48 protein-coding genes and 2 pseudogenes are annotated in these 47,912 nt (G+C 63.0%); 24 read left to right on the top strand and 26 right to left on the bottom strand.

Going from position 1 to position 47,912, the window contains the following annotated elements:
- The first annotated feature begins 32 nt into the window (after window positions 1-32).
- The 3 genes from B4920_RS19095 (at window position 33) to B4920_RS19105 (ending at window position 3,064) form a co-directional block, all read left to right on the top strand.
- A complete protein-coding gene (locus tag B4920_RS19095; protein WP_079436270.1) occupies window positions 33-1,460 on the top strand; it encodes an MFS transporter in 1,428 nt (475 codons plus the stop codon).
- 102 nt (window positions 1,461-1,562) lie between these two features.
- Window positions 1,563-1,937 carry a hypothetical protein gene (locus tag B4920_RS19100; protein WP_079436271.1) on the top strand — a complete coding sequence of 125 codons (375 nt, stop codon included), beginning with the start codon at window positions 1,563-1,565 and terminating at the stop codon, window positions 1,935-1,937.
- 173 nt (window positions 1,938-2,110) lie between these two features.
- A complete protein-coding gene (locus B4920_RS19105) occupies window positions 2,111-3,064 on the top strand; it encodes a sensor domain-containing diguanylate cyclase (protein ID WP_079436272.1) in 954 nt (317 codons plus the stop codon).
- 76 nt (window positions 3,065-3,140) lie between these two features.
- Here B4920_RS19105 and B4920_RS19110 read toward each other — a convergent pair whose 3' ends face one another.
- From B4920_RS19110 to B4920_RS19130, 5 genes are all read right to left on the bottom strand, one after another.
- Window positions 3,141-3,329, bottom strand: coding sequence for a hypothetical protein (locus B4920_RS19110; protein WP_079436273.1), 189 nt, complete (start codon window positions 3,327-3,329; stop codon window positions 3,141-3,143).
- A gap of 78 nt (window positions 3,330-3,407) precedes the next feature.
- Complete coding sequence (gene infA, locus B4920_RS19115; protein WP_079436274.1) at window positions 3,408-3,665, bottom strand: translation initiation factor IF-1; 258 nt, start codon at window positions 3,663-3,665, stop codon at window positions 3,408-3,410.
- 62 nt (window positions 3,666-3,727) lie between these two features.
- Window positions 3,728-4,090 carry a hypothetical protein gene (locus tag B4920_RS19120; RefSeq protein WP_079436275.1) on the bottom strand — a complete coding sequence of 121 codons (363 nt, stop codon included), beginning with the start codon at window positions 4,088-4,090 and terminating at the stop codon, window positions 3,728-3,730.
- A 361-nt stretch (window positions 4,091-4,451) separates the two neighbouring features.
- Window positions 4,452-4,655 carry a cold-shock protein gene (locus tag B4920_RS19125; protein ID WP_079436276.1) on the bottom strand — a complete coding sequence of 68 codons (204 nt, stop codon included), beginning with the start codon at window positions 4,653-4,655 and terminating at the stop codon, window positions 4,452-4,454.
- A gap of 280 nt (window positions 4,656-4,935) precedes the next feature.
- Entirely contained in the window at window positions 4,936-5,880 is a 945-nt protein-coding gene (locus tag B4920_RS19130; RefSeq protein WP_161493342.1) for a sensor domain-containing diguanylate cyclase, read from the bottom strand.
- Window positions 5,881-6,276: 396 nt separating this feature from the next.
- Between B4920_RS19130 and B4920_RS19135 the strand changes: the two genes are divergently transcribed.
- Window positions 6,277-6,861 (top strand): GNAT family N-acetyltransferase, encoded by a 585-nt coding sequence (locus B4920_RS19135; protein WP_079436278.1) that lies wholly within the window; start codon window positions 6,277-6,279, stop codon window positions 6,859-6,861.
- A gap of 488 nt (window positions 6,862-7,349) precedes the next feature.
- Window positions 7,350-7,710: pseudogene (locus B4920_RS19140) on the top strand (transposase); the annotation flags it as partial.
- Window positions 7,711-8,121: 411 nt separating this feature from the next.
- On the opposite strand, the gene B4920_RS19145 reads toward B4920_RS19140, so the two are convergent.
- Window positions 8,122-9,072 (bottom strand): DUF4435 domain-containing protein, encoded by a 951-nt coding sequence (locus B4920_RS19145; protein ID WP_079436279.1) that lies wholly within the window; start codon window positions 9,070-9,072, stop codon window positions 8,122-8,124.
- The gene (locus B4920_RS19150) at window positions 9,069-10,664 is read right to left on the bottom strand and encodes an AAA family ATPase (RefSeq protein WP_161493343.1); all 1,596 of its coding nucleotides are present in this window, start codon (window positions 10,662-10,664) and stop codon (window positions 9,069-9,071) included. The genes B4920_RS19145 and B4920_RS19150 overlap by 4 nt, the downstream gene beginning before the upstream one ends.
- Window positions 10,665-11,710: 1,046 nt before the next feature.
- Between B4920_RS19150 and B4920_RS19155 the strand changes: the two genes are divergently transcribed.
- A complete protein-coding gene (locus B4920_RS19155; protein ID WP_079436281.1) occupies window positions 11,711-11,977 on the top strand; it encodes a hypothetical protein in 267 nt (88 codons plus the stop codon).
- A 69-nt stretch (window positions 11,978-12,046) separates the two neighbouring features.
- Here B4920_RS19155 and B4920_RS19160 read toward each other — a convergent pair whose 3' ends face one another.
- Both B4920_RS19160 and B4920_RS19165 read right to left on the bottom strand, forming a co-directional pair.
- Window positions 12,047-12,349, bottom strand: a complete 303-nt coding sequence (locus B4920_RS19160; RefSeq protein ID WP_079436282.1) for a DNA-binding transcriptional regulator — start codon at window positions 12,347-12,349, stop codon at window positions 12,047-12,049.
- Complete coding sequence (locus B4920_RS19165) at window positions 12,333-12,716, bottom strand: type II toxin-antitoxin system RelE/ParE family toxin (protein ID WP_079436283.1); 384 nt, start codon at window positions 12,714-12,716, stop codon at window positions 12,333-12,335. The genes B4920_RS19160 and B4920_RS19165 overlap by 17 nt, the downstream gene beginning before the upstream one ends.
- Window positions 12,717-13,051: 335 nt before the next feature.
- Here B4920_RS19165 and B4920_RS19170 point away from each other — a divergent pair, with 335 nt between their 5' ends.
- The 11 genes from B4920_RS19170 (at window position 13,052) to B4920_RS19220 (ending at window position 23,980) form a co-directional block, all read left to right on the top strand.
- Window positions 13,052-14,557, top strand: coding sequence for an aromatic/alkene/methane monooxygenase hydroxylase/oxygenase subunit alpha (locus tag B4920_RS19170; RefSeq protein ID WP_079436284.1), 1,506 nt, complete (start codon window positions 13,052-13,054; stop codon window positions 14,555-14,557).
- An 83-nt stretch (window positions 14,558-14,640) separates the two neighbouring features.
- On the top strand, window positions 14,641-14,901 hold the full coding sequence (locus tag B4920_RS19175; protein ID WP_079436285.1) for a toluene-4-monooxygenase system B family protein: 261 nt from the start codon (window positions 14,641-14,643) through the stop codon (window positions 14,899-14,901).
- 28 nt (window positions 14,902-14,929) lie between these two features.
- Entirely contained in the window at window positions 14,930-15,265 is a 336-nt protein-coding gene (locus tag B4920_RS19180; RefSeq protein ID WP_079436286.1) for a Rieske 2Fe-2S domain-containing protein, read from the top strand.
- Between the two features lie 39 nt (window positions 15,266-15,304).
- Window positions 15,305-15,619, top strand: coding sequence for an MmoB/DmpM family protein (locus tag B4920_RS19185; protein WP_079436287.1), 315 nt, complete (start codon window positions 15,305-15,307; stop codon window positions 15,617-15,619).
- A gap of 49 nt (window positions 15,620-15,668) precedes the next feature.
- On the top strand, window positions 15,669-16,655 hold the full coding sequence (locus tag B4920_RS19190; protein ID WP_079436288.1) for an aromatic/alkene monooxygenase hydroxylase subunit beta: 987 nt from the start codon (window positions 15,669-15,671) through the stop codon (window positions 16,653-16,655).
- 15 nt (window positions 16,656-16,670) lie between these two features.
- Window positions 16,671-17,684: a 2Fe-2S iron-sulfur cluster-binding protein gene (locus B4920_RS19195; protein WP_079436289.1), complete on the top strand. Its 1,014-nt coding sequence runs from the start codon at window positions 16,671-16,673 to the stop codon at window positions 17,682-17,684.
- Between the two features lie 31 nt (window positions 17,685-17,715).
- Window positions 17,716-19,122, top strand: coding sequence for an OmpP1/FadL family transporter (locus B4920_RS19200; RefSeq protein ID WP_079436290.1), 1,407 nt, complete (start codon window positions 17,716-17,718; stop codon window positions 19,120-19,122).
- Between the two features lie 81 nt (window positions 19,123-19,203).
- Window positions 19,204-22,113 carry an ATP-binding protein gene (locus tag B4920_RS19205; protein WP_079436291.1) on the top strand — a complete coding sequence of 970 codons (2,910 nt, stop codon included), beginning with the start codon at window positions 19,204-19,206 and terminating at the stop codon, window positions 22,111-22,113.
- A 17-nt stretch (window positions 22,114-22,130) separates the two neighbouring features.
- Window positions 22,131-22,739 (top strand): response regulator transcription factor, encoded by a 609-nt coding sequence (locus tag B4920_RS19210; protein WP_079436292.1) that lies wholly within the window; start codon window positions 22,131-22,133, stop codon window positions 22,737-22,739.
- 113 nt (window positions 22,740-22,852) lie between these two features.
- Window positions 22,853-23,437, top strand: coding sequence for an HD family hydrolase (locus B4920_RS19215; protein ID WP_079436293.1), 585 nt, complete (start codon window positions 22,853-22,855; stop codon window positions 23,435-23,437).
- 126 nt (window positions 23,438-23,563) lie between these two features.
- Entirely contained in the window at window positions 23,564-23,980 is a 417-nt protein-coding gene (locus tag B4920_RS19220) for a YidB family protein (protein ID WP_079436294.1), read from the top strand.
- A 74-nt stretch (window positions 23,981-24,054) separates the two neighbouring features.
- Here the strand turns inward: B4920_RS19220 and B4920_RS19225 are convergent, their stop codons facing one another.
- The 4 genes from B4920_RS19225 to B4920_RS28930 all read right to left on the bottom strand — a co-directional run bounded on the left by B4920_RS19225 (window position 24,055) and on the right by B4920_RS28930 (window position 26,549).
- A complete protein-coding gene (locus B4920_RS19225; RefSeq protein WP_079436295.1) occupies window positions 24,055-24,729 on the bottom strand; it encodes a dihydrodipicolinate reductase C-terminal domain-containing protein in 675 nt (224 codons plus the stop codon).
- A 21-nt stretch (window positions 24,730-24,750) separates the two neighbouring features.
- Window positions 24,751-25,257, bottom strand: coding sequence for an AAA family ATPase (locus tag B4920_RS19230; protein ID WP_079436296.1), 507 nt, complete (start codon window positions 25,255-25,257; stop codon window positions 24,751-24,753).
- Between the two features lie 259 nt (window positions 25,258-25,516).
- Window positions 25,517-25,726 carry a hypothetical protein gene (locus tag B4920_RS19235; protein WP_079436297.1) on the bottom strand — a complete coding sequence of 70 codons (210 nt, stop codon included), beginning with the start codon at window positions 25,724-25,726 and terminating at the stop codon, window positions 25,517-25,519.
- 223 nt (window positions 25,727-25,949) lie between these two features.
- The gene (locus tag B4920_RS28930; protein WP_139379564.1) at window positions 25,950-26,549 is read right to left on the bottom strand and encodes a hypothetical protein; all 600 of its coding nucleotides are present in this window, start codon (window positions 26,547-26,549) and stop codon (window positions 25,950-25,952) included.
- Between the two features lie 370 nt (window positions 26,550-26,919).
- Between B4920_RS28930 and B4920_RS19240 the strand changes: the two are divergent.
- The 5 genes and pseudogenes from B4920_RS19240 to bfr (B4920_RS19260) form a co-directional block, all read left to right on the top strand.
- A pseudogene (locus B4920_RS19240) lies at window positions 26,920-27,207 on the top strand (phage integrase N-terminal SAM-like domain-containing protein); the annotation flags it as partial.
- A 530-nt stretch (window positions 27,208-27,737) separates the two neighbouring features.
- Window positions 27,738-28,001, top strand: a complete 264-nt coding sequence (locus B4920_RS19245) for a hypothetical protein (protein WP_079436298.1) — start codon at window positions 27,738-27,740, stop codon at window positions 27,999-28,001.
- Window positions 28,002-28,566: 565 nt separating this feature from the next.
- Window positions 28,567-30,798: a TonB-dependent siderophore receptor gene (locus B4920_RS19250; RefSeq protein ID WP_079436299.1), complete on the top strand. Its 2,232-nt coding sequence runs from the start codon at window positions 28,567-28,569 to the stop codon at window positions 30,796-30,798.
- Between the two features lie 83 nt (window positions 30,799-30,881).
- Complete coding sequence (bfr, locus tag B4920_RS19255) at window positions 30,882-31,370, top strand: bacterioferritin (protein ID WP_079436300.1); 489 nt, start codon at window positions 30,882-30,884, stop codon at window positions 31,368-31,370.
- A 12-nt stretch (window positions 31,371-31,382) separates the two neighbouring features.
- The gene (gene bfr, locus B4920_RS19260; protein ID WP_079436301.1) at window positions 31,383-31,865 is read left to right on the top strand and encodes a bacterioferritin; all 483 of its coding nucleotides are present in this window, start codon (window positions 31,383-31,385) and stop codon (window positions 31,863-31,865) included.
- A 146-nt stretch (window positions 31,866-32,011) separates the two neighbouring features.
- Here the strand turns inward: bfr (B4920_RS19260) and B4920_RS19265 are convergent, their stop codons facing one another.
- From B4920_RS19265 to B4920_RS19310, 10 genes are all read right to left on the bottom strand, one after another.
- Window positions 32,012-32,230: a DUF3820 family protein gene (locus tag B4920_RS19265; protein WP_079436302.1), complete on the bottom strand. Its 219-nt coding sequence runs from the start codon at window positions 32,228-32,230 to the stop codon at window positions 32,012-32,014.
- A complete protein-coding gene (locus tag B4920_RS19270) occupies window positions 32,227-33,693 on the bottom strand; it encodes an aminoacyl-histidine dipeptidase (protein ID WP_079436303.1) in 1,467 nt (488 codons plus the stop codon). Before B4920_RS19270 ends, B4920_RS19265 begins: the two co-directional genes overlap by 4 nt.
- 32 nt (window positions 33,694-33,725) lie before the next feature.
- Window positions 33,726-34,727, bottom strand: coding sequence for an LLM class flavin-dependent oxidoreductase (locus B4920_RS19275; protein WP_079436316.1), 1,002 nt, complete (start codon window positions 34,725-34,727; stop codon window positions 33,726-33,728).
- 139 nt (window positions 34,728-34,866) lie between these two features.
- On the bottom strand, window positions 34,867-35,637 hold the full coding sequence (locus tag B4920_RS19280) for a thiazole synthase (RefSeq protein WP_079436317.1): 771 nt from the start codon (window positions 35,635-35,637) through the stop codon (window positions 34,867-34,869).
- A gap of 52 nt (window positions 35,638-35,689) precedes the next feature.
- Window positions 35,690-35,896, bottom strand: a complete 207-nt coding sequence (gene thiS, locus B4920_RS19285) for a sulfur carrier protein ThiS (protein WP_088179507.1) — start codon at window positions 35,894-35,896, stop codon at window positions 35,690-35,692.
- Window positions 35,893-36,858 (bottom strand): lipoyl synthase, encoded by a 966-nt coding sequence (gene lipA, locus B4920_RS19290; RefSeq protein ID WP_079436304.1) that lies wholly within the window; start codon window positions 36,856-36,858, stop codon window positions 35,893-35,895. Before lipA ends, thiS begins: the two co-directional genes overlap by 4 nt.
- Window positions 36,859-37,002: 144 nt before the next feature.
- Window positions 37,003-38,124, bottom strand: a complete 1,122-nt coding sequence (locus B4920_RS19295; RefSeq protein WP_079436305.1) for an acetoin dehydrogenase dihydrolipoyllysine-residue acetyltransferase subunit — start codon at window positions 38,122-38,124, stop codon at window positions 37,003-37,005.
- Window positions 38,124-39,134, bottom strand: coding sequence for an alpha-ketoacid dehydrogenase subunit beta (locus B4920_RS19300; RefSeq protein WP_079436306.1), 1,011 nt, complete (start codon window positions 39,132-39,134; stop codon window positions 38,124-38,126). The genes B4920_RS19295 and B4920_RS19300 overlap by 1 nt, the downstream gene beginning before the upstream one ends.
- A 34-nt stretch (window positions 39,135-39,168) precedes the next feature.
- Entirely contained in the window at window positions 39,169-40,143 is a 975-nt protein-coding gene (locus tag B4920_RS19305) for a thiamine pyrophosphate-dependent dehydrogenase E1 component subunit alpha (protein ID WP_305847120.1), read from the bottom strand.
- A gap of 147 nt (window positions 40,144-40,290) precedes the next feature.
- A complete protein-coding gene (locus B4920_RS19310) occupies window positions 40,291-41,334 on the bottom strand; it encodes an ATP-NAD kinase family protein (protein WP_216819955.1) in 1,044 nt (347 codons plus the stop codon).
- A 333-nt stretch (window positions 41,335-41,667) separates the two neighbouring features.
- Here B4920_RS19310 and B4920_RS19315 point away from each other — a divergent pair, with 333 nt between their 5' ends.
- Entirely contained in the window at window positions 41,668-43,680 is a 2,013-nt protein-coding gene (locus B4920_RS19315; protein ID WP_254050994.1) for a sigma-54-dependent Fis family transcriptional regulator, read from the top strand.
- 73 nt (window positions 43,681-43,753) lie between these two features.
- Here B4920_RS19315 and B4920_RS19320 read toward each other — a convergent pair whose 3' ends face one another.
- From B4920_RS19320 to B4920_RS19330, 3 genes are all read right to left on the bottom strand, one after another.
- Window positions 43,754-44,350: a nitroreductase family protein gene (locus B4920_RS19320; RefSeq protein ID WP_079436307.1), complete on the bottom strand. Its 597-nt coding sequence runs from the start codon at window positions 44,348-44,350 to the stop codon at window positions 43,754-43,756.
- A gap of 175 nt (window positions 44,351-44,525) precedes the next feature.
- Window positions 44,526-44,999, bottom strand: coding sequence for a cupin domain-containing protein (locus tag B4920_RS19325; RefSeq protein WP_216819956.1), 474 nt, complete (start codon window positions 44,997-44,999; stop codon window positions 44,526-44,528).
- A 176-nt stretch (window positions 45,000-45,175) separates the two neighbouring features.
- Window positions 45,176-46,156, bottom strand: coding sequence for a LysR family transcriptional regulator (locus B4920_RS19330; protein WP_079436308.1), 981 nt, complete (start codon window positions 46,154-46,156; stop codon window positions 45,176-45,178).
- A 94-nt stretch (window positions 46,157-46,250) separates the two neighbouring features.
- Here B4920_RS19330 and B4920_RS19335 point away from each other — a divergent pair, with 94 nt between their 5' ends.
- Window positions 46,251-47,495: an MFS transporter gene (locus tag B4920_RS19335; RefSeq protein ID WP_079436309.1), complete on the top strand. Its 1,245-nt coding sequence runs from the start codon at window positions 46,251-46,253 to the stop codon at window positions 47,493-47,495.
- Window positions 47,496-47,912: the final 417 nt, after the last annotated feature.

The raw sequence follows: 47,912 nt of genomic DNA on the forward strand, positions 1-47,912 counted from the left end.
TGCTTCAACACACAAAAAAATCGGAGACAACCATGCGTAGTCCTGTCGAACACAAGCAACATGGGACCCAGCAGACCAAGAAGGCCACCGCCAGTGGCTGGATCGGTTCCGTGCTGGAGTATTACGACTTCTTCATCTATGCGACCGCCGCGTCGCTGATCTTCCCGCAGGTCTTCTTCCCCCAGGGCGATCCCCAGATCGCCATCGTCGCCTCCCTCGCCACCTACGGCGTCGGCTACGTGGCCCGTCCCATCGGCGCTTTCGTCCTCGGCCACTGGGGCGACACCCACGGCCGCAAGCAGGTGCTGCTGATCTGCATGTTCCTGATGGGTATCTCCACCATGGCCGTCGGCCTGCTACCGACCTATGACCAGGTTGGCCTGCTGGCCCCCACGCTGCTGGTGCTCCTGCGCCTGGTCCAGGGCTTCGCGGTGGCCGGTGAGATCTCCGGCGCCAGCTCGATGATCCTCGAACACGCGCCCTTCGGCCGTCGCGGCTTCTACGCCAGCTTCACGCTGCAAGGCGTGCAGGCCGGCCAGATCCTCGCCGCCGCCGTGTTCCTGCCGCTGGCCTACTTCATGCCGACCGAAGCCTTCAACAGCTGGGGCTGGCGCATTCCCTTCCTGATGAGCTTCGTCGTCATCATCGCCGGCTACATCATCCGCCGCGAAGTGGACGAGACCCCGGCCTTCGCCCAGGAAACCAAGAAGGGCGAGATTCCGAAGGCGCCGGTCATCCAGGCCATCCGCGAGAACTGGCGCGACATGCTGCGCGTGATGTGCGCCTCCCTGATGAACGTCATCCCGGTTGTCGCCACCATCTTCGGTGCCGCTTACGCGGTGCAGCCCGGCTACGGCATCGGCTTCAGCAAGGACGTCTATCTGTGGATCCCGGTGCTCGGCAACTGCCTGGCCGTGCTGGTCATCCCCATCGTCGGCAACCTGTCCGACAAGATCGGCCGCCGTCCGCTGATCATCGGCGGCTCCCTCGGCGCCGGCCTCCTGTCCTTCGGCTACCTGTACGCCATCAGCATTCACAGCGTGCCGCTCGCCATCGTCATGTCGCTGCTGATGTGGGGCCTAGTCTATCAAGGCTACAACGCGATCTTCCCGAGCTTCTACCCGGAAATGTTCCCGACCCGCACCCGCGTCTCGGCGATGGCCATCTCCCAGAACCTCGGCACCATGGTTACCGCCATGCTGCCCGCCGTGTTCGCCACAGTGGCGCCCCCGGGCTCCAGCAACATCCCGGTGACCGTCGGCTCCATCACCCTCGGTGTCACCGTCATCGCCGCCATTGCCGTGTGGACTGCCCGCGAAACCTCCCGGGTGCGCATGCACGACCTGGGCAACCGCGACGCCAGCCCGGTGCCGCACGACGAGTACAACGCGCTGCGCGAGAAGGCCTTCGCCGAAGCCCGCAAGACCTCCTGGCTTTCCGCGTTCTCCATGAAGCACTGAGCCGCGCGCGAATCACCCAGGCAAGGCCGAAAAACGGCCACCGGACACGGTTCCGGTGGCCGTTTTCAATTGGGCCGCAAGACAGCAGGAAGGAACCCAACCATGAAACTATCCCGACGCCTCGGCCTCATCGTCGGCAGTGCGATCCTGGGGCTGATCGTGGTGGCCGGCGTGGCGCTGATCACACTGCGCGCCACCATGCTCGACGAACTGCGCACCGTGCTGATCCTCGCCGCCGCTGCGTCCCTGCGCGAAATCAGCGCCGGCGCCGAAGCCACCGTCGCCAAGGTGCGCGACGTGGCCAGTGCCACCGCCGAACAAAGCCAGGCCGGCACCTGCGTCGCCCAGCACGTCGAACGCATCGCCCGCATGGCCGAAGAATCCGCCGCATCGGTACGGGCGGCGGACGAAGACGTGAAGCGGCTGGAAACCCTGGCCAGCGAGCTGCGCGAATCGGTGGCGCGGTTCAGGTTGTAAGGTGCCAGGGCACCCATCCGTGCCAAGCGCTCTCAAGCGCTTTATGACACTTTCCCTAGAGTGTGCACAAGTACCTCACTCCCGCCCCGAGCCGTCGTTCCGTGCAAAATTTCCGCGCTAATCTCTCCGGCCGGCCGTGGCTGGCCGGAGAGACCCCCGCACGAGACAAGACGATGACAGACGCACAGACTTTCAATGGTATCGACAGGCTGGAACGCAGCGACGACTGGGGCGTGTACAAGACCCTGCTCGAATCGACCAAGGCGATTCCGTGGAAGATCGACTGGCAGACCAAGCAGTTCGACTACATCGGCCCGCAGATCGAGCGCCTGCTCGGCTGGCCGCGGGACAGCTGGCTGGGGGCGATGGACTGGATCGAGCGCATCCATGAGGAAGACCGGGAGCGCACCGCCAACTTCTGCATCCGCCAGTCGGAGCAGGGCGTCGATCACGAGGCCGACTACCGCGCCCTGAAGGCCGACGGCAGCTACGTGTGGATACGCGACGTGGTGCATGTGATCCGCGACGGGAACGGTGTCACCACCGACCTGATCGGCTTCATGTTCGACATCACCGAACGCAAGGAGATGGAAGACAAGGTTCTCCAGCTCAACCGCAAGCTCGAAGCCCTGGCCAAGCAGGACGAACTGACCGGCATCGCCAATCGCCGCCTGTTCGAACAGACGATGGTGGCCGAATGGGCGCGCGCCCGGCGCAGTGGGCAACAGCTGTCGCTGCTGATGTTCGATGTGGATTATTTCAAGAACTACAACGACCACTATGGGCACGTGAGGGGCGACGACTGCCTGCAGCGCATCACCGAGGCGATCAGCGCCATGCCCGTGCGTTCGAGCGATCTGTTCGCCCGTTACGGCGGCGAGGAGTTCGCCCTGGTCCTGCCCGAAACCCCGGCCGACGCCGCCTTGCAGATCGCCGAAAAGTGCCGCCAGCTCATCGCCGACCTGCAACTCCCCCACGCCATGTCCCCCAACGGAAGCGTCACCATCAGCGTTGGCCTGTGCACCATGGTGCCGGACGTTACCGGGGACCACGTCGCCATGATCGAGCGCGCCGACGAAAAACTCTACCGGGCCAAGCGCAACGGGCGGAACTGCGTGTGCGCGTGAGGGCAGCTTGAACGCAAAACGTCTGGCGCTCCCGATGGAATTGCCAGACGCTAGGGACTACGACGACGCCGTATTGTTAATTCAATGCGGTCCCGTAATCCTGACCGTTCACGCCCTGCGACACACCCTCTTCCGGCACGTCCGTCTGCGGAGCGTTGGCGTTAGCCGCTTTGTTCGCAAGCTTCTCGCGACGCTTCTCTTCCTGCTTCTGCTTCTTGGCCAGATCTCGCTGGCGTTTCTCGAACTGGTAGTTTGGCTTAGCCATGATGGCTCCTCCTGAGGGCCCACTGGGCTGAATGGACAACGAGGTTCCGTGCGGAAAGACGGGCGTGTCCGATACGTTTTAACGGCGTTGTGCGCGCGGAGCGTGTGGCGTGCGGCCTTCGATGTGGCGGAAGGTGATCCGGCCCTTGCTCAGATCGTAAGGGGACATTTCGAGGGAAACCTTGTCCCCGGCCAGCACGCGGATATGGTTTTTGCGCATCTTGCCGCCGCTGTAGGCTACCAGCATGTGTCCGTTGTCGAGGGTGACGCGAAAGCGCGAATCCGGCAGCACTTCCATCACAACACCTTGCATTTCAAGCAGGTCTTCCTTGGCCATAAGTCGTTTCTCCAGGGGTAAATGTGGTCAAGCCCGAAAGAAACGGGGCTCAGGGGTAATGCTTATTCGGTCGGCGCAAAGCCGTAGTAAGAACCGTAGGGCGACGGGTCAGGTGCGTAGGCTGCAACCTTGATCGCGTCCGCCAGCGTGACCTGGTCGGTGAGGCCATCGACCCCGCCCACCTCGCTGAGCCATCGCTCTTCGACCTCTTTGTCGCTCAAACCATGCAGATCGAGGTTCTTGTCGAATCGCTCCGAGCGGTATTCGAAAGCCGTATCGTGGGCAATGAACAAGGTATGCGGGCAGGCGGTAATGAGGGTCTCGTCCACCGGATCTGCACCCATCACCCGCGTGCCGCAAAACGGGCAATGGACCGGGGTGTAGTAGAAAGTCTTCAGCTCGGTTCGCTGAATGGCATTGGTCATGCTGTACTCCATGTCGTTGAAACGGCGTGCTTTGAATGCAGCGCGCTCGCCGTTTGAGTCTCATCGCAGGGGGCTGGATAGCGATGAAGGTCGGCATGAGACAGACCGGCCAATTCGCGACGACCCGATTGAGGCATCGGGCACAACCAGGCATTTTCGCAGGGCAGGGCGGCAATGCTCGCAATGGAGCAGGGCGCTTGAGCCTTGGCGCTGTATTGCGCTGAAGTGATTGATTCTTTTGCAGAGGCTGCATGGAAATCAGAACGATCCGGTTCCATGCCTGTGCCGACAATCAAGTCGGCACAAGAGCTTGCAAGCGGCTGAGAGGATTCAGCCGCCTTTGAGACAGACGCCAGGAAAATCAGGCGATCTGGATGTTGCTAGCCTGCTTACCCTTCGGGCCGTTCGTCACGTCGAAACTGACGCGCTGGCCTTCGGTCAGGCTCTTGAAGCCCGCGGATTGAATCGCGGAAAAGTGGGCGAAGAGATCTTCACCGCCTTCGTCGGGCGTAATGAAACCAAAACCTTTGGAGTCGTTAAACCACTTAACAGTACCTGCTGCCATATCTTGAATCTCCGAAAAATGACGGGGCATAGCCCCTGGGGGGGGCGAGATCATGAAAGCGAGGTAAAAATGGGGGAATGCTGCCGCAGGACTGCGGATACTAGACCAACAAAATCACGACACAACTAGAAATCGCTGCGTTTCACGATACGCACTATCGGGAGACATAGCAAACTAAATCTGAAAATAACATCATCCCTGGTGTCCTTCCCATGTCTCTTCCGTCCCCCCTTCGCCGCGCCCAGCCTGCCGATGCGCTGCGGCCACGATCGAGCGGGCTCTACGCGCCAATAACGCGATCCCGCCCGAGGCGCTTGGCCTCATAGGCCGCTTGATCGGCCCGCCGGACGAACGTCTCCGCCGTGTCATCCGCTTTCAACTGGGTAACGCCAACGCTGAGCGTACTGCCATGGGTTGCTGCTCCGGCTCCGTTGCCTTTGAATTGCCGCCATTCCTCAACCAGTCGCGTGGCGGCGGTGTGCGCTGCGGCCGTACTGGTCTCCGGCAGGATGACGGCAAACTCATCACCGCCAAAACGAAACAGATGGTCGGCCTCGCGCTGCCATTGGCGCAGATGCTCGGCAATCAGCCGCAGGACGCGGTCGCCTTCCTGATGCCCGTGGGTATCGTTGATCTGCTTGAAGTAATCGATGTCAAAGACCATCAGCGACAGCGGATGGGCATAGCGCGCGGCCCGCGAGATCTCATGGTCGAGCACCTCATGAAACCGGCGCGAATTGTAGAGTTGCGTCAGATCGTCGACCCAGCTGAGCGCCTTGAAGCGCTCATTGCTCAAGTGCAGGGCCGCCTCGGCCTGCCGGCGCGCCGTCACATCCTGCAAGGTTTCAATCGCGCCGATGGGCGTGCCATGTGCGTCGCAGATGCGGGCGGCCGTGAAATACAGCCAGCGCCCCTCTTTGCCAAAGTGGGGAAAGAAGTCCTCGGCCTCATAGGTGCCGGGGACTGTTGAAGAAGGCCGGAACTTGCCGTGGTAGAGCGCATCGACCTGATTGTTCGCAGCACCATCAAGGACCAGATCGGCCATGACCATTCGGTCGCAGGCGTAGAACGCCTTTCCTTGATCCTTGGTGCCTACGATGGCCCGCGCAGACACGCCGGTTAGAACCTCACACGCCATATTCCAATGAATCACGCGGTGTTCGCTATTGATCAGGAAGCAGGCAACGGGAAACGCGTTCAGCACCGACACCAGGATCTGCAGCAATTCCTCGCTGCTGTGTTCGCTGTCGAAGCGTTCCGTTAGAAGAGAATGCAAAAGCATAGGGCGAACATGAAGTTAGTACAGCGAATGCCTGCGTGTTGGCGCGATTTTACCGTGCGGGGCGCGCTTTCAGAATTTCCAGTGATCGATTGACGTGATTGAATCCCCACGTGCAGGAGAATCGACGCGAATGCCCTGGCCACGACCTGTCGGCATCCCTTTGCACGACTGCTGCAGGATTTTCATTTGGCCGGCGCGGCCAGCCGGAAACATCCTTCTCTATTCGAGAACCAATGCATCTGTAATTCTCGCCCCCCGCCCTCCGCAAAATTCATATCATCGGCATGTTCTTTATCTGCCGGCACACCGCATCGTGCCGGCACACAAGGAGATGCCTGTATGCTGGACGCCATCGTCATCACGATCGGCATCGTCGGGATTACCGCCTCGCTGCTGTATAAACTCCTGCTCCTGGCCTATCGGGCAGACAAACGCACAGCTGCACCCCATCCTGTCCTTCCCATGCCCCTTGAACTCACCCTCCGCAGCGCCCAGCCATCCGACGCACCGGCCGTGGCCCACCTGATCGGCGGCCTCGCCCATTACTTCCTCGCCGACCCCGCCGCCGCCGAGGCGGGGCCCTTCCTGGAGAACTTCTCCGTCGACGCGGTCGCCCGCTGCATCGCCGACCCGGCCATCGATTACGTGGTGGCCTGCGTCGGAACCGAACTGGTCGGCGTCGCCGCGCTACGGGGCCAGACCCACGTCCACCACCTGTTCGTCCGCGCCGACCTGCACGGGCAAGGCATTGCCCGCGGCCTGTGGCAGCGCCTCAAGGCCGGCGCCGGCGACACCACCCACTTCACGGTGAACTCATCCCTATACGCCGTGCCCACGTACGCGGCCTTCGGCTTCGCCCCGACCGCAGAAGTGCAGGCCCGGAACGGGGTGCGCTATCAACCGATGGCGCTGCAGGAGGCCTGAGCAAAAAATTGCTGACACGTCCGAGCCCGGAGCGAAGTGCTCGACCCTCCGATTTGAACTATCGAAGCTTGGACTTGAACGGGTTCAGCTCAGACTTGAACTCGAGATCCCCGGACTGGAACTTTTGATGCGGCGAGCTGAGCTCGAGATCCTCGGAGATGAGCTATCGATGCTCAGAGGGAAGCGGGCTCAAGTCTGAGGGAGGCCAACTTAAGTCTGAGGGAAGTCGGCTTAACGTTGATTTGAACTTGTTCAGCTCGGAGCTGAGCAAGTTCAAATCGGAGCATCAAAGGCGGGGCTCAGAGGGAAGTGAACGCGGCTGGGAGGGAAGTGGGCTCAGCGTGGAGTGAGCTGCACTGCGTGAAGAGCCCCGATGGCTGGGCGTTGAGGTCAGTGGGCGCCGTGTTTTGGTCGGTAAGTGCTGCTTGGCCCAACGACATCGGGTCCGGCGCTGGGAGTGCGTGGAGAAGGACCGCTTCTCGATCCGCGCCGAAGCCGCGCAAGCCGAACTCGACGCCTTCGCCCAAGGCCCCTGGGGCGAGAAGTTTCCGTCAGTGGTCACCGCCTGGCGTCGGGCATGGGATCGGGTGATTCCCTTCTTTGCTTTTCCACCCCCCGATCCGCCAGGTAATCCGTACCACCAATGCCATCGAGAGCATCAACGCCCGGTTGCGCAAGATCATCAAGACGCGGGGGCATTTCCCGAGCGACGAGGTTGCGACCAAACTGATCTGGCTGGCCCCGCGTAGTATCACTGCTGACTGGGGACGGGCGGCCAGGGACTGGAAAGAGGCAATGACCCAATTTGCCATTCTTTACGCCGAACGCGTTGAAGTGGTACGCGAATAGAATCACTACCGACTTCTCTACCGAGTCGCCTGACGGCAGCTCGGTAGAGAGGTCTCTTCAAGCCTTACACACAGAAATTCTGACACTCCCTACGTTACGGTCCAAGTAGCTTGCCGAGTTTGATAGCCATACATCGGAAAAGTGCCCTTCAATGGCCGTTTATACTGAACTGCCGGTTTTTTTGAACTCAAAATTCAGCCTCGTCCCGCCATTCAACCCATTAAGGATTGAATGGCGATTAGTGGTTTGAATTTATCATCTGAGTGTCGTTTTTTTGGGTTAATTAAAAATCAAGGGCAATTCCATATCGCGAGTAATTTTAATTGGTGCGGATCACCAAAGGAGCCATATGCTTCAGGTGTGAAGATCGAATCTCTGCTCGTAAGAGTGGAGTGTTAGATGTCGTGGTTTTTAGTTTATTTCGCTCTCGATATTTAAGGTAAATTTTCTTAGGCAGTCTGGTATTTCGCATGATGCCGAAAGCATTGCTAAGAGGGAGCTTGATTTTGTGTCAATTGATATTTTTCCGCCCCCTTTTGAAAAAAAATTCGGGGCCTTCGAATTTCTATCTTCAATCAATATAGATATAAATCTCTGAAAGGTATAAAACAAGAACTTTCCTCTCCACTCTCGGGTGGAGTCCAGTGAGTCAAAGTCGCTTTTTAGACCATCGAAGTCTTTCGGATCAATGGGAGTTGAGATGGATATAAGCTTGAGGAGCTCTTGGCCACTTGCGGTCTGCTGAACTGATGCATCTTTGTGCTTAACCTCGACGGATTTTGAGGGGGCCTCGCTGATAGAGCCAGAGGTGAGTTTTTCTCCTTCGAGTGATTTCTTTCGAACAAAGTGAATTAGGCGATTTGCCTCGTATAGTGCGTTCTTATGCTGCTGAAGCAGATTGTCAAAAAGAGAAAGAATGCGATCTACATCATCGAAGGTTTCTGCGTCCGACAGTTTGAATTGAGTGAGAAGAATATTGCGTAGTGCTGTTCTGCACACCAAAATATTTTCTATGGAATAAGTTGAGGTGACGTATATATCGCTTCCAGCTGACCGGCCTTTAAGATCATCGAAATCCTTATCGATGAAATATAGTGTGCCGCCACCCTTTAAAATTTCCTTGCTTCGGAATATGTGATCCCTTAGTCCGAGTACATTGTCCTTCCCGTTTGCTGGAAAGAAAAATCCGATGTTTGTCTTCTGTAGGCGATTAAATATTGCACCATAAAATATGAGGTCGTCGTCTCCTTCGACGACAAGGATTTTCTTGTCTGGCAGCTTTCCTTTGAGCTTGTTGTATCGCATGATAGTTACTGCCAAAGAATTCTTTTTCTTCGATATATTTTCTGGCGTATTGTTCATTGCTGAGTTTCTGCGCCATTCTTATATGTGGTCTCAAGGCTGCCGGCTGCCAAAGCAAGATTGTTGTCAAAAATAAATGGCGAATGGGTTATTGCGACGAGTTGCCGAAAATTTGGGGACGAGGATATGTCTGGAAGTAACATCTGTTGCCATTCTAGGGACAAAGAAAGTTCTGGTTCGTCCACCAATATCAAGTAATTCTTTCGGGGGTCTAGCATTAATCGAGCAAAGATGCTGATTACCTGTTTTTCTCCAGATGAAAGATTTTCGAACTTTATCTCTTTGTCTATTATTGTGTTTCTTACTTCTAGCTCTAGCTTCACCTTATCAAACATGAGTCGCTTCTCACTTTTGATAGGTGAGTTAGGGTCATCACCTTCGGGATAAATGTAGCGATTTACAATATTTGTAAACTGCTCGATTGCCTCTTCGTCTTCTCGTCGCTGTGCGTAGACTTTTAGTAACTGACTTAGAAATCTCCTTAGCTCACCTCGATTTTCTTTGTATATTTCACGGCTTTCAATTAGTGCGGAAAGTCCTGCGCGCAATTCAGAAGTGTTTTTCCCTACGCGAGCGAGTACTGCTTCGATCGATGCTAGATCGAACGTCTCTTGAAGAGTCACATCAGTGTCTGGGTCCGCGCCTATCAGCTGCTCTAATGTTTGTCCATTGCTGCGAGTCGATGCTTCGAGTGTTTCCTTTCTTATTTGAGAAAAAATTGAATTAAGTCTCGCTTCAATATCTCCCATTCCAAAGAATATTAGTCGCGTTGAGCTCCACGCGTCTTTTGCTGCTCTACCCCTGTTTGTGAGGCGATTCGGTTGCTGAGGGGTGCTGCGGAACTCAGGGATGTCAGCTTCAATTCTTCGGTATGTCGGCAGATAAAGAACCGAGCATCCGTTAAGTTGTGCCTTTGCTTTTGCATACAGGTCGGAGAAACGTCTGGACTTTAGGAATGGGGCACATAGTGAAGATAGCTGTTCGAATATCTCGTCTTTGTCGTATGGGGAGCCGCGATATATGTCCTTAAATGCTCTGGTTTGGGATGCCTCATCTAAATCACCTAATATGTACTTGGTGAGCAAATCAATTGCGCTGTCTTTTTCAATGTCCCAGATGGAGAATATGTCACTTTCTGCAATTGAATCTAAGTCGTCAGGCTTGAATGCGCTAAATAGTTCGTCTTTTTGATAAGATGAAATAGAGTCGTCTGACCATACGATCTCGATGGACTCAAAATCCAGCGAGTAAAGTAATGTTGGGCGGCCCTCAAATACAGCGTATATCGCATTCAATAATGATGTTTTTCCAGACCCGTTGTCGGCGCTAACTATTTTGATTGGTGAGTGACAAGATAGGCTAACGTTTTTATAGCCATGGAGGCCATTTAGGGTGAATTTATTAAATATTGGTGCGGGTTGGCTGAGAAGGCTGTTTTCCATATTTTTTAAATTAAGATGTTGGAGATTGCGATTGTCAAAAGTGCCGCGGCGAAACGGTCCGGAAAGCCGGTGTAGATAAGAAAATCCTTTTTTGTAATCAGTTAATTGAGATTGCCAAATTCTGTGGGTAGGTTGTGGCTTTACAGCCACGGAATCCGACCGTGTTCGATAATCGTAGCGTAGAGTGCTCCTTGCGAATGCCTTGCTTGTCATCCATCTCGTGATGCCTATATATCGTAGGTGGGTTGGCGTTGATGGTCACTGTCGACATTGACCGGTAGGACCAAGCCTCAGTTGTCTTACGGCCTCGTCACTCGTCACACTCCCGAGCCAAAGCCGAACCCATGTTGTATTGTTTTTCATGCACAAGAGTATCCGTGCTGGATGCAGCCTGCGCTTTAGTCGCCCAGTGCCGTCGTGGTGCGACGGGCTATTACTGACGTAGCTTAGAGCACATCCAAGCGGTTGTTTAGGCCAATGAGCAGACTTATCGCCCACATTCTCAAATTTCTACTCGATTGCTAACGCTCCCTTTTGATCTGCCCGCCTGAATCCAGAGTGCATGATTGATAGGCCCCTAGAGAAGTGCCAATGTCTTGTCTCCTATTGTTATCTGCATCTTGATGCCGATTACTTATGTCAGTTCGCGTCCTTGCCATCTAGCCGGTTACTTATCAGCGGATGCATGCTTTAATTAGGTAGGGGTATCCCATGAAGCCCGGCACTTTTTCAGCGAACCACTTCACATTTTTCAAATTTCATAGACTCGCAAATCCTTTGACGACATCCCCATTCGTTCCCGTCAGCCCCCTCCCTTGACGCCCCCGCAACACTCAGCCGATACTCCGCCCGTCGCTGAAACATCAGCGATCAGGTTTGGCGACCTGCTGAAAACAAGGCGGATAGTGAGCCGCGTTGCGGCTTTTTTTGTCCGTGCACACTTGGTGCGTCCATGATCAATGGCGGGCCGGGTGGGGAGGGCTTCGGCCCTGCCGGTTCCTTGTTTCCGGTTCGCCAACCCTGCTTTGGCCCGCCCCCCGTTTGGCGACGGGGAGCGGAAAGAGTCCCAAACAAGGAGTCCGCACCATGGTTGTTTCCGCCCTGGCGTGCGTTGGTTCGCACGCGTCCATTGCTCATGCCGTCGTAATTGTTCCGCCTCTTCCGCGCTGGGCGCGGAGCGGGGGGAGGGCGTTGCGATGAATACGCCGTTCAGTTTCCCCGCGCCGGCGGGGCCGTTCTACCGGCTGGCCGAGGAGGCCAATGCGCTGGCCATCGTCGATCAGCTTTCCGCCCGTCAGGTGCAATTGCTGTCCTTGCTCGCCATGACCTATGGCGATGCGGGGGATGTCTTCCGGCGCATGAATCCAACGCTGCAAGACAATTACCTGTGGGCCTGCTCGATGCTGGCCCAGGAGGTGGGGGATTTGTTCGAGGCGCTGCGGGCGGCTGAAAGGACGTCCTGATTGGCCGGTGCCCGGATGCGTTCCGGGCGCGGGCCTATTCGCATCGCGAATGCCCGTCTCTAGCGGGCATCAGATGATGGCCTGCAGGCCCTTGTCGGCGATGATATTGAGTAGCTTGAGCGCCGGTCCCGTAGGATGGGTTTCGCCTTGCTCCCACTTGCGCACGGTCGAAGCGGTGGTGTGCAGGTGTAGCGCGAATACCGGTTGGCTGAACTGCAGCTTTTCACGCAGGCGTTTGATGTCGGCAGCGTTGAACTCCCGCACCGGCGGCGGACAGATCGCGTCGAACTCGCGCATCGTCACCTTGCTGATGGCGCCCGCTTCGTTGAGCGTAGCCAGGTCGTCGCGCAGGGATTCAATGATCTTGCTCACAATGCACCTCCAGTAAAACACCTAACTGCAATGCTTTCGACAAGTCTTCGGCGGACAGTTCCAGGAACACTTTGCCGGCGAATTGCAGCGCCTTCTTTTCGTTCTGCGTGATGTTCGCTCTGTCGCTCTTGGGAAACCCGTGCAGGAACACGTAGCGGTTATCGATTCGGGCCGACAGCAGCGTACGGTAGCCGCCACTCTTTCCGCCGCCGGGGCGGGCCACCCGCTTTTTGTAGAGGTTGCCGCCCAGGTCTGCATCGATCAGACCGTCTTCCATTTCCTTGACTGCCTTGCACAAGGCGGCGTCGGGCAATTTCTCGCCCACCTGCCACCGTGCGAAATCCTTCCGCTTGAGGATGTGCGTCATCTGGTTTTCCAAACTATGCCCGATACGGGTATGGTTTTCAATGCTCAAAGTGATGGGTATGTGCTTCGCAAGGTTGGACGTGTTGCCGCTCCATTATTGATTGGACGATACATTCTGTTGTCGCCAATTTATCCATTTTGGGTTTGTTTGGTCTCCCCCCATGCTGCACAGCACCTAAACCATCGTCTAATACCCCGCGTTTTTGTTTCCTTATAACTTTCCTCCACACGGTCGAAACGCAGCGTCGGTTCGGCTGGTCGCTCCGGTCGGCGCAGATCGACCGGATACGAGGGGGAGCTGCAGGGCTCCTGCATCCCGTTATGAAGGAGACATGAATGGCCGTACTCAATCGGATGGACTGGTATGACCTGGCCCGTTCCACCAACTGGACACCCAAGTACGTTACGGAGGACGAACTGTTTCCGCCCAAGCTGTCGGGCGAATTCGGTCTGCCGCTAAGCGCCTGGGAAAACTACGACGAGCCCTACAAGCAGACTTATCCGGAATACGTGAAGGTCCAGCGCGAGAAGGATGCCGGCGCCTATTCGGTGAAGGCGGCGCTGGAGCGCAGCCGGATCTTCGAGAACGCCGATCCGGGCTGGAAGTCGGTGATGAAGGCGCACTACGGCGCGATTGCCCGCGGCGAATACGCGGCGGCCAGCGCCGAGGCGCGGATGATGCGGTTCTCCAAGGCGCCGGGCATGCGCAACATGTCCACGCTGGGCTGTATGGACGAGATCCGCCACGGCCAGATGCAGCTCTACTTCCCCCACGAGCATGTGTCGAAGGACCGCCAGATGGACTGGGCCTTCAAGGCCTACGACACCAATGAGTGGGCGATGATCGCGGCCCGCCATTTCTTCGACGACATCATGATGACGCGGGACGCGATCAGCGTTTCCATCATGCTGACCTTCAGCTTCGAGACCGGCTTCACCAACATGCAGTTCCTGGGGCTCGCGGCGGATGCGGCGGAGGCGGGCGACCACACCTTCGCCAACCTGATCTCCAGCATCCAGACGGATGAGTCGCGCCACGCGCAGATCGGCGGCCCGGCCCTGAAGGTGCTGATCGAGAACGGCAAGAAGGAAGAAGCCCAGAAGCGCGTGGATATTGCGGTGTGGGGCGCCTGGAAGCTGTTCTCGGTGCTGACCGGTCCGATCATGGACTATTACACCCCGCTGGAGCACCGCAAGCAGTCCTTCAAGGAGTTCATGGAGGAGTGGATCGTCGCCCAGTTCGAGCGCGCCCTCACCGACATGGGCCTGGATCTGCCCTGGTACTGGGACATCTTCCTGAAGGACATCGGCCAGACCCACCACGGCATGCACCTGGGCTCCTACTTCTGGCGTCCGACCCTGTGGTGGAACCCCGCCGCCGGCGTGACCCCGGACGAGCGCGCCTGGCTGGAGGAGAAGTACCCCGGCTGGAACGACACCTGGGGCCAGTGCTGGGACGTGTTCATCGACAACGTGGTCGACGGCAACATGGCCATGACCTATCCGGAAACGCTGCCCTACGTCTGCAACATGTGCCAGCTGCCCATCCTCGGCGTACCAGGCAAGGGTTGGGACGTGAAGGACTATCCCCTCGAATACAACGGCCGCCTGTACCACTTCGGCTCCGAAGTGGATCGCTGGGTGTTCGAGCAGGAGCCCGAGCGCTACGCCGGCCACCTGTCCATCGTCGATCGCTTCCTGGCCGGGATGATCCAGCCGATGGATCTGGGCGGTGCCCTGCAGTACATGGGCCTGGCCCCGGGCGAGATCGGCGACGACGCCCACAACTATGCCTGGGCCGAGGTTTACCGCGCCCTGCGCGAGACCCGTAAGGCGGGTTGATTTTTCCCCATTGACCCCCTGATCCGGCGCGCCCGGCAGACCTGCTGCCGGTGCGCCGTGTGCCACACGAGGAGATTTACACCATGGCCCTTTTTCCATTGACCTCCAATTTCGAGGGGGATTTCGTCCTGCAGCTGGTGCCCGTGGATACGGAGCACACCATGGACGAGGTGGCGGCGGCTGCCGCCGTGCATTCGGTTGGCCGCCGCGTGCGTGACCGGCCGGGCCACATCCTGCGGGTGCGCCGCCACGGCAGCACCGAGTTGCTGCCGCGCAACCTGAAGGTTGCCGAGGCGGGGTTCAAGCCCACCGAGACGGTGGACATCGTCTGGCAGGCCGCCTGAGGCGCCCACCGGATCGAGGAGCAAGAGCATGAGTTTCACCAAGGTATGTACGGTCGATGACGTGTGGGAAGGGGAGATGGCGCCCTACACCGTCAATGGCCACGAGGTGCTGCTGGTCTGTGCCGACGGCGGCGAGATCAAGGCCTTCCAGGCGATCTGCCCGCACCAGGACATCGCCCTGTCGGAGGGCAAGTTCGACGGCAAGAAGCTGATCTGCCGCGCCCACCTGTGGCAGTTCGACGCCGGCACCGGCAAGGGCATCAACCCGGACGACTGCGCGCTGGCGAGCTATCCGGTGAAGGTCGATGGCGACGAGGTGTTCGTCAGCACCGAGGGCGTCGAGCCCCTGTTTGCCCACAGCTGAGCGCCGCTGCAGGCCACCCCTATTCAGAAGGACATGAGCATGAGCACTGCAAATTCGGCGCAGGCCTATCACAACAACCTGGTCGGCCCGGTGATGCGCGCCGGCGATCTGGCCCAGGCGGTCATCGAGGCCGCCAAGGTGGACAACCCGGGCAAGGAAATCTTCGTGGATGACAAGCGCGCCTACATCCGCATCCACGCCGATCAGGAAATGATCCTGCGCCAGGCCACCATCGAAGAGGAGCTGGGGCGCCCGTTCCGCATGAACGACCTGGAGGTGGACCTGAGCTCTTTCGCCGGCCAGATCGAGAGCCGCGACGACCAGATCCGCTTCTATTTCAACAAGACGCTCTGAGCGGCCGCAGACCGCCACCCCAGACAAGAAAGACGCGAGGAGACACCGCATGTCCGAGATTCAAGTCCTGAAGCCCCAGAAGACCTGGAGCCACCTGGCCGCCCGCCGCCGCAAGCCGAGCGAATACGAGATCGTCAGCACCAACCTGCACTACAACGACAAGCGCCCCGATTCGCCGTATGAACTGTCCCCCGACATGTTCATGAACCAGTGGTACAAGAAGCACACCTTCGGTACCGCGCTGAAGCATGCCGACTGGAACGCCTTCCGCGATCCGGACGAGGTGGTCTACCGCACCTACAACCTGATGCAGGACGGCCAGGAGACCTACGTCTTCGGTCTGTTCGACCAGTTCAACGAGCGCGAGCACGACAAGGCTCTCGACCCGCGCTGGGCCGGCACGCTGGCCCGCCTGTACACCCCGGCCCGCTACCTGTTCCATACGCTGCAGATGGCATCGGCCTACGTCGGCCAGGTGTCGCCGGCCAGCACGCTGACCAACTGCAATTACTTCCAGATGGCCGACAGCCTGCGCTGGCTGAGCCACACCGCCTACCGCACCAAGGAGCTGTCCCAGACCTTTGCCGACAAGGGCTTTGGCGAGGACGAGCGGCGCTACTGGGAAGAGGATTCCGCCTGGCAGGGCTTCCGCGAGCTGATGGAAAAGGCGCTGACCGTGTGGGACTGGGGCGAGGCCGTGGTGGTGTTGAACCTGGTGGTCAAGCCGGCGGTCGAGGAGACCGTGCTGCGCCGCCTCGGCGAATCCGCCCGCCACAACGGCGACACGCTGCTGGGCCTCATCACCGATGCGCAGCTGACCGACGTGGCCCGCCACCGCCGCTGGGCGACGGCTTTTGCCGCCATGGCCCAGGAAACGCCGGGCAACAAGGAACTGATGCAGGGCTGGATCGCCAAGTGGGAGCCGCTGGCCGACCGCGCCATCGACGCCTACTGTGCGGCGCTGCCCGATGTGCCGGGCGCAGCCGAAGCCGCCAAGGCCGCCACCCGCGACTTTCGCCGCGGCCTGGGCCTCTGACCGCGCCGAATCGCCATGAACGCGCCATTGATCCTGAATGAGCGGGACGGCAGCTGCTTCGAGCAGGCGCCGGGGGATACCATCCTCCGCGCCGCGCTGCGGGGCGGCGTCGGCCTCTCCTACGAATGCAACTCCGGCGGTTGCGGCGGCTGCAAGTTCGAGCTGCTGAGCGGCGAGGTCGAAGACCTGTGGCCCGACGCGCCGGGCCTCGGCGAGCGCGACCGCCGCCGCGGGCGCCATCTGGCCTGCCAGTGCCGGGCACTGGGCGATGTGACCATCAAGGCGCCGACCGGCAAGGAATACGTGCCGGCCATTCCGCCGAAGCGGCGCCGGGCGGTCTTGACCGGCATCACCGACATCACCCACGACATTCGGGAGTTTCGCTTCCACAGCGACGGCCCGGCGGATTTTCTGCCCGGCCAGTTCGCGATGCTCGATCTGCCGGGGGTCGGGACGTCCCGCGCCTATTCCCTGTCGAACACGCCCAACAAGACGGGCGAGTGGCATTTCCAGATCCGCCGGGTGGGGCAGGGCAAGGGCTCCTACGCGCTGTTCAACCTGCTGCGTCCAGGCATGGAGATCGGGCTCGACGGCCCCTACGGCGTGGCCTACCTGCGCACCGAGGCGCCGCGCGATCTGGTCTGCGTGGCGGGCGGTTCCGGCCTCGCGCCGATGATCTCCATCGCCCGCGGGGCGGTGGAGGCCGGCCTGCTCGGCCCGCGCAAACTCTATTTCTTTTACGGCGCACGGGAGCCTCGTGACGTGTGCGGTGAGTCGATGCTCGCCGCGCTCGACGGCTTCGGTGAGCACATCGTCTACTGTCTGGTGGTCTCCTCCCCGGGCGTAGAGGGCTGGGCGGGTGCCACGGGCTTCGTGCACACCCGCCTTCCCCAGGCCCTGCCGGCCGCCCTCTCCAACTATGAGTTCTACTTTGCCGGCCCACCGCCAATGACCCAGGCCCTGCAGGAAATGCTGATGGTCGATCACCGGGTGCCCTTCGAGCAGATCCATTTCGATCGATTCTTTTGAGGTTCCGGCTGGAACCGATGCGGAGATAACAATGAGAAGACGGTATTCGAAGGGGCAGGGCGCGCAGCGCCGCGGTGTGGCCGTCAGCGCGCTGGCGCTGGCCCTGGCTGCGGCCAGTGGCAGCGCCTGTGCCACCGATGTGTTCCGCCTGGAGGGCTTCGGGGCGATCTCCCGCGGCATGGGCGGCACGGCGACCGCCTACGACACCGGCCCCGCCGGCATGATGACCAACCCGGCGACCCTGTCGCTGATGCAGACCGACAACGCCTTCCTGCTCGGCGTCGACCTGGTGACCACCGACATCGATGTGCGCAACCAGAGCAGCGGCGAGAGTGTGAACTCCAGCAACCACAGCGCCAACCGTGGCCCTTACTACGCGCCGCAGGTGGCCTACAGCCGTCGCGTGGGTGAGTGGACCTTTGGCGTCGGTGCCTTTGCGCAGGGCGGGCTGGGTACCGAGTTCGGGCGGAGCAGCTTCCTGTCCCGCGCGACGGGTGGGCTGGATACCGGGCTGGAGAATTCGAGCCGCCTGCTGGTGCTGAACATTCCGTTCGCGGCCAGCTTCCGCGTGTCGGAAGCGCTGACCGTCGGCGCCGGCATCGACGCCACCTGGCAGGGCATGAACCTCAACCTGCTGCTGGGCGCCGACCAGGTGGGCAGCCTGATCGGCGCCGGGCGCGTGTCCGGCTCGCTGCTGCCGGTGCTCGGCGGCCTGCCGGACCTGCGTGGCGCGCACTTCAGCCTGACCCGCAATTCGCCGGTGGCGAGCGGCATCGGTGCGTGGGGCTACACGCCGCGGGTCGGCATGACCTACGCGTTCTCCGAGGCGACCCGCGTCGGCGCCGCCTACACCGGCCGCAGTCATGTGTCGGACATGGAAGGCCGGGCAACGCTGACGGCCGTCGATGGGGTGGCGGGGCAGGTGCCGCTGCCGGGCCGCATCAGCATCCGCGATTTCCAGATGCCGGCGGTCTTCAACCTCGGCGTGAGCCAGCGGGTGAACGAGCGCCTCACGCTGGCGGCTGATCTGTCGCGGGTGTATTGGTCCAGCGTGATGAAGGACATCAAGGTGGGCTTTGCCGCCGATGGCGGGGGCGACCTCAACATCCTGCTGCCGCAGAACTACAAGGACCAGACCATCCTGGCCCTGGGCGGCGCCTGGCAGGCGGATTCCCGCTGGACGGTGCGCGGCGGCTTCCGTTTTGCGCAGCAGGCGCTGCCCGGCTCGACGCTGTTCGCGGTGATCCCGGCGATTCCGCGCAAGCATTTGTCGGCGGGTTTCGGCTATGCGGTGTCGCCCAGCTCCAGCGTGGACTTCGCGTGGTCCCACGCCTTCCAGGAGAATATGGATAACGTCAGCCTGCCGAACACCTCGGCACCGATCCGGGTGAGCCACGCCCAGGACAACGCAACGCTGGCCTATACCTATCGCTTCTGAACGCGCATCCTTGGCAGCAAAAAGGGCGGCCGCGGGGACAGATCTTGTCCCCGCGGCCTGTCCGCATTGGGAGAAGACGGGATGAATCCCGACGACAAGATTTGCAGGGTGGCCAGGCCGACCTCGGTGCGCGGGGTCGTGATCGGAGCGGGCGACGCGCGGGACGTGCGCCGACAGAAGATGGCGCGGATCATCCTCGATTCCATGTACCAGTTTCTGGGCCTGCTGGACCTGGACGGCAATGTGCTGGAAATCAACCAGGCGGCGCTGGACGGGGCCGGCCTGGCGCTGGAGGACGTGATCGGCAAGCCCTTCTGGCAGGCGCGCTGGTGGGAGGTGTCGGAAGAGGTGCGCCAGCGGGTCCGCGAGATGATCGAGGAGGCCCGCAACGGGCGCTTTGCGCGCTGCGATTTCGAGGTGTTCGGCGACCTGCACGGCAGCCGCACCATCGTCATCGATTTCTCGCTGACCCCCATCCTCGACGACGCGGGGCAGGTGGCCTTTCTGCTGCCGGAAGGGCGCAACATCACCGAGAAGATCGCCAGCAGCGCCGAGTTGTCGCGCAAGAACGGCGAGCTGCAGGCGGCGCTGGAACGCCTGAAGGAACTGGACGGCTACAAGACCCGCTTCTTCGCCAACGTGAGCCACGAGCTGCGCACGCCGCTGGCCCTGATCCTTGGCCCGGTGGAGCAGCTCATCCAGGAAAGTGCCGCCCTCGGCGAGCGGGAACGCTTCCGGCTGGCGGCGATCCAGCGCAATGCGCGCTCCTTGCTGCAACAAGTGAACAACCTGCTCGACCTGGCCCGCATCGACGCGGACCGGATGCCAATGGCCTATGTGCAGGCCAATCTGGTGGCCCTGGTACGCGAGATCGCCGCCGGCTTCGACGCGGTGGTGGAGGACCGCCACATCACCTTCAGCCTGCGCGGAGAGGATGAGCTTTACGCCGACGTGGACCGGGCCAAGTTCGCCCGCGTGGTGGAGAACCTGCTGTCCAACGCCTTCAAGTTCACGCCGCCGGGCGGGCGCATTGCCTGCGGCTTCGAGCACCTGCCCGGTGGGCGAGTGCTGATCAGCGTGCAGGACACCGGCCCCGGTGTGCCGGACGAGATGAAGCCGCACATCTTCGACCGCTTCACCCAGGGCCGCGAAGGCCTCGACACGGGCGGCAGCGGGCTGGGTCTCAACATCGTCAAGGAGTTCGTCGAGCTGCACCGGGGCACGGTGGTGGTGGTCGATGCGCCGGGCGGCGGCGCGTGCTTCCAGGTGGAGGTCCCGGCCCGCGCGCCGGATGGCGCCTTTGTGCGGACGGCGGCGGGGCGCGAGGTGCAGCTCACGCCGGAGAGCGCGCTACCGCTGGCGGCGGACTTGAGCCTGCCCGGCGCGGAGGCTTTCCATCCGGGCGCTTTCCAGCCCGGCAAGCCGAAGGTGCTGGTGGCCGAGGACAATCCGGACCTGCGCCTCTTCCTGCACGACGTGCTGTCCGACGAATACAACGTGATTCTGTGCGAAGACGGCGAGGCGGCCTTTGAGGCGGCGGTGGCCGATCCGCCGGACCTGATCGTTACCGACCTGATGATGCCGCGCTGGGACGGCGAACGCTTCGTGCGCGCGCTGGCCGAGCTGCCGGACTACCCGAACGTGCCGGTGCTGGTGCTGTCGGCGCGGGCCGACGACGCGCTGCGCTCCAACCTCCTCGAAAACCTGGTGCAGGATTACCTCATCAAGCCTTTCTCGGCCCAGGAACTGTGCGCCCGCGCCCGCAACCTGGTGACGGTGAAGCGCACGGTGGACATCCTGCAGCGGGAGCTCAACTCCCAGGCCTCGGACATCCTCGAACTCACGTCGGGGCTGGTGGAGAGCCGCAAGACCCTGCAACGCAGCTTCACCGCGCTGCAGGTGTCCGACCGGCGCTGGCTCGGCCTCTACGAGAACACCGCGGTGGGCATCGCGCTGGCCGACCGGGAGGGGCGCATCCTGTCCGCCAACCCGGCGTTGCAGCGCATGCTCGGCTACGGCGCCGACGAGATCGTCGGCGTGTCGCTGATCGAGATCACCGAGCCGTCCGAGCGGGCCACCGCCCAGCGCAACGTATATGGCCTGTTCGACGGCGAGCTGCCCGGCTACAAGACCCAGAAGCGCTACGAGAAGAAGGACGGTGGCTACCTGTGGGCCAACGTGTGCGCGTCGCGCATCCCGGCCATGGCCCAGGACGGGCCGATGCTGGCGGTGATCGTCGAGGACATCACCCTGCGCATGGAGGCGGAGCGTTCGCTGGCGGCGACCCGCGGCGAGCTGACCCGCGTGGCGCGCTTCACCGCGATGGGCGAGCTGGTGGCCTCCATCGCCCACGAGATCAACCAGCCCCTGTCGGCGGTGATCACCAACAGCCAGGCCGCGCTGCGCTGGCTGGCCCGGCCGGCGCCCGACCTCGGCGAAGTGGAGGCCGCGCTGCAGCGGGTCAATCGGGACGCCAGCCTGGCCGGCTCGGTGATCTCGCGCATCCGTGGCTTCCTGCGTGCCGGCGAGATCCGCCGCGAGCCGGTGGACGTGGCGCGCATGCTCGACGAACTCCTGCAGATGCTGCACGCCATGCTCGCCGACGCCGGCGTGCAGGTGCGCGTCGACCTGCCGGTGCCCACGCCGTGCCTGATCGCCGACGCGGTGCAGCTGCAGCAGGTGATCCTCAACCTGATCGTCAACGCGGCGGATGCCATGCGCGACCTGCCCGGCCGCGAGCGCCTGCTGCAGATCCGCGTCGAGCCGGCGCAAGCAGGCGGGCTGCAATTCTCGGTGCAGGACTGCGGCCCGGGCGTGCCCGAAGGCGCGGAGGCCAGGCTCTTCGACGCCTTCTACACCACCAAGCAGGACGGCCTCGGCATGGGGCTGGCGATCAGCCGCGGCATTGTCGAGAACCATGGCGGCCGCCTGTGGCTGGAACGTGGCGCCGGGCCGGGCGCCTGCTTCCGCTTCACGATCCCCGACAATTGAAAACGCACGGAGACAACATGGTGGACAGCCCCGAACGGGTATATGTGGTCGATGACGACCTGTCGGTGCGGGAGGCGCTGAGCAGCCTGATCCGCTCGGTCGGCTTGCCCGTCGAAACTTTTTCCTCGGCCGAGGACTTTCTGGCGGCGCAGCGTCCGCCCGGCGTGGCCTGCCTGATCCTCGACATCCGCATGCCCGGCCTCAACGGGCTGGAACTGCAGACGCGGCTGGCGCAGGACGGACTGTCGATCCCGATCATCTTCATCACCGGCCACGGCGACATTCCGATGGCGGTGCTGGCGATGAAGAAGGGCGCCGTCGAATTCCTCTCCAAGCCCTTCCGCGACGACGACCTCCTCGACGCCATCCACGCCGCCCTCGAACGCGCGCGGGCGTCGTACAAGGACGAAAGCGAAGTCGGCGAGATCCGCCGCCGCTATGACTCCCTCACCGCCCGTGAACGCGAGGTGATCGCCTTCATCGTCAAGGGCGCCCTCAACAAACAGGCCGCCGCCGAACTCGGCGTATCGGAGATGACCGTCAAGGTGCACCGCCACAACATCATGCAGAAGATGGGCGTCACCCGGCTGCCGGATCTGGTGCGGATGGTGGAGCGGCTGGCGTGATGGGGAAGATCCGGGAGCGCGCCTTTGGCGAAAGGCGAGTGGTGTAGACCCGAAGCAGATTGTCGCCCCCGCTGTTCGGTAAACTATGCGGCCACATCGAGATGTAGGACACCATGCAAGCGACCGCACTGGAACAGCAACTCAATTTCCTCAGGGAAATCGACCGCCTGAAGTCCGTCGTCCGGCAATCGCCGCTGCTCGACAAAAGCCGTAAGGAAAACTCCGCCGAGCATTCCTGGCACCTGGCGATGTACGCCCTGCTGCTGAGCGAATACGCCAGCGGACCGGTGGATACCAACCGCGTCCTGCGCATGCTCCTGATCCATGACATCGTCGAGATCGACGTCGGCGATTTCCCGATCCATGGCGGGACATCGCCCGAATTGCAGGCCGAACAGGAAGCCGCCGCTGCGGTGCGCCTGTTTGGCCTGTTGCCGCAGTCTCAAGGCGACGCGCTGCTGGCGCTGTGGCAGGAATTCGAACGCGCGGAGAGTGAGGACGCGAAGTTCGCCAAGGCCCTCGACCGTTTTCAGCCGCTGCTGATCAATGTCTTCACCGGTGGCGGCACCTGGACGGAGAACGGCGTTTCGCTGGAGCAGATCTTCTCGCGCTATGGCCCCGTTATCAGGAGAGGGGCGCCGCAGCTGTGGAGCGTGTGCGAGCAATGGGTGACGCAGCACTTTGCAGGGCAGGCGTAAGGCGTGTCGGGCTAAACTACTCCTGCACTCAGACGATCGCCTTTGTGGCATTCATCGTTGCGGCCGGCGTCGCACAGGCCGTGATGTCCCGCGCACCATTTCCCCACCTCAGTGAAAGGAACAATCATGGGTCTGTTCGATCAAGTCGTCGGCGCCGTCATGTCCGGCCAAGCAACGGAGGGTGCCGGCAATCCCTTGCTCGCCGGCATCATGCAACTCGTCAACGACCCGCAGACCGGCGGACTGGCCGGCCTTGTCCAGGCCTTCCAGAACGGCGGCCTCGGTGACATCGCCAAGTCCTGGGTGTCAACGGGCCAGAACCTGCCGATCTCCGCCGAACAGATCCAGAGTGTGCTGGGCAGCAGCGGCATCCTGCAAAGCCTCGCCAGCCAGTTCGGTCTCGACAGCGAGCAGGTTTCCGGACAGCTCGCCGAATTGCTCCCGCAGGTCGTGGACAAGTTGACACCCAACGGCGCCATTCCCGAGAGCAATGACCTGGTGGCCCAGGGCATCGAACTGCTGAAGGGCAAGCTCTTCGGCTGACCACCGGCGCGGGCATCGCTGGTGGTGGCAGACGAGTGGCATGGAAGCCGCAAATCAGGCCGGCAGGGGAGGGGTTACAACCAGCCCTTGGTGATGAACTCCATTACAGGATAGACCCGGCTCTCCAGCGGATGGGCATGCACCGCCTCGACGATGCGCGCGACGCCGTTCGCGTAGGGCGTGTCGCCATAGACGCGCGTTTCCATCTGCACGCTGCAGGCGCCATCCTCGATGCGGATGCGATGGAAGGCATGGCGGGCGAGCTGGTTCTCGGGGATGTGCAGCGTGTCGTGCTGCACCGACGGCTTGCGGACGGACTGGATCGCCTCCGGCGCCAGCCCGAGCGAATGGGCCATGCTCACCGCCGTGCCCGGCACCGAGGTCTTCGACGCCTGATGGGATTCCACCAATTCGATCTTGTAGCCCCGGAACAGCGGCCCGGACGCCTCCAGCATCGCCATGAACTTGAGCATCAGGATGTTCGTGTTAGGGCACAGCACCACCGGAAAAGCGAACTCGCCATCCTCGACGGCCGACCCGGTGGAGAGTTCGATGAGTGGCGACCTCGTCTCTACACAAAACGTGCTGACCGCCGCCAACTCCCGCCCCGAACCCGCATGAACCACGATGGCCTGCCCATCGTCCGCAGCCCGCTCATCCCACGAAACAACCTGATACCGCGTGTCCAGCTCCAGCGAGCCGAGCAATTCCTTCGCCAGCTTGCCGGCTCCAACGATGATGACTTGCATGTTTATGGCGTTAACAAAAGATCAATGAAAGTGGGCGAAGCCATGGCCGGTGTTGGCGTCGGCGGAAATCTCGATGACTTGAACGAACCCCTCTTCAATGGAAGGGGGCTCCAGCATGGAAAACACGCTGCGAACAGCAGCTTCTGGAACTCGTTTATCTGGAGCGCGCAGTTGGTTACGGATCAGGGCCACCTCCAGCGGGGCGTTGACCCATACAGCGATTGCCGGCACGCCCAGCGCGGAGGCGATAGCAAGCACCTTGGCTCGATGAGACTTTGCAGGCAATGCGGCATCGAACACGACGGCATTGGTGAGAAGCTCCTGGTTCGATTGCACCCATGTTGTCTTGCCCGCGCCTTGAACACCCATCACGACGTAAAGGCTTTTGGGGTTTGAACCACCACGCAAGGCTAGCGATAGATCGGCAAACGCACGCTCCCAGGCCAGCGCGTTCCGCTCGGCAGTGAAGACGCGACCACCCTCGGTTTCGAGGTAATCATCGGGATTGATGTGAATTGCCGGTGTCACGATATGAGGGGCTGACTTTGATCCAGGGCGATGGCTCGGCTGTGTAACATCACGGCTGCTCCGTAACGGGGACCTGTACCCATACTGCTGCCGCGCTCTGCCAAGGCGCCGAGCCTGGACTGTTGCGGGGCACGTTTCGACCCAATGTTGCCGTTGAGCTTTGAGGAAAGGTGTCGTTCAATGTCTGAATTCAGCGGACGTCAAAAGCGTAGCTTTTGGCGGTCCGCTGGAATGATCTGTTAGGCATTTAGTTACGCTGTTAGGAATGATTTGGCTTTTCTTCGGTGATGCAGCGGAATTCCAAAGTGGCTGCCCCCGGCTGCCCCAGCGCTGGATGTGCGATTGTCGTATTGACTATTTCTACTTTTTTGCTTTTCTTGGCACAAAAATCATTTGCCTCTTGAGAAATTTCACCATGAACAGCCGTTGGTGCACCAAAACCAACCTGAAGGCTTGTCTTTGAAACCATATACCGATCGCTGCCGCTTTGTATTACCCCGGTCGAGGAGCAGCCTGTAAGGGCGAAAACCGTTACTTCGATAAATAAGTCTCTATTTGTAAAAATTGAATATCTCCAGTCTGGAATTTTTGGCGAAAAGTTTTTATTGCAGCCTAACGTGCTAGCTCAGTCATAGGCAAAAAGTGTGGTTTTTTTGACGGTTGGCTAGAGCTGATTATTAGGCCTTGAGATGTTATCTTTCATTTATTGAGATGTCTTGGGTGTCAAGCCAATTTTGTGTTGTTATTGCCAAAAAAATAACTTGATTGGCGCTGCTCATTAGACGGAAATTTCGATCTGCCCAGCAGTTTTTCGCCATTTCGTATCGGTCGTTGCCTTCCGAGCATCTGCTCCGGGCAGCATTGGTGGCATTGTCTATTTCTCGAATAAGAATTGCACTGCTGGAGCTCTTTATACTGTCAATACATTCATCTAGCAGACCATAAGGGCCATCACTTCCCCAGCTGGTGGTATTCAATCTTCTGTCCCAACACTCCTTGAATTTTTCTTCTGGCGCGTCTTTAAGGTTCAATATATATGCCACCACCTTGTTGACATTTTTTATTATTTCTGGCTGTGTTTTATGAATCCCGTTTGTAGCGCCGTCAAGAATGCTTGCTACTGCTCGAAGTTTTTTGTTTTCGGTTTTATACTTTTGAAGCTCCGTGCTTACCTCGGTAATTTTCTCTTTGTGCTGTTCGATTTCCTTTGCTTTTTCGAATGATGTAAAAACTGATGCAGCCAAGCCCACAGCAAGGGCAGTGATGATGCTAATAAGTATGGTTTGTTTCATTTTTGCGCTAATGACTTGGTGTTTTTTTGATGTCGATAATTCGTGTCGAGCCTTGGCCGGACTTTTGGAACCTTATGGAATCTTGAAGAACCGCATCAATAATGTACCCGTCTGTGGAGGTAGGCGAGTTTTTGCATTCGACATCAACTTCCGCTTTGAATATTCCGATATCGGTAGTGCATTCGTAATGAATTGTGTATTTCATATCGCCAATAAATTTACTTTGGTTGCCTAACTCTTTCTTAGGGCGACTGCCCTGCTGTGTAACATCGGTGCTGCTCCGTAACATCGAACACCGACCTGCGTCGTAATGCGCTTGCCGCCTGAATGCACGAGGTATAGACGGTACAAATAACAGTCATAACAAGCCATGAAAACCAGCACAGCACCGTTACCGCCGCTGCGCTCGGTCAAGGTTCTCGACCAGTTGCGTGAGCGCATACGCTACCTGCATTACAGCTTACGAACCGAACAGGCTTATGTCCACTGGGTTCGTGCCCTCATCCGTTTCTACGGTTTGTGTCACCCTGCAGCCTTGGGCAGCAGCGAAGTCGAGGCATTTCTGTCCTAGCTGGCGAACAAGCGCAAGGTTTCGGCATCCACGCATCGTCAGGCATTGGCGGCCTTACTGTTCTCCTACGGCAAGGTACAGTGTGCGGGTTGCGTTCTCCATAGCTACTCTGTGAACTGCCATCCATTGTTGGCCATGGAGGAATATCCTCGCAGCGGAGCAGATCACAATTTTCAGATCTGACTGGCAGCGCGAGCGTTTGGCGATTTCGGCGTTGGTTTTGGTCGCCACTTCCCTTGACGCCCACGCAATACCCGGCTGATACTCCTGCTCGTCGCTGAGACAACAGTGACCGGGTTTAGCAGCCTGTTCAGCAAGGCGGACAACAGCCGCTCCGCGGCTATTTTTTTGTCCGTACACCCTTGGTGCGCGCACGATCAATGGCGGGCCGGGTGGGGAGGGCTTCGGCCCTGCCGGTTCCTTGTTGCCGGTCTGCTAACCCTGCTTTGGCCCGCCCCCCGTTTAGCAGCGGGTGGCGGATCGGTCCACCAACAAGGAGTCCGCATCATGGCAATTTCCGCCCTGGCGTGCGTCGGTTCGCACGCGTCCATTTACCATGTCGTTGTAATGGCTTCGCCACCTCAACGAAACCCAGGCCGTGAGGGGAGGGGCGCGCAATGAGTACGCAGCTCAATTTCCCCGCAACTATCGGTACGCTCTATCTGTTGGCGGAAGACGCCGACGCGCTGGCCCTCGTTGATCAGTTTTCCGCCCGGCAGGTGCAATTGCTGTCCTTGCTGGCGATGACCTACGGGGATGCGGGCGATGCCTTCCGTCGCCTGAGTCCAGCACTGCAGGACAATTACCTGTGGGCGTGCTCGATGCTGGCCAGGGAGATGCAGGATCTGTTCGAGGCATTGCGAGCGAGGCGGGCGATGTGAAGTCTCTAGCCGGCGTGTAGCGTTGTCGCGAAGGGCTTATCGTCCGTACGGTGGCCGCGATGTCGATACGCTGTTGGCAGACAGAGCCGCGGGCGGTGTACTAAGCATGTTACGCCGCGCCGCAGGCAACTTGCGACGTGAATAGACTATGTTGCAAATCGCATATCGAATGTTGCTTTGTCCAGATTGAATAATTCGCCGGCCGTATCGAATGTTCACTGCGCAATGTTTTATGTCGATGCAGCAATGGTCGACATTGCGATGAGCTGACGTTTATATCGAGTATTGAGCACGTCAAGTTGATGCCTCCGCATAGCATGCTGTCGGCGTCTCATACGATGTTGACCGCTCAACATGGCATGTTGCCGTGCGCTTCATGTTCGTAGCCACGTCAACATTCGATGCGCCGCCGTCCACATGACATTGGCGCCAGTAAACATGCTTTCATGCACCGTCATTGAAGCCTCATGCCGCCGTCACACTGCGGCATCTTGTCGCATCGGCAATCATTTCGCGAGGTAAGAGAATCCGGGCCTGACCAAATTGAGTGGATAAGGAAGTCCCCATGCGACGTGTCGCCCCCGTGCCCTCCCGGCTTGCCCTGATGATTGCCTCGTTGTTCCCCCTGGTTTCTGTTCCGGCCGCTCAGGCGGCGGATGGGCCGGCGGAGTTGTCGGAGGTGGCGGTGTCGGCGTCGCGTGTCGAGCCCTTGCGCGGTGGGCAGGGCGTGGAGCGGTCGTGGATCGCGCGTCAGCGCGCGGCGACCAGCGATTCGGCGGCACTGCTGTTGGGTGTGCCGGGAGCGGCGATGTCGACGGCGGGTGGGGTGTCGAGCTTGCCGGTCATCCAGGGGCTGGCGGACGACCGCAATCGTATCCAGGTGGATGGGATGGATCTGATTTCGGCCTGCGGCAATCACATGAATCCGCCGCTGTCCTATATCGATCCCACGCGCATCGGCGAGATCCAGGTTTATTCCGGCGTGCGTCCGGTGAGCCTGGGCGGCGACAGCATCGGTGCAACGGTGGTCGTCGATTCCCGTGCGCCGCGTTTTGCGGCGGCGGGCGAGGGCAATCTTGTGACTGGCGAGCTTGGCGCGTTCTACCGTTCCAATGGCGATGCGCACGGCTTCAATGCGACGGCGACCTGGGCCAGTGAGAACCTCAGCGTCACGTATGCGGGCTCGGAGGCGGAGTCGCGCAATTACCGTTCGGCCAAGGCGTTCAAGAGCGGGACGACGGCGCTCAGTACGTGGGTGGGCGATCACTGGATCGCTGGCGATGAGGTCGCCTCGTCGGCCTACAAGTCGATCAACCAGGCGCTGGATGTGGCGCTGCGCAATGGCAATCATCTGTTTGAAGTGAAGGCCGGGGTGCAGCACATTCCCTACCAGGGATTCCCGAACCAGCACATGGACATGACCGACAACAAGAGCGCCCGCTTCGCCTTCAATTACAGCGGGACTTTCGAGTGGGGCAGCCTGCAGGGGCGGATCTACCAGGAGCAGACCCGCCACCAGATGGATTTCGGCAAGGACAAGCTGTACTGGTATGGCGCGGCGAAGAACGTGGCCGGCATGCCGATGGACACCAAGGGCAACAACATCGGCGCGCAGCTGAAGGCCGAGATCAATCTCAATGAGCGCGACACGCTGCGCATCGGTACGGAATACCAGCGCTATCGCCTGGACGACTGGTGGTTGCCGGTGGCCAATTCGATGATGATGTCGCCGAACACCTTCTCGAACATCAACGATGGTCAGCGTGACCGTTTCGACCTGTATGGCGAATGGGAGGCGCAGTGGACGCCGCGGTGGACCTCGCTGGCCGGTGTGCGCAGCAGCACGCTGCGCATGAATGCCGGCACGGTGCAGGGCTACAACACGATGGCGATGATGTACGGCGCCGATGCGGCGCGCTTCAACGCTGCCGACCGCCGCAAGACCGACGACAACGTGGATGCGACGCTGATGCTGCGCTTCACCCCTGCCGCAGGGCGCGTCTTCGAGGGCGGCTATTCGCGCAAGACCCGCTCGCCGAGCCTCTACGAGCGTTATACGTGGTCCACCAACGGCATGGCGATGACCATGAACAACTGGCTCAACGATGGCAACGGTTACGTGGGCGATGTTGAGCTGAAACCGGAGGTTGCGCATACGGTGAGTGTGAGTGCCGACTTCCGTGATGCGGAGAGCCAGCGCTGGGCGCTGAAGATCACGCCGTATTACTCCTATGTCGACAACTATATCGATGCGCGCTGCCTCACGACGTGTACGGCGCAGCGTTTCAATTACCTGAAGCTGGTCAATACCGACGCGCGCATCGCCGGCATCGATCTGTCCGGCCAGGCACTGCTGGCCGAGGGGGCGGGCTTCGGCAGCGTCACCGGCAAGGCGGTTGTCGGCTATGTGCGCGGCAAGGACGCGCGGACGGACGACCATCTGTACAACATCATGCCGCTCAACGCCCGGCTCACTGTCGAGCACCGCGTGAACGCGTGGATCAATACCGTCGAAGGGGTTTTCGTGAAGGCCAAGGATGATGTGTCCCAGGTCCGCAACGAGATCCGCACGGCCGGCTACGGCTTGCTGAACCTGCGCAGCAGCTACGACCGGAAGCATTACCGCGTCGATGTGGGCCTCGACAACGCCTTCAACAAGCAATACACCCTGCCGCTCGGCGGCGCCTACATCGGCCAGGGCACCACGATGGCCCTCAACGGTGCCGGCGCACCGTATGGCATTGGCGTGCCGGGCATGGGGCGTTCGCTGTACGCGGGGCTGACGCTGAAGTTCTGATATGTCGCGCTACTCCCTGGAACGGCTTGATTCCAAGCCGTTTCCATGCCAGCCTGAAAAGCTGGAATAAAAGGAGTCCTCCCATGAAAGGCGACAAAAAAATCATCGGCATTCTCAACGACCTGCTGGCGGGAGAGCTGGCAGCCGTTGATCAGTATTTGATTCACGGTGAGATGTATTCGGACATGGGCTATGTGCATCTGTCCGAAAAGGCCCTGCACGAGTCCGACCACGAGCGCCAGCACGCCCGCGCGCTGATCCAGCGCATCCAGTTCCTGGAAGGCACGGCCTACGTGGACAAGCGCAGCCCGATCAAGGTAGGCAAGGGCGTGAAGGACATGCTGGAGGCCGATCTGGCGCTGGAATACCACGTGGTCGGCGAACTCAAGAAGGCCATCGCGGCCTGTGAGAAGGCCCAGGACTACGTGACCCGCGACATGCTGCTGGTGCAGCTCGAGGACACCGAGATGGACCACGCCTACTACCTGGAAAAGCAGCTCCGCCTGCTCGACGCGGTGGGCCTGCCGAACTACCTGCAAAGCCAGATGAAGCCTGGCCACCCCAACGCTTAAGGAAGGCCCGCGATGAAAGGCGAAAAGAAGGTCATCGACATTCTCAACAAGGCGCTCACCAACGAGCTGACCTCCATCAACCAGTACTTCCTGCACGCCCGGATGTTCCGCAACTGGGGCTTCGAGAAGCTCAACGACTACAATTACAAGCAGTCGATCCGGGTGATGAAGGAAGCGGACGAGATCATCGAGCGCATCCTGTTCCTGGAAGGCCTGCCCAACCTGCAGAACCTGGGCAAGCTGCTGATCGGCGAGAACGTCAAGGAATGCCTGGAGGGCGACCTCAAGTACGAGCGCGACGTGCAGCACCCGCTGCTGGTCGAAGCGGTGGCCCTCAGCGAGACGCTGGGCGACTACGTCAGCCGCGACCTGCTGCAGGAGCTGCTGGAAGCCTGTGAAGAGGCCATCGACTGGCTGGAAACCCAGCTGTCGCTGATCGAGGATGTGACCCTGCCCAACTACCTGCAGTCGCAGATCGAGCCGGGCGGCGACTGAGCCAGCGGGGCTTGGGGAGCCTTCCAAGGCTCTCCCCGTTGGGCTGCTTGTGGGGGCGAATTCATTCGCCCTCAGGCGGTTGAGCAATCACCGCGGGCGAATGAATTCGCCCCCACAGCAGCATCCCACAGCAGGTGCTGCCCCGATCAGCTCCGGGGTTTGCGCAGTGGTGTGAGCAGCGGTTTGAGCCCGTTGTGGTCGAGTTCGAGCATCAGCGCCAGCAGCTGGCCGAGGCGGCCGGGCGGAAAGCCCTGGCGGGCGAACCAGGCCAGGTAGTTGCCGGGCAGGTCGGCCAGCACGCGTCCTTTGTACTTGCCGAAGGGCATCACATACTCGACCAGCGCCTGCAGGTCGTCCGGGTTCATCGCGGGCTGCGGGCGATGTCGGCGAGGATGGCGGTGAACAACTGCCAGGCGCGGCCGACGGAGTCGATGTCGACGCGCTCGCCGGGGGCGTGGGCGCCGCGGATGGTCGGCCCGAAGGAGACGGTGTCCAGCCCCGGATACTTGGCGCCGATGATGCCGCACTCCAGCCCGGCGTGGATCACCTTCACCTGCGACTCGCCGCCGAACTCCCGCGTGTAGGCCGCCTGGCACAGGGCCAGCAAGGGCGAGGCGGGATTGGGCGTCCAGCCCGGATAGTGGCCGGAGATCTCGGCGGGCGTGGCGGACAGTGCGAACAGGCTGACGATCTCCTCGGCCAGCGCGGTGCTGCCGCTGTCGCGCAGGGAGCGCACCATGAAGTTGGCGCTGCCTTCGGTGGGGCCGACGGACACCACGCCCAGGTTGTTGGACGTTTCGACGACGCCCGGCACGGCCAGGCTCCAGCGCCGCACGCCGTGGGGTGCCGCGTGCAGGGAGGCCAGCCACACCGCTTGTTCGGTTTCGGCCAGCAGCAGCTCGGCGCTGGCCGGGCTCGCGTGCAGGCTGACGCCTTCATCCACGCCGGCCAGCTCTTCGCGCAGCAGGGCTTGCCAGCCGGCGAGGGCTTCCTCCAGCTCGGCGACCAGTGTCGTCGACAGGGCCACCACGGCCTGTGCCTCGCGGGGCAGCGCGTTGCGGGCGGTACCGCCCTGCAGGCTGGCCATGCGCAGCGGGAAGTCTGCCTCCAGGCTGCGCAGCACGCGCACCAGCAGCTTGATGGCGTTGCCCCGTTCCTCGTGGATATTGACGCCGGAATGGCCGCCGCGCAGGCCGCCGAGGCGGATCTGCCGACAGACGAAGCCGGTGGGCAGCCGAGCCGGGTGGCCCGGACGCTGGACGTTCACGTCGGCGCCGCCGGTGCAGCCCAGGTAGAACTCGCCCCAGTCCTCGGTATCCAGGTTGAGCATCAGCCGGCCCTGCAGCACGCCGGGGGCCAGACCCTGGGCGCCGCCCATGCCGGCTTCCTCGTCCACCGTGAACAGGGCTTCGAGGGGGCCGTGGACGAGGGTTTTGTCTTCCAGTGCGGCGAGGATCAGCGCCACGCCGATGCCGTTGTCGGCGCCGAGGGTGGTGCCGTCGGCGACCAGCCAGCCGCCGTCGCGGCGCGGGCGGATCGCGTCGCGGGAGAAGTCGTGGGGCGTGTCGGCATTGGCCTGGCAGACCATGTCCAGGTGGCCTTGCAGCACCACGCCGGGGGCTGACTCATGGCCGGGGCTGGCAGGTTTGCGGACGATCAGGTTGCCGGCGTCATCCACCTGGGCGGCGAGGCCGCGGCTCAGGGCCCAGTCGAGCAGGTGGTCGCGCAGCGCATCCTCGGCCTTGGATTGACGGGGCGTGCGGCACAGGGTGGCGAAATGGGACCACACGGCGGCCGGCTGGAGGCCGGCAAAGACGGAGTCGGACATGGGGTGTGAGGAGCGGGGTTGCTGGGAAGGCCTCAAGCCTTGCAGACCTGGGCGGCAATGTCGAGGGCGCGCAGGCGCAGGTCCGCGTCGAAGACGTCGCTGACCAGCATGAACTCGTCGGCGTCGGTGGCCTCGGCGAGGCGGGTGAGGCCGGCGCGTACGCTGTCCGGGCTGCCGATGACTGCGGCACCGAGGAAGTCGCCGATGGCGGCGCGCTCTTCGGGATGCAGGCTGGCCATGAAGTTCTCTTCCGGCGGCTGCAGGCGGCGCCGGTCGCCGCGCAGGATGCCGAGCACGCGGCGGTAGGTGCTGCTGGCCAGGAAGTCGGCCTCTTCGTCGGTGGGGGCCGCGATCAGCGGCACGCCGACGATGGCGTAGGGCTTGGTGAGTTGTTCCGACGGGCGGAAGTTGGCGCGATATACGTCGAGAGCCTGCAGCAGCAGGCGCGGCGCGAAGTGGGAGGCGAAGGCGTAGGGCAGGCCGCGCTCGGCGGCGAGGCGCGCCGAGAACAGGCTGGAGCCGAGCAGCCAGATCGGCACGTTGGTGCCGGCGCCGGGCATGGCGATGAGCTTCTGGCCGGGCTGGGGGGCGGCGAGCAGGTGTTGCAGTTCGGCTACGTCGCGGGGGAAGTCTTCCTCGCGTTCGATACGGTCGCGGCGCAGCGCGCGCATGGTCAGGCCGTCGGTGCCGGGGGCGCGGCCGAGGCCCAGGTCGATGCGCCCAGGGTAGAGTTCGGCCAGCGTGCCGAAGGCCTCGGCGACCACCAGCGGGGCGTGGTTGGGCAGCATCACGCCGCCGGAGCCGACGCGGATGTGCGAGGTGCCGCCGGCGATGTGGCCGACCAGCACGGCGGTGGCCGAGCTGGCGATGCCGGCCATGTTGTGGTGTTCGGCCAGCCAGTAGCGGGTGAAGCCGAGGGACTCCACGTGGCGCGCGGTGCGCAGGGAGATGGCAAGGGCGTCGGCCACGCTGCCGCCTTCACGGACGGCGACGAGGTCGAGCATGGACAGGGGAATCTGGTTCAGGGCTTTCATGCTGCGCATTGTGGGCGGCCGCTACCGGCTTCGCCAATCAGGGAAAGTCCCTTCGAGTCGCGGCGGGGGCTGCGCGTTCCCCAATGCGCGATTCACCACCCTGGCGTCCCGCCGCCGGTCGCGCCGGCAGCGGGACGCTTTAGCGCCCGATGACGCCTTCCAGCGGCGAGCTGGCGCTGGCGTGGTACAGGCGGCGCGGCATGCGGCCGGCCAGGAAGGCGTGGCGGCCTGCTTCCACGCCGAAGCGCATGGCGGTGGCCATCCGTACCGGGTCGCCAGCGGCGGCGATGGCGGTGTTCATCAGCACGCCGTCGCAGCCCAGCTCCATCGCGATGGCGGCGTCCGATGCGGTGCCGACGCCGGCATCGACGATCACCGGCACCCGCGCGGCGTCGATGATGAGGTTGAGGTTCCACGGGTTGAGGATGCCCATGCCGGAGCCGATCAGGCTGGCCAGCGGCATGATCGCCACGCAGCCGATGTCCTCCAGCATGCGCGCCTGCACCGGGTCGTCGGAGCAATACACCATCACCCGGAAGCCGTCGCGCACCAGCACTTCGGCGGCCTTCAGCGTTTCCGGCATGTTGGGGTAGAGGGTTTCCGGGCTGCCGAGCACTTCCAGCTTGACCAGGTCGTGGCCGTCCAGCAGCTCGCGGGCGAGGCGCAACGTGCGCACCGCCTCCATCGCGCTGTAGCAGCCGGCGGTGTTGGGCAGCAGCGTGTAACGGTGCGGGTCGAGCACATCGAGCAGGCTGGGCTGGGCCGGGTCCTGACCGATGTTGGTGCGGCGGATCGCCACGGTGACGATCTGCGCGCCGCTGGCCTCCACCGCGTCGCGGGTCTGGGCGAAGTCCCGGTACTTGCCGGTGCCCACCAGCAGGCGCGAGCGAAAGGTCTGGCCGCCCATCATGAAAGGCGTGTCCAGCGGTGTTGCGACGTGATGTGCTTCGGGTTTTCCCATGTCAGCCTCCTCCGACTGCGACGACGATTTCCACCCGGTCCTGCCCGACCAGCGGGGTGTGGGCGTAATGGCTCTTGGGCACGATCTGCCCGTTCACTTCGACGGCTACCCGCTTGCCGGCGTAGCCCAGGTCGATGACCAGGTCGGCGACGCGCCACGGGGCGGGAATCTCGCGGGGCTGGCCGTTGAGACGGATCGGGATGCTCATGCTGCGGCCTCCGCGATCAGCCCGCTGCCGGCGGCCAGCTGGTCGGCCCGGTAGGACGAGCGCACCAGCGGCCCGGCGGCGACTTCGACGAAGCCCAGCTCCAGCGCGATGTGCCGCCAGCGCTCGAACTCTTCCGGCGGCACGTAGCGTTCCACCGGCAGGTGGGACGCGGATGGGCGCAGGTACTGGCCGAGGGTCAGGATGTCGCAGTGGTGGGCGCGCAGGTCGCGCATCGCGGCGAGGACTTCCTCGTCGGTCTCGCCGAGACCGAGCATCAGCCCGGACTTGGTGGGCAGGGCCGGATGGCGGGCCTTCATGTTGGCGATCAGGCGCAGGGACGCGGCGTAGTCGGCGCCAGGGCGCACCGCGCGGTACAGGCGCGACACGGTTTCCAGATTGTGGTTGAAGACGTCGGGCAGCGCGTCGACCAGGGTTTCCAGGGCCAGCGCCTCGCGGCCGCGGAAGTCGGGGGTCAGGATCTCGATCTGCACCCGCGGCGCGGTGTTGCGGATCGCCGCGATGCAGGCCGCGAAGTGGGCAGCGCCGCCGTCGCGCAGGTCGTCCCGGTCCACCGAGGTGATGACCACGTAGCGCAGCGCCATCGCCGCCACGGTGCGCGCCAGGCGCGCCGGCTCGTCGGCGTCGAGCGGGGCCGGGCGGCCGTGGGCCACGTCGCAGTAGGGGCAGCGGCGGGTGCAGATGCTGCCCATGATCATGAAGGTGGCGGTGCCGCGGGCGAAGCACTCGCCGATGTTGGGGCAGTCGGCCTCCTCGCAGACGGTGTGCAGTTCCTGCTCACGCAGCAGCTTCTGCAGCTCGCGCACGGAGGCGGTGCCCGGATCGCGGGCACGCAGCCAGGGTGGCTTGGGGGGCGAGGCGCGTTGGCTGTCCACCTTCACGGGGATGCGGGCCAGCTTGTCGGCGCCGCGCAGGCTGACGGGCGTGGCGTGGGCGGTGGGCATGATGTCTCCTTGGGGTGGGGGCTTGCGGTCCGGTCCGGACTCAGATGTTTTCAGGTCTGCGGCGGCCCGCGTGGCAGGGCGGACACCAACCCACGGGGAGGGGGGATACCCGTGGGTCGGCGTTCCGCCCGCCGGCGGAGCCGGTCAGCCGACGAAGCGGGCAATGGCCCGATTGACGTCGTTGGCGGCTTCCATCTGAACCATGTGGCCGCGGTTGCCGAGCACTTCCACCTGCACCTTGCCGGACACCGCGTGGGCGTGGGCGACCGGGATGATGCGGTCTTCCTCGCCCCAGATCACCAGCACCGGCTTGCCCAGTGCGGCCAGCTGGTCGGCCATCACGCTGTTCTGGCGGCCGTCGGCGAACAGGTTGCCGGACAGGGTGGAGAGGGCCTCGCCGACGCCTTCCAGGCGCTTGTACTTGAGCAGATCGTCCACCAGCTGGCGGGTCACCAGGCTGCTGTCGGCGAACAGGTCGGCCAGCAGCGGCTTGAGCGCGTTGCGGTTGGCGGCGGAGACGAAGCCCTGGATGTAGCCGGTGTTGATCTCGTTGCCCAGACCGGCGCTACCGATCAGGCTGAGGGAGCGGACCTTTTCCGGGTGGCGCAGGGCCACGGTGAGGGACACCGCGCCGCCCATCGAGTGGCCGACCAGGTGGGCCGAGGCGACGCCGACCGCGTCGAGGAAGGCCGCCACGGTGTCGGCCAGCGCGGCCAGGCTGCCTTCGCCGACGTCCTTGGTGGATTCGCCGTGGCCGGGCAGGTCGAGGGCATATACCTCACGGTCGGCGGCCAGGGCTTCGTGGTTGAACAGCCAGTTGTTGAGATCGCCGCCGAAGCCGTGGATCAGCAGCATCGGTTCGCCGCTTTTGCCACTATCGCCGCGCTTGAGGTAGCGCAGCTTGTGGCCATTGACCTCGATCTTCTGGGTGGTCGGGCCCTGGTCTTCCTCCGCGCCCTCGGCGGGCTTGAAGTTGGACAGGAAGTCGGCGACGAAGGCGTCGATGTCGGCGTCGGACACGCTGGCGTCGGCGATGACGCCGAGCAGGCCGCCGACCGGCAGCACGTCTTCTTCATTGGCGAGCTGGCGGCGCAGCACGCCGGTGGCGCCGGCCTCGACGGCGCCAGCGATCTTCTCGCTCTCGACTTCGACGATTTCCTGGCCCTGCTCGACGGCATCACCGATCTGCTTGAGCCAGCCGTTGACCTTTCCCTCCTGCATGGAAAGGCCCCACTTCGGCATGGTGATGGTTTGGATGGCAGACATTACTTGTACTCCTTGACGCTCTTGACGGCGGCGACGATCTTCGCCGCGCTGGGGATGTAAAGCTCTTCCAGTGCGTCGCTGAACGGCACCGGAGAGTGGAAGCCGGTGACCTGACGGATTGGCGCCTTGAGGCTGTCGAAAGCCTTTTCGGCGACCAGGCCGGCGATGTCGGAGGCCATGCTGCAACGGGGGTGGGATTCATCGACGACCACCAGGCGGCCGGTCTTCTCGACGCTTTCGAGGATGGTGTCGGTGTCCAGCGGCGAGGTGGTGCGCGGGTCGATGATCTCGCAGTGGATGCCCTGCTTCTGCAGGTCGGCGGCGGCTTCCTGGGCCTTCAGCACCATGCGGCCGATGGCCACGATGGTCACGTCGTGGCCTTCGCGGACCACGGCGGCTTCGCCGAAGGGCACGGTGTAGAGCTCTTCCGGCACTTCGCCTTCCATCGTGTAGAGGGCCTTGTGCTCGAGGAAGATCACCGGGTCGTTGTCGCGGATCGACTGGATCAGCAGGCCCTTGGCGTCGTAGGGGTTGGACGGCACCACCACCTTCAGGCCCGGGATGTGGGTGAAGATGTTGTACAAGCACTGGGAGTGCTGGGCCGCGGCGCGGAAGCCGGCGCCGTACATGGCGCGGATCACCACCGGGGTTTCGGCCTTGCCGCCGAACATGTAGCGGAACTTGGCGGCCTGGTTGAAGATCTGGTCGAAACACACGCCGAGGAAATCCACGAACATCAGCTCGGCCACCGGGCGCATGCCGCAGCAGGCGGCGCCGATGGCGGCACCGACGTAGCCGGATTCGGAGATCGGGGTGTCGATGACGCGGCCCGGATGCTTGGCATACAGCCCGCGGGTCACGCCGAGCACGCCGCCCCAGGCGTCCTGCTCGCCCGGTGCGCCGGAGCCGCCGGCCACGTCTTCGCCCATCACGATGACGTTCTGGTCGCGGCTCATTTCCTGGTCGAGAGCCTCGTTGATGGCCTGTTGGTAGGTAATCTTTCGTGCCATTTTTATGTCTCCTGGATTCTTTGGGCGGGCGTGATCAGTAGCTCACGTACACATCGGTGAGCAGGTCGGCTTCGGTGGGTTTCGGGTCGGACTTGGCCTTGACCACGGAGCCGTCGATGAGGGCCTTCACTTCGGCGTCGATGGCGTCCAGCTCGGCCTGGGTGAGCTCGCCGCTGGCGGTCACGCGGCGTGAGAACTGCAGCAGGCAGTCCTTGGTGTCGCGGATGTTCTGCACTTCGCCGGGGGCGCGGTAGGTCTGCTGGTCGCCTTCGAAGTGGCCGTAGTAGCGGGACAGCTTCACTTCCACCAGGGACGGGCCGCCGCCGTTGCGGGCGCGCTCGATGGCCTCGCCGGCGGCTTCATGGACGGCGAAGAAGTCGAAACCGTCCACCGTGATGCCGGGCATACCGAAGGCCGAGGCTCGGTCGGCGATGGTGTCGCAGGCCACCGAGTAGTTGTAGGAGGTGGCTTCCGCGTAGCCGTTGTTCTCGGCCAGGAAGATCACCGGCAGGTTCCACACCGAGGCCAGGTTCATGGCTTCGAAGATGGTGCCCTGGTTGGAGGCGCCGTCGCCGAAGAAGCACACGCTGACGTTGCGGGTGCCGCGCAGCTTGGCCGCCAGCGCAGTGCCGCACACCAGCGGGCCGCCGCCGCCGACGATGCCGTTGGCGCCGAGCATGCCCACCGACAGGTCGGCGATGTGCATGGAGCCGCCCTTGCCCTTGCAGGTGCCGGTCTTGCGGCCCCAGATCTCGGCCATCATGCCGACCGGATCGACGCCCTTGGCGATGCAGTGGCCGTGACCGCGGTGGGTACTGGCGATGTGGTCGTCCTTGGTGAGGTTCATGCACACGCCGGTAGCGGACGCCTCTTCGCCCGCATAGAGGTGGACAAAGCCCGGGATCTCGCCGGTGGCGAAGTCGGTGTGCAGGCGCTCTTCGAATTCGCGGATGGTGCGCATGGTGCGGTAGGCCGTCAGCAGGTCATCGCGAGTCAGTTTCTTGGTCACGGTTGTCTCCAGATTGTGGATTTTTGGGTGGTGCTTCCGGTGCGGAGCGGGCTGCCCGCGCCGGGGTCGGTGGCGGTCGGCGCCGGGGGGGGCGCCGTCCGGGGTTGAGGGCTGCGGGCGGGCCGCAGGCGGGAAGAAGGTGGTGGTTCATGCCGGCGTCTCCGCGGCCAGCGGGCGCCGCAGCGCGCCGTGGCGCACCGCGGCGGCGAGGGTGGCCGGCACGTCCAGCGTGCGCGGGCCGTCCAGTTCGAGGGTCACGCTGGCCGGCTCGCGGCCGTTGAGTTCGATTTCCCGCTCGCCGTCGAGGGCCAGGCTGCCGCGCAGGCAACGCAGCGCGCGGGGCTCACCGGGCAGCAGCAGTCCGTGGGCGGCCACCGGCACCGGCACGACCAGTCCCGGCGCGATGGGGGCCAGTACCAACGAGGTAGCGCCGTCGCACTGCACCCACGCGCCCTGCCAGTCGTTGCGGCCCACGGGGGCGAGCATCGCGGCGATGCTGGAGAGGCCAATGGCGTCCGGTTCGGCGAAGCTCACGAACAGCTCGGCGATGCTCGACGGATCCCACACGGCGCGGGCGCCCAGGTGGTCGAGATGGGTCACGCAGACATCCACCAGCGCAATTTCTTCCCGCTCGCCGATGCGTACGCGCAGCTGCTTGTTGGGCACCGCGGCCTCGTCGATGCTGACCGCGCCGATCGCCAGCAGGCCGGCGGCGAGGCCGGTGAGCGTCGCTTCGCGCAGTTCGGGAAAAGCGTTGTTGGTGCCCGAGGACAGCGTCGCCAGCGGGATGTCGCCGCATTCGGACGCCACGACGCGGTGGGTGCCGTCGCCGCCGAGCACGACGATGACCGCCACGCCGGCCGCCCGCATGCGGCGGATCGCCTCGGCGGTGTCGCTGGCGTCGTGGCGCAGCGGCATCGGCAGAAATTCCACCTGCGGCCAGGGCTGGCCGCGGTCGGCCCGGTGGCCGTCGATGGCGCGGGTCAGGCCGGCGGTGATGCCCACCACGTCCGGCATCATCACGACCTTTTGCACGCCCACCGCGCCAAAGGCGCCGAGCAGGCGCTCGATCATGTTGACCTTTTCCACCGTCGGAAAAACCAGCGCCTTGCTGGTCAGCCGGCGGATGTCCCGCCCGGAAGCGGGATTGGCCAGGATGCCGATCGGAGGAATTTGGGAGTCGTGTTTCACAATTGGGCTTCAATTGGTTGGCGAATTGCGTTCCTTTCTGCATGGGGCGTGCCAATTACAATATGAATGCCGGTTTTGTGCATTGCATCCTGTTTAGTGCAATGAATTTTATGGGTAATTAATTGGGTTTTATTTTTTGTGCTGCTGTGCGGAAAATTGCGATACAGGAATTGAGGGGCGAAATGTGAGGCACAGAGACGAGAAACTGAGACAGGTGTCTCAATTTGCGGAGACAAACGTCAGCATTGCTTTAATTTCCGTAGCGGAATACGCTCTGCCGTTACCAAAGGACGTTTTTCCTAAAACACTCCCGATATATATGGGGGAAATAAAATGATGCGGGGACAAGGTGATATCGCCCGCCACGTGGAACGCGTGGTCGAGGTGGTGGAGAGGGGCGCGCGGCTGCCCAGGCATCCGGCGCAGGACCGGCTGACGCGCTCGTGGCAACGCTCTCTGAGCAAATACCAGGTCGATCCGGGGCTGGCGACGACGCCCCAGGTGGTGACCGCGCAGGAATTGCGCGAGCACCGCGACCGCCTGGATGCCTTCATGCGCATTGCGCGGGAAGGCATGGATCGCCTGCATGAACAATTGCGGCCGTCGAGCTATTGCGTGCTGCTGACCGACGCGACCGGCGTCACCGTCGATTTCCGCACCGTGCCGGAACTGGACAAGGAATTCCGCGCCCAGGGTTTCCGCAATGGCACGCGCTGGTCCGAAATGGACGAGGGCACCTGCGGCGTGGGCACCTGTCTGGTGGATGGCCAGCCCATCCTCGTGCACCGGGGCGAGCATTTCCGCTCCCACAACATCGGCTTCACCTGTAGTTCGGCGCCGATCCTCGGCATCGACGATCAGCCGCTGGCGGTGCTGGACGCCTCGGCGTTGTATTCGCCGGAGAACCGGGACAGCCAGTTGCTGGTGTTCCAGATGGTGGTCGAGAAGGCGCGCCTCATCGAGGATGCCTTCGCGTTCCACAGCCTGCGCCAGTACTGGATATTGCAGTTCGGGCGCAGTCCCGAGCTGCTCCATGTGCAGACCGACTACCTGCTCGCTTTCGACGACACCGGCATGATCGTCGGTGGCAACCGTCGGGCGCGCAAGGAGCTGCTGGCCCGGCCGGGCCGCGTGGTGCAGTGCGTGTCCGATCTGTTCGAATGTTCGGCTTCGGATCTGCTGGCGGCGGCCCATGCCCAGCCGGGGCAGGCGATTCCGCTGCGCGTGCTGGACAGCGGCGAACGTTTCTTTGCGCTGCTACGGGTGCCGGATGCGCGGCGCCGTGCCCCGACCGCCGTGGACAGCGGCTCGATCAACGACGACGGCTGCAACGAGGTACGGGGGTTCGGCCATCTGGCGACTGACGATTCGCGGGTGCGTACCAACGTGAGCCGTGCGCTGAAGGTGGCCAACCGGGACATCCCGGTGATGCTGCTGGGCGAGACCGGCACCGGCAAGGAAGCCTTCGCCAAGGCCATCCACGATTGCAGCAGCCGCCACCGGCAGCCCTTCATCGCCCTCAATTGCGCGGCGATTCCCGAAAGCCTGATCGAGAGCGAACTCTTCGGTTACCGGGACGGTGCCTTCACCGGCGCGCGGGCCAAGGGTGCCCGCGGCAAGATCGTGCAGTCGGACGGCGGCACGCTGTTCCTCGACGAGATCGGCGACATGCCGCTGGTGCTGCAGAGCCGCCTGCTGCGCGTGCTGGCGGAGGGCGAGGTGCTGCCGCTGGGGGCCGAGCAGCCGATCCCGGTGAAGTTGCACATCATCTGTGCGACTCACCAGAACCTGCCCCGGCTGGTGGAGGAGGGGCGCTTCCGCGAGGATCTGTACTACCGTCTCAACGGCGCGGTGTTCGTGCTGCCGCCGCTGCGCGAGCGGGAGGACATCGGCACGGTGATCGACCGGGTGCTGGCCGAGGAGGTCAAGGCGATGGGGCGGGAGTCCTTGCGTCTGGCGCCGGAAACCCGCGACGCGCTGATCCGCCATGCCTGGCCGGGCAACATCCGTCAGCTGCGCCATGCGATGCGCTACGCCTGTGCGATCTGCGAGAGCACGCTGCTGCACACCGCCCATTTTCCGCCGGACCTGTTCTTCGGGCCGCGGCTGGTGTCGTCGCGGCCGGCACCCCGTGACGACTACGCGGTCTGCGAGGCCTTGCCGGAGCAGCCCGGCCCACCCCTGAAGGAGAAGGATGCCCGGCTGCGCGAACGGATGCTGGAAGTCCTGCGCCGCAATCAGTGGCAGGTCACGGTGTCGGCGAAGGAACTGGGTCTGTCGCGGGCCACCTTCTATCGCAAGCTGACACGCCTCAACATCGTGCCGCCCAACCGGCGGGACAACTGAAGCGGGTCTCGTCTGCAGGAATGCAGTGCCCGTCCGGCACCCGCAAAGGGAAGCCGGACGGGCACTTCCGTCTTTACGCCACGAAGTCGAAACGGCCGTCGGCCACCAGTTCGGCCAGCGGACGGCGGGTGTTGGGCGTCTCCCGTGCCTGCAGCGCTTCGGGCAGGCTGGCCTTGTCGCCGAGCTTGCCCACCGCGATGACTGCCTCCACCGCGTAGTCGTCGGGGATGCCCAGGGTCTTGCGCAGGCCGTCGGCGTCGAAGCCGCCGAGGCCATGGGCGTGCCAGCCCGACAGGGTGGCCTGGAAGGCCAGGCTGGCCCACGCGGCGCCGGCGTCGAAGGAGTGCCAGGCATTGGGCTGGCTCTCGGCGGCGCCCGGTGCGGTGTACTGCTTGTGGGACAGCACGACGACCAGCGCCGCGGCCTTGTGGGCCCAGCCGCGGTTGAACTCCACGAGATTGTCGAAGACCGGCTGCCAGCTCGGCGTGTCGCGGCGGGCGTAGATGAAGCGCCACGGTTGCGCGTTGTAGGCCGACGGCGCCCAGCGCGCGGCTTCCAGCAGGCCGAGCAGGGTTTCCTCGGGGATCGCTTCGCCGGTGAAGGCGCGGGGCGACCAGCGCTGCGTGAACAGCGGGTCGATCGGGTAATCTGTTTGGCGTGCCTGGGTCATGGGGGCTCCGGAGGAAGTGATCGAAGAAGGGCGTCGCGGGGCATCCGCTGCCGCCCCGCAAGAGACGCGTTCATCATGCATTCGGACGGCACCGGGGTGAAACAAGGAATACTGGGATGCTTGTGAGGAAAAACTAATCACCAGATTCGCATTGTCCCGGCGCCGCCGGAACGGCTTAGCGGGCGGCCTGGGTGGTGTTGACCGGGCCGATGCCCCACACCTGGATGATGGCTTCCTCGTTCTTGGCGCCGTCGTAATGGACCTGGCCGCCATGGTGGATGACGTAGCTGCCGGCCGGTACCGGCACGGTGGCATCCGGATCGAACTTGTCGCCGGTGCCGACCCACCAGGTGCCGGACAGCACCGCAAAGAAGCGGTCGCCGTTGTGGAAATGCGGGCGGCTGAAGTTGTTGCCGGGCAGCCACTTGATACGCACCACGTAGGGGCCGGGCTTGTTCGGGTCGCCGAACAGCACGGCCTGCTCCGAGGTGCCGGCGGCGTTGCGCACCCACTTGATGTCCTTCGGCAACTGGTATTCGACTGCACGGGGATCCACCGTGGCGGCCTGCGCGACGCCCGGTTGCCCGCCGCCGATGACGACGATACCCAGGGTCAGCAGACCCGCCAGCTTGAACGCGGAAAAAGTCATGGGAGGCTTCCTTTGCCAGAAAAATGGCAAACGATTACGCAGCTTTCGTGCCGGCCGTGGCAAGGCCGGTGCCGCGGGCCTGGCGGGCGTTCATCGGCGCATCGGCTGCTGGCTGGGCAGCAGCCGGGTGGGGATTTCAACAGCGGCAGGGACCGTCGTCCGCCGCCACGCCGGCTTCAGCCGGCAATCGCCTGCGGAAGGGCGGCGCGCATCACGTCGATGAAGCAGCGCAGGCGGGCCGGGTAGAAGCCGGCGTAGGGATAGACCAGGCTGACCGGCAACGGCGCGGCCTGCCAGTCCGGTGCCAGTTGTATGAGGCGTCCGTCGGCCAGCGCCTCGCTCATCACCCACGCCGAGCCGACGCCGGCACCCAGGCCCATCAGGGCTGCGCTCTTCAGCGCGTACAGGCTGTCGGTGCTCAGCCGCGGTTCGATCGATACGGTACGGTGCTCGCCCGTCGTCACGTGGCGCAGCGCGATCTCGTGCCGGTAGTAGGTGCGCAGGGCCAGCCACGGCAGGCTGGCGAGGTCTTCCGGCTCGCGGGGTAGCGGGCCGGCGGCGAGCACCGACGGCGCCGCCACGACGATGCGCGGCACCTCGGCGAGTTGGATGGCGACCAGCGAAGAGTCGGTGATCTCGCCGACCTGGATGGCGCAGTCGATGCCGGCGGCGATGAAGTCCTGGATTGCGCTGTCGTCATGCAGCAGCCACTCGACCTTCATGCGCGGGTAGCGTTGCAGGTAGGCGGCGAGCGGGCCGACCAGGCGTTCCTGGCCGAAGGCGTGGGGGGCGACGACGCGCAGCACGCCTTCCGGTTCCTCGCGGGCGCCTTTCAGGTCGGACTCGAAGGCTGCCCAGTTGGCCAGCAGGGCCTTGGCGCCTTCGTAGCAGCGTTCGCCGTCCACCGTCAGGCGCATGCTGTGGGTGGAGCGTTGCAGCAGGCGCACGCCGAGGGATTTCTCCAGGGCCTGCAGGCGCCGGCTGATGGTCGGCTGGGTCATGCCGAGTTGGGCGGCGGTGGCCGACAGGTTGCCGGTCTCGACGATGCGCACGAAGGTCTGGATGAGTTCCAGCCGGTCCCCGGTTCCGGACGCGAACTGTGCGACATCGGCGCGGGCGCGAGGATCGCCGAGGGAAGTGATGAGCGTCTTCTTCATGCGTCAAACGTATAGCAAATCTGCATGCAGGGCTACTACCACCGTCTTTGTTTGGCAGGCAAGCTCCGCTCACCCAAGAAAAAGGAGTTTTGCCATGACTTCCATTTGTAAGACGCATGACCCGCTGGCCGTCCCGCCGAAGCCGGAATTGATCGAGCCGGCGCGGGCGGAGGTCCGCCGGCCGGCCCGCTCGCTGATCTTCCTGCTGGCCGCAGGCGCCGGCCTGTCCGTTGCGTCCCTGTACTACAGCCAGCCGCTGCTCGGCGTGCTGGCCGCGGAGTTCGGCGCGGGGGCGCGGGAGGCTGGCTTCGTGCCGACGCTGACCCAGCTCGGTTACGCGCTGGGCATCCTGCTGCTGGCGCCGCTGGGCGACCGCCATGACCGCCGCCGCATCATCCTCGGCAAGTCGGTGCTGCTGGTGCTGGCCCTGCTGACGGCCGGGCTGGCTGGAGACTTCGGCAGCTTCCTGCTGGCCAGCCTGGCCATCGGCCTGACCGCCACGCTGGCCCAGGATTTCGTACCGGCCGCCGCCAGCCTCGCGCCGGAGCAGAGCCGCGGACGCATCGTCGGTACGGTGATGACCGGCCTCTTGATGGGCATCCTGCTGTCCCGCGTGGTCAGCGGCCTGGTGGCCGAGTACTGGGGCTGGCGGGCGATGTTCGCGGCGGCGGCGGTCGGCATCGGGCTGATCGGCCTGGCCTCGTGGCGTTGGCTGCCGCGTTTCGTGCCGACCACGCAGTTGTCCTACCGCGCCTTGCTCGCGTCGCTGCCGAGGCTGCTGGGCCGTCACGCCGAGCTGCGCCGCGCGGCGTTGTCCCAGGGGCTGCTATCGGTGGGCTTCAGCGCCTTCTGGTCCACATTGGCGATCATGCTGCATGGCGCCCCATTCCATCTGGGGAGTGCCGTTGCTGGTGCTTTCGGGCTGGCCGGTGCGGCCGGTGCGCTGGCCGCACCGATGGCCGGCCACCTGGCGGACCGTCGCGGGCCGGCCCTGGTGATCCGCCTGGCGGCCGGCCTCGCGGCGCTGTCCTTCGGCCTGATGGGGCTCGGCACGCAGCTGCCGCCGACCGTCCAGCTGGCGGTGCTGGGGATTGCCACGGTGGGTTTCGACCTGGGCGTGCAGGCTTCGCTGATCGCCCACCAGAGCATCGTGTATGGCCTCGATCCCGGTGCGCGCAGCCGCCTGAACGCGGTGCTGGTGGTCAGCATGTTCGTCGGCATGGCGGCGGGGGCGGTGGCCGGCAGCCTGTTGTTCGCCCAGTGGGGCTGGCTGGCGGTCACCGGCCTGGCGACGCTGACGTCCCTCGCAGCACTGGCCGTGCGCGGGCTGCGCGACTGATTCGGATGACGGTCGCGGTGGTGGCAAGGGCTTGCCGCCACGTGTTGCGGACAGAAACGCTGCCAGCTGTGGCAGCGTTTCTGTCAGAAGACTGCCGGCGTGGCGTGCCCGGCGGGCAGCGCTGCTGTTCAAGCCCTTGATCGTAGGGGCTTTCCGCCAGCTGGACCAGATGGCACGGATGTTGTTATGGATCGGGTGATTCGCCACGGTTTTGTGCAGCAGTCTCCGCCGTGGTGCCGACCCATTTCAACGCGAGTTCCTTGCAGCCATGAGCGAAGCCGACCCTCGAACCATCATTCCCCCCGATGCCCAGGCCAAGGCGCGGGCGGAAACTGAAGAAACCCTCTACGCCGTCCGCCAGAAGGTCTACCCGCGCGCGGTGACAGGGCGCTTTGCAACGTGGCGGTGGATCCTGGT

It is taken from the genome of Zoogloea sp. LCSB751 (genome assembly GCF_002028455.1).
GTDB lineage: Bacteria > Pseudomonadota > Gammaproteobacteria > Burkholderiales > Rhodocyclaceae > Zoogloea.

Coding starts and splice junctions, on each gene's coding strand:
- B4920_RS19095 (WP_079436270.1), top strand. CDS start 33: ATGCGTAGTCCTGTCGAACACAAGCAACATGGGACCCAGCAGACCAAG.
- B4920_RS19100 (WP_079436271.1), top strand. CDS start 1,563: ATGAAACTATCCCGACGCCTCGGCCTCATCGTCGGCAGTGCGATCCTG.
- B4920_RS19105 (WP_079436272.1), top strand. CDS start 2,111: ATGACAGACGCACAGACTTTCAATGGTATCGACAGGCTGGAACGCAGC.
- B4920_RS19110 (WP_079436273.1), bottom strand. CDS start 3,329: ATGGCTAAGCCAAACTACCAGTTCGAGAAACGCCAGCGAGATCTGGCC.
- infA (WP_079436274.1), bottom strand. CDS start 3,665: ATGGCCAAGGAAGACCTGCTTGAAATGCAAGGTGTTGTGATGGAAGTG.
- B4920_RS19120 (WP_079436275.1), bottom strand. CDS start 4,090: ATGACCAATGCCATTCAGCGAACCGAGCTGAAGACTTTCTACTACACC.
- B4920_RS19125 (WP_079436276.1), bottom strand. CDS start 4,655: ATGGCAGCAGGTACTGTTAAGTGGTTTAACGACTCCAAAGGTTTTGGT.
- B4920_RS19135 (WP_079436278.1), top strand. CDS start 6,277: ATGCTGGACGCCATCGTCATCACGATCGGCATCGTCGGGATTACCGCC.
- B4920_RS19145 (WP_079436279.1), bottom strand. CDS start 9,072: ATGAACAATACGCCAGAAAATATATCGAAGAAAAAGAATTCTTTGGCA.
- B4920_RS19155 (WP_079436281.1), top strand. CDS start 11,711: ATGAATACGCCGTTCAGTTTCCCCGCGCCGGCGGGGCCGTTCTACCGG.
- B4920_RS19165 (WP_079436283.1), bottom strand. CDS start 12,716: ATGACGCACATCCTCAAGCGGAAGGATTTCGCACGGTGGCAGGTGGGC.
- B4920_RS19170 (WP_079436284.1), top strand. CDS start 13,052: ATGGCCGTACTCAATCGGATGGACTGGTATGACCTGGCCCGTTCCACC.
- B4920_RS19175 (WP_079436285.1), top strand. CDS start 14,641: ATGGCCCTTTTTCCATTGACCTCCAATTTCGAGGGGGATTTCGTCCTG.
- B4920_RS19180 (WP_079436286.1), top strand. CDS start 14,930: ATGAGTTTCACCAAGGTATGTACGGTCGATGACGTGTGGGAAGGGGAG.
- B4920_RS19185 (WP_079436287.1), top strand. CDS start 15,305: ATGAGCACTGCAAATTCGGCGCAGGCCTATCACAACAACCTGGTCGGC.
- B4920_RS19190 (WP_079436288.1), top strand. CDS start 15,669: ATGTCCGAGATTCAAGTCCTGAAGCCCCAGAAGACCTGGAGCCACCTG.
- B4920_RS19195 (WP_079436289.1), top strand. CDS start 16,671: ATGAACGCGCCATTGATCCTGAATGAGCGGGACGGCAGCTGCTTCGAG.
- B4920_RS19200 (WP_079436290.1), top strand. CDS start 17,716: ATGAGAAGACGGTATTCGAAGGGGCAGGGCGCGCAGCGCCGCGGTGTG.
- B4920_RS19205 (WP_079436291.1), top strand. CDS start 19,204: ATGAATCCCGACGACAAGATTTGCAGGGTGGCCAGGCCGACCTCGGTG.
- B4920_RS19210 (WP_079436292.1), top strand. CDS start 22,131: ATGGTGGACAGCCCCGAACGGGTATATGTGGTCGATGACGACCTGTCG.
- B4920_RS19215 (WP_079436293.1), top strand. CDS start 22,853: ATGCAAGCGACCGCACTGGAACAGCAACTCAATTTCCTCAGGGAAATC.
- B4920_RS19220 (WP_079436294.1), top strand. CDS start 23,564: ATGGGTCTGTTCGATCAAGTCGTCGGCGCCGTCATGTCCGGCCAAGCA.
- B4920_RS19225 (WP_079436295.1), bottom strand. CDS start 24,729: ATGCAAGTCATCATCGTTGGAGCCGGCAAGCTGGCGAAGGAATTGCTC.
- B4920_RS19235 (WP_079436297.1), bottom strand. CDS start 25,726: ATGGTTTCAAAGACAAGCCTTCAGGTTGGTTTTGGTGCACCAACGGCT.
- B4920_RS28930 (WP_139379564.1), bottom strand. CDS start 26,549: ATGAAACAAACCATACTTATTAGCATCATCACTGCCCTTGCTGTGGGC.
- B4920_RS19245 (WP_079436298.1), top strand. CDS start 27,738: ATGAGTACGCAGCTCAATTTCCCCGCAACTATCGGTACGCTCTATCTG.
- B4920_RS19250 (WP_079436299.1), top strand. CDS start 28,567: ATGCGACGTGTCGCCCCCGTGCCCTCCCGGCTTGCCCTGATGATTGCC.
- bfr (WP_079436300.1), top strand. CDS start 30,882: ATGAAAGGCGACAAAAAAATCATCGGCATTCTCAACGACCTGCTGGCG.
- bfr (WP_079436301.1), top strand. CDS start 31,383: ATGAAAGGCGAAAAGAAGGTCATCGACATTCTCAACAAGGCGCTCACC.
- B4920_RS19265 (WP_079436302.1), bottom strand. CDS start 32,230: ATGAACCCGGACGACCTGCAGGCGCTGGTCGAGTATGTGATGCCCTTC.
- B4920_RS19270 (WP_079436303.1), bottom strand. CDS start 33,693: ATGTCCGACTCCGTCTTTGCCGGCCTCCAGCCGGCCGCCGTGTGGTCC.
- B4920_RS19275 (WP_079436316.1), bottom strand. CDS start 34,727: ATGAAAGCCCTGAACCAGATTCCCCTGTCCATGCTCGACCTCGTCGCC.
- B4920_RS19280 (WP_079436317.1), bottom strand. CDS start 35,637: ATGATGGGCGGCCAGACCTTTCGCTCGCGCCTGCTGGTGGGCACCGGC.
- thiS (WP_088179507.1), bottom strand. CDS start 35,896: ATGAGCATCCCGATCCGTCTCAACGGCCAGCCCCGCGAGATTCCCGCC.
- lipA (WP_079436304.1), bottom strand. CDS start 36,858: ATGCCCACCGCCCACGCCACGCCCGTCAGCCTGCGCGGCGCCGACAAG.
- B4920_RS19295 (WP_079436305.1), bottom strand. CDS start 38,124: ATGTCTGCCATCCAAACCATCACCATGCCGAAGTGGGGCCTTTCCATG.
- B4920_RS19300 (WP_079436306.1), bottom strand. CDS start 39,134: ATGGCACGAAAGATTACCTACCAACAGGCCATCAACGAGGCTCTCGAC.
- B4920_RS19315 (WP_254050994.1), top strand. CDS start 41,668: ATGATGCGGGGACAAGGTGATATCGCCCGCCACGTGGAACGCGTGGTC.
- B4920_RS19320 (WP_079436307.1), bottom strand. CDS start 44,350: ATGACCCAGGCACGCCAAACAGATTACCCGATCGACCCGCTGTTCACG.
- B4920_RS19325 (WP_216819956.1), bottom strand. CDS start 44,999: ATGACTTTTTCCGCGTTCAAGCTGGCGGGTCTGCTGACCCTGGGTATC.
- B4920_RS19330 (WP_079436308.1), bottom strand. CDS start 46,156: ATGAAGAAGACGCTCATCACTTCCCTCGGCGATCCTCGCGCCCGCGCC.
- B4920_RS19335 (WP_079436309.1), top strand. CDS start 46,251: ATGACTTCCATTTGTAAGACGCATGACCCGCTGGCCGTCCCGCCGAAG.